The 56203-nt window shown below is 61.0% G+C and carries 57 protein-coding genes and 1 tRNA gene (1 of these 58 cut by a window edge); 25 read left to right on the top strand and 33 right to left on the bottom strand.

Features of this window, described 5'->3' with window-relative positions; all coding sequences use genetic code 11:
- The 5 genes from ASF70_RS20960 to ASF70_RS24385 form a co-directional block, all read right to left on the bottom strand.
- On the bottom strand, window positions 1–111 hold the beginning of the coding sequence (locus tag ASF70_RS20960) for an ABC transporter permease (protein WP_062583127.1). The gene continues 723 nt to the left of window position 1, outside the view; only the first 111 of its 834 coding nucleotides appear in the window; it begins with the start codon at window positions 109–111; its stop codon lies beyond the left edge, outside the window.
- A gap of 29 nt (window positions 112–140) precedes the next feature.
- Window positions 141–1067, bottom strand: coding sequence for an ABC transporter permease (locus ASF70_RS20955; protein ID WP_062460129.1), 927 nt, complete (start codon window positions 1065–1067; stop codon window positions 141–143).
- 67 nt (window positions 1068–1134) lie between these two features.
- Window positions 1135–2643 (bottom strand): ABC transporter substrate-binding protein, encoded by a 1509-nt coding sequence (locus ASF70_RS20950; protein ID WP_062582500.1) that lies wholly within the window; start codon window positions 2641–2643, stop codon window positions 1135–1137.
- Complete coding sequence (locus ASF70_RS20945; protein WP_062582498.1) at window positions 2644–3423, bottom strand: GntR family transcriptional regulator; 780 nt, start codon at window positions 3421–3423, stop codon at window positions 2644–2646. It lies immediately after the preceding gene.
- Between the two features lie 206 nt (window positions 3424–3629).
- A complete protein-coding gene (locus ASF70_RS24385; RefSeq protein ID WP_165699875.1) occupies window positions 3630–3806 on the bottom strand; it encodes a hypothetical protein in 177 nt (58 codons plus the stop codon).
- 334 nt (window positions 3807–4140) lie between these two features.
- Here ASF70_RS24385 and ASF70_RS20940 point away from each other — a divergent pair, with 334 nt between their 5' ends.
- Both ASF70_RS20940 and ASF70_RS20935 read left to right on the top strand, forming a co-directional pair.
- Window positions 4141–4776: a hypothetical protein gene (locus tag ASF70_RS20940; protein WP_062582496.1), complete on the top strand. Its 636-nt coding sequence runs from the start codon at window positions 4141–4143 to the stop codon at window positions 4774–4776.
- Window positions 4777–4908: 132 nt separating this feature from the next.
- A complete protein-coding gene (locus ASF70_RS20935) occupies window positions 4909–5412 on the top strand; it encodes a CopD family protein (RefSeq protein WP_244474094.1) in 504 nt (167 codons plus the stop codon).
- Here ASF70_RS20935 and ASF70_RS20930 read toward each other — a convergent pair.
- Window positions 5390–5890, bottom strand: a complete 501-nt coding sequence (locus ASF70_RS20930) for a DUF2231 domain-containing protein (protein WP_062460587.1) — start codon at window positions 5888–5890, stop codon at window positions 5390–5392. The two genes, ASF70_RS20935 and ASF70_RS20930, sit on opposite strands and share 23 nt — an antisense overlap.
- A gap of 24 nt (window positions 5891–5914) precedes the next feature.
- Between ASF70_RS20930 and coxB the strand changes: the two genes are divergently transcribed.
- The 3 genes from coxB to ASF70_RS20915 are packed head-to-tail and all read left to right on the top strand — an operon-like array spanning window position 5915 to window position 9468.
- Entirely contained in the window at window positions 5915–6619 is a 705-nt protein-coding gene (gene coxB, locus ASF70_RS20925; protein WP_280136602.1) for a cytochrome c oxidase subunit II, read from the top strand.
- A complete protein-coding gene (ctaD, locus tag ASF70_RS20920; RefSeq protein WP_062582494.1) occupies window positions 6616–9123 on the top strand; it encodes a cytochrome c oxidase subunit I in 2508 nt (835 codons plus the stop codon). The genes coxB and ctaD overlap by 4 nt, the downstream gene beginning before the upstream one ends.
- On the top strand, window positions 9124–9468 hold the full coding sequence (locus tag ASF70_RS20915) for a hypothetical protein (RefSeq protein WP_062582492.1): 345 nt from the start codon (window positions 9124–9126) through the stop codon (window positions 9466–9468).
- Between the two features lie 22 nt (window positions 9469–9490).
- Here ASF70_RS20915 and ASF70_RS20910 read toward each other — a convergent pair whose 3' ends face one another.
- Window positions 9491–10000, bottom strand: coding sequence for a sigma-70 family RNA polymerase sigma factor (locus ASF70_RS20910; RefSeq protein WP_062460596.1), 510 nt, complete (start codon window positions 9998–10000; stop codon window positions 9491–9493).
- A 199-nt stretch (window positions 10001–10199) separates the two neighbouring features.
- Between ASF70_RS20910 and ASF70_RS20905 the strand changes: the two genes are divergently transcribed.
- The gene (locus tag ASF70_RS20905; RefSeq protein ID WP_062582489.1) at window positions 10200–10634 is read left to right on the top strand and encodes a pyridoxamine 5'-phosphate oxidase family protein; all 435 of its coding nucleotides are present in this window, start codon (window positions 10200–10202) and stop codon (window positions 10632–10634) included.
- A 95-nt stretch (window positions 10635–10729) separates the two neighbouring features.
- Here the strand turns inward: ASF70_RS20905 and msrA are convergent, their stop codons facing one another.
- Complete coding sequence (gene msrA / locus ASF70_RS20900) at window positions 10730–11233, bottom strand: peptide-methionine (S)-S-oxide reductase MsrA (RefSeq protein ID WP_062460601.1); 504 nt, start codon at window positions 11231–11233, stop codon at window positions 10730–10732.
- A 160-nt stretch (window positions 11234–11393) separates the two neighbouring features.
- Between msrA and ASF70_RS20895 the strand changes: the two genes are divergently transcribed.
- Window positions 11394–11837 carry a hypothetical protein gene (locus ASF70_RS20895; RefSeq protein ID WP_062460604.1) on the top strand — a complete coding sequence of 148 codons (444 nt, stop codon included), beginning with the start codon at window positions 11394–11396 and terminating at the stop codon, window positions 11835–11837.
- Between the two features lie 31 nt (window positions 11838–11868).
- Complete coding sequence (locus ASF70_RS20890; RefSeq protein WP_062460606.1) at window positions 11869–12246, top strand: PH domain-containing protein; 378 nt, start codon at window positions 11869–11871, stop codon at window positions 12244–12246.
- A gap of 110 nt (window positions 12247–12356) precedes the next feature.
- Here the strand turns inward: ASF70_RS20890 and ASF70_RS20885 are convergent, their stop codons facing one another.
- The 5 genes from ASF70_RS20885 to bdcA form a co-directional block, all read right to left on the bottom strand.
- Entirely contained in the window at window positions 12357–13520 is a 1164-nt protein-coding gene (locus ASF70_RS20885) for a zinc-dependent alcohol dehydrogenase (RefSeq protein ID WP_062582487.1), read from the bottom strand.
- A 55-nt stretch (window positions 13521–13575) separates the two neighbouring features.
- The gene (locus tag ASF70_RS20880; protein WP_062582485.1) at window positions 13576–14451 is read right to left on the bottom strand and encodes an SDR family oxidoreductase; all 876 of its coding nucleotides are present in this window, start codon (window positions 14449–14451) and stop codon (window positions 13576–13578) included.
- Between the two features lie 285 nt (window positions 14452–14736).
- Window positions 14737–15108, bottom strand: coding sequence for a hypothetical protein (locus ASF70_RS20875; protein ID WP_062582483.1), 372 nt, complete (start codon window positions 15106–15108; stop codon window positions 14737–14739).
- A gap of 9 nt (window positions 15109–15117) precedes the next feature.
- On the bottom strand, window positions 15118–15918 hold the full coding sequence (locus tag ASF70_RS20870; RefSeq protein WP_062460619.1) for an alpha/beta fold hydrolase: 801 nt from the start codon (window positions 15916–15918) through the stop codon (window positions 15118–15120).
- 165 nt (window positions 15919–16083) lie between these two features.
- Window positions 16084–16797 (bottom strand): SDR family oxidoreductase, encoded by a 714-nt coding sequence (gene bdcA, locus ASF70_RS20865; RefSeq protein ID WP_062582481.1) that lies wholly within the window; start codon window positions 16795–16797, stop codon window positions 16084–16086.
- Between the two features lie 74 nt (window positions 16798–16871).
- Between bdcA and ASF70_RS20860 the strand changes: the two genes are divergently transcribed.
- On the top strand, window positions 16872–17462 hold the full coding sequence (locus ASF70_RS20860) for a TetR/AcrR family transcriptional regulator (RefSeq protein WP_062582479.1): 591 nt from the start codon (window positions 16872–16874) through the stop codon (window positions 17460–17462).
- Between the two features lie 99 nt (window positions 17463–17561).
- Here the strand turns inward: ASF70_RS20860 and ASF70_RS20855 are convergent, their stop codons facing one another.
- Both ASF70_RS20855 and ASF70_RS20850 read right to left on the bottom strand, forming a co-directional pair.
- Complete coding sequence (locus ASF70_RS20855; RefSeq protein ID WP_062582477.1) at window positions 17562–18863, bottom strand: sorbosone dehydrogenase family protein; 1302 nt, start codon at window positions 18861–18863, stop codon at window positions 17562–17564.
- A gap of 156 nt (window positions 18864–19019) precedes the next feature.
- Window positions 19020–19730: an FCD domain-containing protein gene (locus tag ASF70_RS20850; protein ID WP_062582475.1), complete on the bottom strand. Its 711-nt coding sequence runs from the start codon at window positions 19728–19730 to the stop codon at window positions 19020–19022.
- 155 nt (window positions 19731–19885) lie between these two features.
- Here ASF70_RS20850 and ASF70_RS20845 point away from each other — a divergent pair, with 155 nt between their 5' ends.
- The 5 genes from ASF70_RS20845 to hydA all read left to right on the top strand — a co-directional run bounded on the left by ASF70_RS20845 (window position 19886) and on the right by hydA (window position 24912).
- A complete protein-coding gene (locus ASF70_RS20845) occupies window positions 19886–20683 on the top strand; it encodes a transporter substrate-binding domain-containing protein (protein WP_062582473.1) in 798 nt (265 codons plus the stop codon).
- A gap of 78 nt (window positions 20684–20761) precedes the next feature.
- A complete protein-coding gene (locus ASF70_RS20840; protein ID WP_062582471.1) occupies window positions 20762–21433 on the top strand; it encodes an amino acid ABC transporter permease in 672 nt (223 codons plus the stop codon).
- Window positions 21433–22182, top strand: coding sequence for an amino acid ABC transporter ATP-binding protein (locus ASF70_RS20835; protein ID WP_062460642.1), 750 nt, complete (start codon window positions 21433–21435; stop codon window positions 22180–22182). Before ASF70_RS20840 ends, ASF70_RS20835 begins: the two co-directional genes overlap by 1 nt.
- Before the next feature lie 28 nt (window positions 22183–22210).
- A complete protein-coding gene (locus ASF70_RS20830) occupies window positions 22211–23479 on the top strand; it encodes a cysteine desulfurase-like protein (RefSeq protein WP_062582469.1) in 1269 nt (422 codons plus the stop codon).
- A gap of 14 nt (window positions 23480–23493) precedes the next feature.
- Window positions 23494–24912, top strand: coding sequence for a dihydropyrimidinase (hydA, locus tag ASF70_RS20825; RefSeq protein ID WP_062582467.1), 1419 nt, complete (start codon window positions 23494–23496; stop codon window positions 24910–24912).
- Between the two features lie 107 nt (window positions 24913–25019).
- Here the strand turns inward: hydA and ASF70_RS20820 are convergent, their stop codons facing one another.
- The 10 genes from ASF70_RS20820 to kdpF form a co-directional block, all read right to left on the bottom strand.
- Window positions 25020–25445 (bottom strand): plastocyanin/azurin family copper-binding protein, encoded by a 426-nt coding sequence (locus ASF70_RS20820; RefSeq protein ID WP_062582465.1) that lies wholly within the window; start codon window positions 25443–25445, stop codon window positions 25020–25022.
- A 99-nt stretch (window positions 25446–25544) separates the two neighbouring features.
- Window positions 25545–26363 carry a GGDEF domain-containing protein gene (locus tag ASF70_RS20815; protein WP_062582464.1) on the bottom strand — a complete coding sequence of 273 codons (819 nt, stop codon included), beginning with the start codon at window positions 26361–26363 and terminating at the stop codon, window positions 25545–25547.
- Window positions 26364–26570: 207 nt separating this feature from the next.
- Window positions 26571–27242, bottom strand: coding sequence for a DUF2161 family putative PD-(D/E)XK-type phosphodiesterase (locus ASF70_RS20810; RefSeq protein WP_062582462.1), 672 nt, complete (start codon window positions 27240–27242; stop codon window positions 26571–26573).
- Between the two features lie 75 nt (window positions 27243–27317).
- Window positions 27318–28007, bottom strand: a complete 690-nt coding sequence (locus tag ASF70_RS20805) for a response regulator transcription factor (RefSeq protein ID WP_062582460.1) — start codon at window positions 28005–28007, stop codon at window positions 27318–27320.
- Entirely contained in the window at window positions 28004–30706 is a 2703-nt protein-coding gene (locus ASF70_RS20800) for a sensor histidine kinase KdpD (protein ID WP_062582458.1), read from the bottom strand. The genes ASF70_RS20805 and ASF70_RS20800 overlap by 4 nt, the downstream gene beginning before the upstream one ends.
- A 55-nt stretch (window positions 30707–30761) precedes the next feature.
- Window positions 30762–31328 (bottom strand): potassium-transporting ATPase subunit KdpC, encoded by a 567-nt coding sequence (kdpC, locus tag ASF70_RS20795; RefSeq protein ID WP_062582456.1) that lies wholly within the window; start codon window positions 31326–31328, stop codon window positions 30762–30764.
- Window positions 31329–31340: 12 nt separating this feature from the next.
- A complete protein-coding gene (gene kdpB, locus ASF70_RS20790; RefSeq protein WP_062582454.1) occupies window positions 31341–33428 on the bottom strand; it encodes a potassium-transporting ATPase subunit KdpB in 2088 nt (695 codons plus the stop codon).
- A 41-nt stretch (window positions 33429–33469) separates the two neighbouring features.
- Window positions 33470–33625 (bottom strand): hypothetical protein, encoded by a 156-nt coding sequence (locus ASF70_RS24455; RefSeq protein WP_156461899.1) that lies wholly within the window; start codon window positions 33623–33625, stop codon window positions 33470–33472.
- Between the two features lie 9 nt (window positions 33626–33634).
- A complete protein-coding gene (kdpA, locus tag ASF70_RS20785; RefSeq protein WP_062582453.1) occupies window positions 33635–35338 on the bottom strand; it encodes a potassium-transporting ATPase subunit KdpA in 1704 nt (567 codons plus the stop codon).
- A 33-nt stretch (window positions 35339–35371) separates the two neighbouring features.
- On the bottom strand, window positions 35372–35461 hold the full coding sequence (gene kdpF / locus ASF70_RS20780) for a K(+)-transporting ATPase subunit F (RefSeq protein ID WP_062460674.1): 90 nt from the start codon (window positions 35459–35461) through the stop codon (window positions 35372–35374).
- Between the two features lie 406 nt (window positions 35462–35867).
- On the opposite strand from kdpF, the gene ASF70_RS20775 reads away from it, so the two are divergent.
- The 3 genes from ASF70_RS20775 (at window position 35868) to ASF70_RS20765 (ending at window position 39593) form a co-directional block, all read left to right on the top strand.
- Window positions 35868–36332: a hypothetical protein gene (locus tag ASF70_RS20775; protein ID WP_139283775.1), complete on the top strand. Its 465-nt coding sequence runs from the start codon at window positions 35868–35870 to the stop codon at window positions 36330–36332.
- A 195-nt stretch (window positions 36333–36527) separates the two neighbouring features.
- Window positions 36528–38474, top strand: a complete 1947-nt coding sequence (locus ASF70_RS20770; protein ID WP_082471999.1) for an AI-2E family transporter — start codon at window positions 36528–36530, stop codon at window positions 38472–38474.
- Between the two features lie 123 nt (window positions 38475–38597).
- Window positions 38598–39593, top strand: coding sequence for an MDR family oxidoreductase (locus tag ASF70_RS20765; RefSeq protein ID WP_062582449.1), 996 nt, complete (start codon window positions 38598–38600; stop codon window positions 39591–39593).
- Between the two features lie 50 nt (window positions 39594–39643).
- On the opposite strand, the gene ASF70_RS20760 is transcribed toward ASF70_RS20765, so the two are convergent.
- Window positions 39644–41089: an aldehyde dehydrogenase gene (locus ASF70_RS20760; protein ID WP_062582447.1), complete on the bottom strand. Its 1446-nt coding sequence runs from the start codon at window positions 41087–41089 to the stop codon at window positions 39644–39646.
- A gap of 409 nt (window positions 41090–41498) precedes the next feature.
- On the opposite strand from ASF70_RS20760, the gene ASF70_RS20755 reads away from it, so the two are divergent.
- From ASF70_RS20755 to ASF70_RS20730, 6 genes are all read left to right on the top strand, one after another.
- The gene (locus ASF70_RS20755; RefSeq protein WP_062582445.1) at window positions 41499–42623 is read left to right on the top strand and encodes a metallophosphoesterase; all 1125 of its coding nucleotides are present in this window, start codon (window positions 41499–41501) and stop codon (window positions 42621–42623) included.
- A 184-nt stretch (window positions 42624–42807) separates the two neighbouring features.
- Entirely contained in the window at window positions 42808–44112 is a 1305-nt protein-coding gene (ugpB, locus tag ASF70_RS20750) for a sn-glycerol-3-phosphate ABC transporter substrate-binding protein UgpB (protein WP_062460687.1), read from the top strand.
- 68 nt (window positions 44113–44180) lie between these two features.
- The gene (gene ugpA, locus ASF70_RS20745) at window positions 44181–45062 is read left to right on the top strand and encodes a sn-glycerol-3-phosphate ABC transporter permease UgpA (RefSeq protein ID WP_062460690.1); all 882 of its coding nucleotides are present in this window, start codon (window positions 44181–44183) and stop codon (window positions 45060–45062) included.
- 9 nt (window positions 45063–45071) lie between these two features.
- Window positions 45072–45920 (top strand): sn-glycerol-3-phosphate ABC transporter permease UgpE, encoded by an 849-nt coding sequence (gene ugpE / locus ASF70_RS20740; RefSeq protein WP_062460693.1) that lies wholly within the window; start codon window positions 45072–45074, stop codon window positions 45918–45920.
- Window positions 45920–46969: a sn-glycerol-3-phosphate import ATP-binding protein UgpC gene (locus ASF70_RS20735; RefSeq protein WP_062460696.1), complete on the top strand. Its 1050-nt coding sequence runs from the start codon at window positions 45920–45922 to the stop codon at window positions 46967–46969. Before ugpE ends, ASF70_RS20735 begins: the two co-directional genes overlap by 1 nt.
- 120 nt (window positions 46970–47089) lie before the next feature.
- Window positions 47090–47335 (top strand): hypothetical protein, encoded by a 246-nt coding sequence (locus tag ASF70_RS20730; protein ID WP_062460699.1) that lies wholly within the window; start codon window positions 47090–47092, stop codon window positions 47333–47335.
- Window positions 47336–47476: 141 nt separating this feature from the next.
- Here ASF70_RS20730 and ASF70_RS20725 read toward each other — a convergent pair.
- The 3 genes from ASF70_RS20725 to ASF70_RS20715 all read right to left on the bottom strand — a co-directional run bounded on the left by ASF70_RS20725 (window position 47477) and on the right by ASF70_RS20715 (window position 50218).
- Window positions 47477–47553 (bottom strand) — tRNA-Met (locus ASF70_RS20725).
- 156 nt (window positions 47554–47709) lie between these two features.
- Window positions 47710–48906 (bottom strand): tRNA 2-thiouridine(34) synthase MnmA, encoded by a 1197-nt coding sequence (gene mnmA / locus ASF70_RS20720; RefSeq protein WP_062582443.1) that lies wholly within the window; start codon window positions 48904–48906, stop codon window positions 47710–47712.
- A gap of 178 nt (window positions 48907–49084) precedes the next feature.
- Entirely contained in the window at window positions 49085–50218 is a 1134-nt protein-coding gene (locus ASF70_RS20715) for a mechanosensitive ion channel domain-containing protein (protein WP_062582441.1), read from the bottom strand.
- A gap of 106 nt (window positions 50219–50324) precedes the next feature.
- On the opposite strand from ASF70_RS20715, the gene ASF70_RS20710 reads away from it, so the two are divergent.
- The gene (locus ASF70_RS20710) at window positions 50325–50765 is read left to right on the top strand and encodes a DUF1810 domain-containing protein (RefSeq protein ID WP_062460710.1); all 441 of its coding nucleotides are present in this window, start codon (window positions 50325–50327) and stop codon (window positions 50763–50765) included.
- Here the strand turns inward: ASF70_RS20710 and ASF70_RS20705 are convergent, their stop codons facing one another.
- From ASF70_RS20705 to ASF70_RS20695, 3 genes are all read right to left on the bottom strand, one after another.
- Complete coding sequence (locus ASF70_RS20705) at window positions 50766–51836, bottom strand: Tim44 domain-containing protein (RefSeq protein ID WP_062582439.1); 1071 nt, start codon at window positions 51834–51836, stop codon at window positions 50766–50768.
- Window positions 51837–52080: 244 nt separating this feature from the next.
- The gene (gene serA / locus ASF70_RS20700) at window positions 52081–53676 is read right to left on the bottom strand and encodes a phosphoglycerate dehydrogenase (protein WP_062582437.1); all 1596 of its coding nucleotides are present in this window, start codon (window positions 53674–53676) and stop codon (window positions 52081–52083) included.
- 91 nt (window positions 53677–53767) lie between these two features.
- Window positions 53768–54946: a phosphoserine transaminase gene (locus tag ASF70_RS20695; RefSeq protein ID WP_062582435.1), complete on the bottom strand. Its 1179-nt coding sequence runs from the start codon at window positions 54944–54946 to the stop codon at window positions 53768–53770.
- 368 nt (window positions 54947–55314) lie between these two features.
- Here ASF70_RS20695 and ASF70_RS20690 point away from each other — a divergent pair, with 368 nt between their 5' ends.
- On the top strand, window positions 55315–55578 hold the full coding sequence (locus ASF70_RS20690) for a hypothetical protein (protein ID WP_062583120.1): 264 nt from the start codon (window positions 55315–55317) through the stop codon (window positions 55576–55578).
- A 23-nt stretch (window positions 55579–55601) separates the two neighbouring features.
- Here the strand turns inward: ASF70_RS20690 and ASF70_RS20685 are convergent, their stop codons facing one another.
- Window positions 55602–55901 (bottom strand): hypothetical protein, encoded by a 300-nt coding sequence (locus ASF70_RS20685; protein WP_062460726.1) that lies wholly within the window; start codon window positions 55899–55901, stop codon window positions 55602–55604.
- Window positions 55902–56203: the final 302 nt, after the last annotated feature.

The raw sequence follows: 56203 nt of genomic DNA, 5'->3' as shown, positions 1-56203 counted from the left end.
GTTGGGATCGAGCGGCGCCACGAGAGGCGCAAAGATCGCCATCAGAACCAGCGCGACCAGAATGGCGGCAAAGGGCACCACGGTCCACGGCATGCGCCGTGACCGGGACATCGCGCGCGGTGCGGGAGTGGATGCTGCCATCAGGCGCTTCCTTCGATGCGGATACGGGGATCGATGATGCTGTAGAGCAGATCGGCGACGAGGTTGAGAACAATGGCCGTAATGGCGCCGAGCAGAACGACGCCCTGAACCAGCATGAAATCACGCGCGTTGATGGCCTGGACGGTCAACTGGCCGAGCCCCGGCCAGGCGAACACGGTCTCGACGATCACGGCACCCGCCAGAAGATTGGCGATTTCGAGAGCTGCAACTGTCACCACCGGGATCGCGGCGTTTCGCAGGAGATGGCGCATCACGATGCGGATCATCGGCAACCCCTTGGCGTGGCCGGTGCGGACATAGTCCTTTTCCAGTTCGTCGAGAACCGCGGTGCGCGAGACACGGGCGAAGGTTGCCATGGAGAGAAGACCGAGTGCGATCGACGGCATGATGATGCTCGGCCAGTCGCGGGCGCCGGATGGCGGCAACCAGCCGAGCCACACCGCAAACACCATGATCATCAGGATGGCGCTCCAGAACGTTGGCATCGACTGTCCCGCCAGAACAACGCCCATCATCGCTTTGGCGTCCGCCGAGCCGCGGCGCACGGCCATCGCCACCCCAAGCGGGATGCCGACACCGAAGGCGACGACGAGCGCGCCGCCGGCCAGCATCAGCGTATAGGGAAGACGGCTGGCAATCAGCGTCCAGACCGGCACGTTCTGGACATAGGAGCGCCCGAAATCGAAGGTCAGAAGCGCGCCCATATATTCGAGATACTGGACCGAAAGAGGTCGATCGAAACCGAGCGACGCCCTCAGAGCTTCGATATCCGCCTTGGTGGCGTTTTCAGGCACCAGCAGCAGAACGGGATCCCCCGCAAGCCGCTGAAGAAAGAAGATCAGCGTCATCACGCCGATAATGGCGATAAGGGCCTGGAACGCGCGCTTGAGGAAGAATGCCGGCAATATTGCAGTCCACTTCGTGACTTGCGGGCAAAACGGCCCCGCAACCGGGGCCGGCCCTGAACCGAAATCAATCGGTCCACTTCATCCGGTTGAGAAACAGGCTTTCGTTCGCCGTCGGCTGCCACTCGAGGTTTTTCGCTGCGCCGTAGATGATCGCCGCCTGATAGATCGGCACCATCGGCACCTCCTCAACGACGTAGGTGCTCACCGTCTTGTAGGCTTCGAGACGCTTCTTCTCATCCAGCGTGTTGCGGGCGTCTTCCAGGAGCTTGTCGATCTTCGGGTCCGCGATCGAAGCCCACGCGCTGGATGAATGCAGAAGCGAGAACAGTACGCCATCGACATCCTGGCAGGCGCAGGACCAGCGGCCGAAGGAGATCGGCGGCTGGCTTGCCGGCGCACTCTGGGCCTTCTTGAGATAGGTCGCCATGTCCGTCATCTCGATGTTGACGGTCAGGCCGGTATCGCTGATCATTTGTGCCACCGCCTGGACGATGCGCTGGTCGAATGTCGGAGATGTCGCAAAGGCGACCGACTTGCCGGCCGCACCCGCTTCCTTGATCAGGCGCTTGGCCTCATCAAGATCATAAGGGTAGCCTTTCAGGCCTTCCACGTAACCAAAATGCGCCGATGTCGCCATCTGGTCGAGCGGCTTGTCGACGCCACCCAGAAGACCGTCGACGATCCCCTGCTTGTCGATGGAGCGAGCGACCGCTTCACGCACGCGCTTGTCGTTGAATGGCGGAAGGTTCGGGTTGAGCTTCACATAGCCGATCCGCTCGGTCAGAACCGATAGCGGCTTGGCGGCGCCGGAGCTCTTGAGCTGCTCGGAAAGATCCGCATCGAGACCGACGACGAGGTCGCTGGCGCCGGCTTCGAGGTTGGCAATGCGCGTGGCGGCATCCGGCACGGCGCGGAATTCGGCGGTCGGGAACACGCCCTTTTCGCCCCAGTAGTCGTCGTTGCGGGCAAGCGAAACCGAAACGCCACGCTGCCATGCGGCGAACTTGTAGGGGCCGGAACCAACAGGCGCGGCATTGAAGCCGTCATTGCCCTTTTCCTCGACGACGTGCTGCGGCACGATCGACAGCTTGACGAGCTGGGCAAGCAGCACCGGATAGGCGCCATCCGTCTTCAACGTCACTTGGTGTTCGCCGGTCGCTTCCGCCGACAGGATCTTGTTGAACTGGCCGAGCTGCGGGCTGGCGAATTTCTTGTCGATGATGCGGTTGACGCTGAACGCCACGTCCTTGGCGGTCAGCGGCGTGCCGTCGTGGAACTTGACGTCGCTGCGGATCGTGAAGACGATTTCGCTGTCGGACGAATATTTCCACTCGGTGGCGATCTGCGGCGCGATGGTACCGGCATCGTCACGGGTGACGAGATTGTCGAAGATATTGCGGTAGACGTAGTAGCTGTCCGGGTTCCACTGCTTGTGCGGATCGAGCGACGAAGGCTCGTTGACGAGATCAACGACCAGCTGATCCTTGGCCATTGCCTGGGACAGGACCATTGGCGAACAGGCCAGAAGCAGGCCTGCCAGAGAGGCGCGCATCGAACGACTGACTATCATCATCTACAATGTCCTTGTTTTTCCAGTGGGCGGTTGAGGTCGCTGATTGCGACCCGGTTTATCTTTGTTCGCGGCGCGACGGCCGGACTTGCGGCCAACCATCGCGTCGGTTTCGAGAAAGCGATCGAGCAGATAGGCTTCCAGCGCCACGTTGGCGGACGCGAGATGTGCGATTGCATCGGCGGTGCGGCCCTCGACGACAGCCTCCGCGAAAGACGAAAACCTCGTCGGCAAAAATTTTGCGCGCCCGCTCCGCTCGAAGAAGTTCACGAGCCTGTTGGAGCGATCCCAGAGGTCCGCAAGAAAACCCGCGACGACAGGCATGCCGAGGGCGTTGACGAGGAGATCCAGCATGTCCCGCTCGCAGCGACGAATGGTGGGTAGCACATCGCCTCCCAGATCCGGCCGCTGCAGCAGCGCCATATGCATCTGGGACAGCGTGGTCAGCCGCCGTCTAGCGGCGTCGTCGAGAGCAGCCGAGCACAGTATCGGATCAAGGTGGCGGCGTGCGGCTATCAGTTCGCGGATCTCTGCCGCGGAAATCGGAGCGACCTCCCAACCGCTGCGGGCAGTCGAGGATACAAGCCCACTCGCCTTCAGCCGCGCCAGTGCGGCGCGTACGGCACCGCGACCGAGCGCGAATTCGGTGGTCAGCGAAGTCTCCGACAGACGCTCTCCCGGCATCAGAACGCAACCGACGATCGCGCTCCTCAACGCCCGTTCCGCCACTCCCGCCTTGCCTTCCGGCGGCGCGGGAGATGCATATGCATCTGTATCCAACATTGCGATCTGCCCTCTCAGATGCAAAGTCTGACATCCCAGTTTGCGTTGGGAAAGCGATAATCTTCCAATCTGGTACGCAAACCGAAGTAATTGTGCCAAAATGCTGAAACCAGCGCTTAAAAGCGCGGTCGCCGAATACCCAAGCCCTAAAACGACAAAACCCGCCGTGGTGAACGACGGGTCTGATCAATGGTCTGGTAGCTCGTTTACTTCTTGGCAGAGCCGCCGCGGGGCGACGCCTTGCGGCCTTGGCTGTGCGCGCCGGTCGTCTTGGCATCATAGCCTTGGCCGTGATTTGTGCCACCGAGATGACCACCGCCGCTGGTATTCGCAATCTGTCGCTCAGCCTTCTTGAGAAGCAGCGCCGCATCGGTCTTTTTCATGATTGTCTTTCGGTATGTTTAGAATGAAAAAAGGCCGGGCAAAATTGCACCGACCTTCCTCATCGTCGCTTCATTCACCGGTGCCAGTACATCCGTGGTCAAAGGTAGGAAGCGAAAGCGGCAGTTGCGAACATCGAATAGCCCGACGCTCATCAGCAATGCCGATGCGCAGAACATGTCATGAGAATGTGTTCCTAACAAGTTGGAGGCACAGTCTTTGCCGACACAGCCAAATGAGAGCGTTTCGTCTGTGTTTCATACAACGCACAGCATCGGCCAAGTCTCAGCCAACAACGACATTGACGCTAGAGACCCCGCGGACCATTTATCCTTGATGCCAAAACAAAAGACGAATGAGGCGCCGGAACTGTTCAAACAGTGGCCCCTGCCTCCCAAGGCAACGCTCGGCTCGGCGGTCCGCGCCAAGGGCATCCTGCTGGAGATCCGCGCGCGCCTGCCTATGGCGTCGCGCAAGTTGCTGGATCTCGATGGAGGCAGCCTTGTGCTTGCGATGCCCGAGACGTCGAAGACCGAATTCCGTTTTGTGTCGGGCGTTGTAAGCCAAGCGCTCGTCGGCATCGAAGGCCTCGCCGTGATACCGCGCGAAATCCAGGATATCCTGACGATTTCCGCGACCGAAAGACTTCGCTGGCTCACCGATGGCCGCTTGCCCAGCGCCGGAACTCGCACCGTGCGGCTGGCGGGACGCGCAAAGAAGATCACCTTCCATGTCTTCGATCCACGCCTCGTCGAAGAACTCCTCGACGGTGGCACCGTCGACGAGTGGCGTGAGGACGACAAGGCGATGGCGGCGGAAAACAGACGGCGGGCCGCGCTCAAGACGAAGCTGACCCGATCGCTGAAGACCGCCGCCAAACGCCAGTCGACGGCTGGAAAAACGGCTGATGACAACGAGGGCGCGGGCCTGTCGGGCTGGGAAGAATTCGGGCGCGACGGGTTGCTCGGATAGATCCCACAGCCGTCGATCTCGCCGCGCACGGACGGCCGCTACGAGGTCCTCACTGATTCGTGTCCTGGAAAGACGGGTACACGGCTCCATTTACGCACGCTTGCACCACATCCGTCATGCATTGGGCCGGTATTGATCATCGCATTCCTGAAATTCGTTCACATCACCACGATTGCCATCTGGGCAGCCGGGTTGATCAGCCTGCCGGGCCTTTACGTGCAACGTGCCCATGTGAAGGATAAGGATGCGCTTTACCGTCTTCAGATGATCGTACGCTACGCCTATGTGGCGATCATTTCGCCCGCGGCCTTCGTGGCGGTGGCCAGCGGCACGGCTCTGATTTTTGGACAGCAGACGTTTGCCGGGTGGTTTTCGATCAAGCTGCTGTTCGTTGGCCTGCTCGCCATCTTGCATGTCCTGACCGGCCTGATCATCATCCGGCTTTTCAAGGAGGGAGAGACGTATCCCGTCTGGCGCTTTGTTGCAGCAACCATCGTCACCACCGCGGTCGTCGGAGCAATCGTTTTCGTCGCACTCGCCAAACCGTTTATCGGACTGGAATTGCCCGGCGAATTCATGCACCCGGGCGGCCTGCGCACGCTGGCCGAACGCATCAGTCCTTGGCCGATACCATGAGGCCGACACCATGATCGAAAATCAGCTTGCCGCCATGCCATCCAGCCATGCCCGTCATGATGCAGGTGAGCAGAGACACCAGGATTCCATGCGGCAACACGTCGCCGGCGCCAGTGACCCGCAGACCCCAGTTGAGGCCGGCGCAGGCGATCAGCGTCACCGCGGCGATCGCATGTGCCCAGCTGGCGACGCGGCCGCGAATGCCCGGCACCGACAAAAGCTCGATCGTGCCGACAGCACCGGCTGCGAGACCGAAGAAGAAGACGCCACCGGAACTCCAGAGGCCGGCCCGCAGCCAGAACGGATCGGCGGACCACCAGAACAGCGCATCGACCGCAAGCGTTATGAAGGCAAGGGCGATCGGGAAGTGCACGCTCATCGCATGCAGCGGGTGCCCGGCGACGGCAATTGCCGAGCTGGCATCCTTGTCCCTGACATCGGCCACGACCGGGTTCGTCGTTTCGGTATCGTCTTTCATTACGTCCCTCCGTTCGCAGGGCAAATCCATCAGGTCCACACTTGGTTCCGCGTCCTCGCGCTGGCCGCTGTTTCTGCAGCGGTCAGTGGTTGCACCGGCGACCTCTCCGCGCTCGACCCCGCCGGACCATCCGCGGGTTCGATTGCCCAGCTGTGGTGGGTCATGCTGTGGGGGTCAGTCGTCCTCTTTACCCTCGTCGTCGGGCTCTTTGCCGCCACCCTGTTTCGCCCGCGCTTTGGACGCGGCCTCTCTCAGAGCGGCTGGATTATATGGGGCGGCCTCGTTCTTCCGCTGCCCGTCCTCACCGCACTGACCTTCTATGCGTTTTCTCAAGGCGAATTTCTGCTGAACGGCGGCAGCGCCAGGACAGAGGACGTGCTGGAGGTCAGGGCTGTCGGCAGCATGTGGCAATGGCAGTTCTCCTACCCGTCCCTGCCGGGCAGCCGGACCGCATCAGGCCTCCTGCATATCCCAGCGGGCCGAACCATTGAAATCATCGCCGAAAGCGAGGACGTCATTCACAGTTTCTGGGTTCCCCGCCTCGGCGGCAAGATCGATGCCGTTCCCGGCCATGCCAACCGGCTGCGCATCCGTGCCGACCAGCCCGGACGATATGGCGGCGTCTGCTCGGAATATTGCGGCACCGGACACGCCGGCATGCGCTTCGAGGTGCAGGCGCACACGGCTGACGATTTCAAAAAGGCAATAACCGGGGAACTTGCCCGATGAACGAACCCACGTCACCCGGCCACAATCCGATCGAGCTGCATCGCGCGCTGGACCGCTTATGGGCTGGAAAGCCCGGCTGGGGTCGTCTCGCCGCCGTCAACCACAATGTGGTTGGCGTCCGCTTCATGCTGACCGCTCTCGTGTTCTTTGCGATCGGCGGCATCCTGGCAATGTTGATCCGCACCCAGCTTGCCTCCGCCAACAGCGTGTTCATGGACGCCGAGACCTACGGTCAGGTGTTCACGATGCATGGCACCATCATGATGTTCCTGTTCGCGATCCCCTTCTTCGAGGGCATGGCGATCTACCTCTTGCCGAAACTGCTCGGCACCCGCGACCTCGCCTTTCCCCGTCTCGGGGCCTACGGCTACTGGTGCTACCTGTTCGGCGGCATGATCCTGATCGGCGCGTTGATCGGCGGCGTTGCGCCCTCCGGCGGCTGGTTCATGTACACGCCGTTATCTTCATCGGTCTATTCCCCCGGAATCAACTCCGACGTCTGGCTGCTCGGCATCACTTTCGTGGAGATCTCTGCCCTCTCCGCTGCCGTCGAGATCATCGTGACGATCGTGAAGATCCGCGCCGCCGGCATGTCGCTTGACCGGATGCCGATCTTCGCCTGGTACATGCTCGTGGTCGCAACCATGATGCTGGTCGGATTTCCGCCGCTCATCCTCGGATCGATCCTGCTTGAGGTGGAGCGCGCCTTCGACCTGCCGTTCTTCGACCCCACGCGAGGCGGCGATCCGCTTTTGTGGCAGCATCTGTTCTGGCTGTTCGGTCACCCGGAAGTCTACATCATCTTTCTGCCCGCAGCCGGCGCGATCTCGACCATTCTCCCCGTGCTCTCAGGCACGCCGCTCGCGGGTTACCGGGTGATTGTCGCGGCCATCGTCTCGATGGCGTTTCTGTCCTTCGGCCTCTGGGTGCATCACATGTATACGGTCGGCATACCGCATGTGGCGCTCTCCTTCTTCTCGGCGGCGAGTGCGCTGGTCGCCGTGCCGACGACGGTCCAGATCTTCGCCTGGCTCGCCACCATGGCGCATGGACGCCCGCGCTTTTCCATTCCGATGCTGCATATTTTCGGGTTCTTCTTCGTCTTTGTCATCGGGGGCCTGACGGGGGTTATGCTGGCCATGGTGCCGTTCGACTGGCAGGCCCACGATACCCATTTCGTCGTTGCCCACCTGCATTACGTTCTCGTCGGCGGCTTTATCTTCCCGATGCTGGCGATGGCCTATTACTGGCTGCCGCATTTGACCGGAAAACAACCCGTTCAACACCTGTCGAATGCGGCGTTCTGGATGATCTTCATCGGGTTCAACGTCACCTTCTTCTTCATGCACCTGACGGGTCTGCTCGGCATGCCGCGGCGCGTCTTCGAATATCCGACCGAGTTCGGATGGGAGACCCTGAATTTCATCTCGTCGATGGGAAGCTTCATCATGGCGATGGGGTTTGCGCTGGTGGCGCTCGATTTCATCCTTCTGTTCAAGTTCGGTCGGCCGTTCAGACGAAATCCGTGGAAGGCCGGGACGCTGGAATGGGCGATGCCGACACCCCCTCCGTCCTACAACTTCGCTTCCATTCCGAGGGTGAACAAACGCGCGGACCTGCTCGATCCCGATACGCTCGGCCCCTACCTTGCGTCTGGCCGCGGCTACCTCGGCATGCCGCGCAATGATCGCATGGAAGTGCTGGGCGTGGATCCGGTAACGGGAGAGCCGGACCAGGTGGTGATGCTGCCGCGCCAGACATACCTGCCGCTCTGGACCGCGATCGCCACAGGCGCATTTTTCCTGATGATGCTGTTCAAGCTTTATTGGGCAACGCCCCTGGCGCTGATCTCCATCATCGCCTGCTTCTGGCTTTGGACACGCCGCGACCCCCTCCCCGTCGAAAACGATCTCGTTCCGATCGGGCATGGGTTAAGCGTGCCGGTTCACCTTCATGCGAGCACGCCGCCATCCTATCTGGCGATGGTGCTCACGCTCGTCGCCGATGCGACGCTCTACATATCCCTGTTGTTCGGCTGCCTTTTCCTATGGGTTTCCGCGCCCAACTGGCCGCCGGCCGGCTTTGTCGTCGACGTGAAGCTGTTGGCGCTCGCGGTCGGCGGGGTGATCATGAGCTGTGTCGGAGGTCGTCTGGCCGCACGTCCCAACGGGGCGGTGATGGTGGGCAGTGCGCTGGCGCTGCTCGGACACCTGATCTCGACCGGGCTGTTCCTCGCCATCGCGTTGCTGGTCCTCCCCGCGCCGTCGGGCCATGCCGCGATCGCCTCCGTGTTCGTGATCTTCATCTACGCCGCCCTGCACGGCACCATCGGCGCCGTGTTTGCGGCCCACGCCCTGTGGACGAGCCTCGGAAACAGGAAGGCTATTCTTTCCCTCGATCTCAGGATTGGCAGGCTGTGCCATGACTATACGGCAGCAGCAGGCATCTGCGCCGCGGCTTTCTATCTGGCTCTGCAAAGCCTGATCGGCGAAGGAGGCCTATAGATGCGCCATCCGCTTCTGCTTGCTATCTCGGCGTTCGTGGTCTGGAGTGGAGCATTCCTGACGATCTACGCGGTTCAGGCGACCGGCTGCAGCCTGGACTGGCAGAGTGGCAACCTCGGAGCCTGGACATCGCCGCTCCGGCTGCTGTTGATATCGATGATGATCGCAAGCGTCATGGCGGTTGTCGTAATTCTGCTGCGCCAGCTACGGTCGAGCCTGACGTCACCCGTTTCCGAGACGTCCAGCTTCATGAACCGTGTGGCGATCTACGTCTCGATAGCGGCCCTGTTCTCGACCGCCTTCTGCTTCACCGGCGTCGTCTGGCTGACACTGTGTTCAGCCTGACGATATTCGGTCACGGTGGCGCTCAGATCGACGCCACTGTGGAGACAGTCTCGCCCATCTGGGCTGCGAGGAAATGCCTGGCACGGCTGATCCGGCTCTTCACCGTACCGACGGCGACATTGCACTTATCGGCTGCAACGTCATAGGACTGGCCGTCCTCGATCACCAGCTTGTAGGCATCCCGGTACGTCTCCGGCATCGCCATCAATGCCCGGTCGAACTCGCTCTTGCGGATGGCCCACTCCTGGGGCGAAGACGCTGCAGGCATGAGGTGCTCGAGATTTTCGGTTCCGATGCTCATGCGCTTTGCCCGCTGAAAGGCGGTATGATGGGTGTTGCGCATGATGGTGAACAACCATGATTTGAGGTTGGTCCCGGTGGCAAACGAAGGCAGCGCCGCGAGGCCCCGGAGCAAGGTTTCCTGGACAAGGTCGTCAGCATCGGTCGCGTTTCGATGGAAGCGCATCGCAAAGCGCCTCAGCGCTGGAATAAGTGCTACGACTTCGTGGTGCAATCTGAGATCGGCATCCATTCTCGTCTCCTCCTACTAGAGGTAACTCAAGTCGCAGTTGCGCTCATCGTTCCGTTCGACGACGCCCAATCCGGGAAGGGTACGTTAACGTACGTAGGTAGGCGACCGGATGCCGGTCTATGGCGCCCGAGACTGGCGCACCGGAACCAACGAGAGAACCGCCAGTTCCTACTCCATTCGAGCAACACCTGGAGCAACCATGTCCGAACTTACGCTGCACGACCTGTCGAAGAAGATGGCAAAGCTGGACTTTGCCATGCTGACCACCACGACATCATCAGGCAATCTCACTTCGCGGCCGATGAGCAACAACGGCGACGTCGAGTGGGACGGCGACAGCTATTTCTTCGCCTACGAGCAGTCGAGAAAGATTGCGGAAATCCGCGCCGACAGCGCAGTCGGCCTTACCTATACGGGCGCAGTCGGCATGCTGGGTGGTTCGCCGCTCTTTGTCGGCGTTGAAGGCTCGGCAACGCTCATCACCGACAAAGCGACATTCAAGGATCACTGGACCAAGGACCTCGACCGGTATTTCCCGGAAGGGATCGACACCCCCGGTGTCGTGATGATCCGCGTGACGGCTAAGACGATCCGCTATTGGGACGGCAGCGACGAAGGCCAGATCTCGCTGTAAGCTGATCTGTCCCCAAGTGGGATGGCATTGCGACTTGGGCCCGGTGTTTCCACCGGGCCCAAGTGCGTTTTGGGATAATGTTATCGGGCGACCCGTTACGCCGCACGCTTCGGCAGCCGCCAGTTGGGCCGCGGGAAGTGGCAGGTATAGCCATTGGGGATTCGCACCAGATAATCCTGATGCTCAGGCTCCGCCTCCCAGAATTCTGCCTCAGGCACGACTTCCGTCACGACCTTGCCCGGCCAGATACCGGACGCATCCACATCGGCGATCGTGTCAGCGGCAACATTCTTCTGTTCGTCACTGGTGAAGAAGATCGCGGAGCGATAGCTCGAGCCGACGTCGTTACCCTGCCGATTGCGGGTGCTTGGATCGTGGATCTGGAAGAAGAACTCCAGCAGGTCGCGGTAGGTCGTCTTGGTCGGATCGAAATTGATCTCGATCGCCTCCGCGTGACCCTCGTGATTGCGATAGGTCGCGTTTGCAACACTTCCGCCCGTATAGCCCACGCGTGTGGATTGGACACCGGGAAGCTTGCGGATCAGATCCTGCATTCCCCAAAAGCAGCCGCCTGCTAAAACTGCGCGTTCGGTTGTCATGATGTATCTCCTGTTCGTCCGTCTCGCCAATATATGGTGTCGCCTTCCGCATTTAACCAGACGGCTCGAACGACTGATCGCAGCACTTGTCGGTAAACGAGCAGAGCAGTGGAACTGTGCAACCCGCCGGCAGTTCGGGAACCTTGCAGGAGAAAACGCAATGTCTGATATCGACGACATCCACGGTGACAAATTCTCGGACACCTCGATCAGCGAGACAAGGGTTGGGCAATCGGTCGAAAGCGAGGCCCAGATCAGAGACGCGTCGGTGACGACCACGCCCGGCGAAACGCTCAACATCTACAGGCTCGAACCGACCGCCCGTAGCGACGATCCGCGGTGGCAGAATGCTCCCATGCAGGGCGCAGTCACGGTTGCCGCAAGGACTGCCGGCGATGCAAGGATTGTCGCGACCAGCCAGGAAGTTGACTTCCAGCAAGTTGACGCAGCGCCTGCCGAAGGCGTCAGCACCGACTTCGCCAGCGCGTTCCGGGACGAAAAGCTCTACACCGTCATTGAAATTGCGCGTGGCCGAACCGATCTCTCTCGCGGCGTCATCGACGCCGGTGGAGTGATCGAGATGATCAAGCCGCTTCAGGACTGAGACCCAAAACCTTTGCCGGGAGATTGCAATCATGGGCCTTTTTGACGGATTTCTGGGCCATGGATCGACAGTCGACCCGGCAGACCTGAACAAGCGTCTCGATGGCGTGCTGATCGATGGAGAACAGCCGCAACTCGCCTTCAAACTCATCCGCGATTTCTTCGTCTTCACCCAGTATCGCATCATTATGGTCGACATCCAGGGGATGACGGGAAGTAAGGTCGACTACATGTCGATTCCCTACCGGTCGATCACCCGGTTTTCGGTCGAGACTGCGGGAACGTTCGATCTGGATTCGGAGCTGAAAATCTGGGTATCGGGTAGCGACAGCCCGATTGCGAAAACGCTGAAAAAGGGCACCGATGTGCGCGGCATACAGCGCGCGCTCGCGACCGGCATCTTCCGTTAAAATCAAGGTATCAAAACGACAATGCGGTTGAATGCCCGGTGCTTCGCCGCATCCTCTTCATGCTTACAAGAGAATGGCCTGCGGCAGATGCCGCAGGCCATTCGATTTGATTAGCCGTTCGGGCGTATCACGACCTTGACGCAGCCGTCCTGCTTGTCGCGGAACGTCTTGTAGGCCTCCGGACCTTCCTCAAGTCCGATGCGGTGCGTGATCAGGAATGACGGATCGATCTTGCCATCCTGGATCAGCTTCATCAGCGGCTCGAGATAACGCTGAACGTGGGTCTGACCGGTCTTGAGGGTCAGGCCCTTGCCCATGAAGGCGCCCAGCGACGTCGGAACGGCCGGACCGACAAACACGCCGGGAAGAGAGACCGTACCACCGGGCCGGCAGGCGCGGATTGCCTGGTTGAGCGCGTAAGGACGCTCGGTTGCCGACAGCTTGGTCTGAAGCGTTTCCATCACGCCACCGGCGCCATGACTCTCAAGACCCACCGCCTCGATGACCGCATCCGGCCCAAGACCGTTCGTCATGTCGAGAATGCGCTGCTGCAGATCCTCATCCGCATAGTCAAGCGTCTCGGCACCGGACTGTTGCGCAAGCGCTAAGCGCTCCGGCACGGTGTCGATCGCAATCACGCGCTCTGCACCGAGCAAGAACGCCGACTTGATCGCAAACAGGCCGACCGGACCACATCCGAACACGGCAACCGTCTGGCCCTGCTTGATGTCGCAGTTTTCGGCCGCCATGTAGCCTGTCGGGAAGATGTCGGAGAGGAACAGGACCTGTTCATCGGTCAATCCATCCGGCACCACGATCGGCCCGACATCGGCGTAGGGAATGCGCAGGTACTGGGCCTGGCCGCCCGGGATCTGGCCGTACATTTCCGAGAAGCCGAACAGGCCGGCCGTCGGATAGCCGATCTGCTTGGCCTGCATCGCGCCGTTGGGGTTGGATCGTTCGCAAAGCGAGAACTGACCCCATTTGCACTGACGGCACTCGCCGCAGGAAATCGTGAACGGCACGACGACGCGGTCGCCGACCTTGAGCTTCGAGTTTCCGCGGCCGACTTCGACCACCTCACCCATCGTTTCATGGCCCATCACGTCGCCTGCGTGCATGCCGGGGACGAAACCACCATAAAGGTGAAGATCCGAGCCGCAGATGGCGCAGCTCGTGACCTTGATGATCGCATCACGGTCATGCTGAATGATTGGATCGTCTACTTCTTCGCAGCGGATATCACCGCTGCCGTGCCATGTAAGAGCTTTCACGTTCTAACCTCCGGTCGTGTTGCATTCGCGTTGGTGTTCATGCGCATGTTCATGTTCAAGGTTGCCCGCTGCCACCGGCAGCACCGTAGATCTGTCCCGTCGAGAAGCTTGCGCCGTTGTCGGCAAGCTGGACGTAGATCGACGCAAGCTCGGCAGGCTGACCCGGTCGGCCGAGCGGCGTATCGCCACCGAACTCGACCAGCTTTTCCATCGTCGCACCGCCTGACACCTGCAGCGGCGTCCAGACCGGGCCCGGCGCAACGCCGTTGACGCGGATGCCTTTCGGGCCGAGCTGCTTGGCCATCGACTTCGTGAAGCTCATGCCGGCCGCCTTGGTGATGGCATAGTCGACTAGGTTCTCGGACGGATCGTAGGCCTGTTCGGACGTTGTCTGGATGATCGACGATCCCGGCTGCAGATGCTTGAGCGCCGCCTTGGTCAGCCAGAACATCGCGTAGATGTTCGTCTTCATCGTCGCGTCGAACGCTTCGGTGGTAATATCCGACAGCGACTGAGCCTGCTGCTGACGGCCCGCATTGTTGACCAAAATGTCGAGACCACCCAGAGCCTTTGCGGCATCTTCGACGAGCTTCACGCAGAATGCCTCGTCGCGCAGATCGCCGGGAAGCGCGATGCCCTTGCGACCTTCCTTTTCGATCAGGACGATGACTTCTTTGGCATCCGGCTCTTCATCGGGAAGATAGTTGATCGCGACATCGGCACCCTCGCGGGCATAGGCAATGGCAGCCGCACGGCCCATCCCGGAATCGCCGCCGGTGATCAGAGCTTTGCGACCAGCCAGCCGGCCAGACCCCTTGTAAGACGTCTCACCGTGATCCGGCTTCGGCGTCATCTTGCCGGCCAGTCCTGGAAATGGCTGGGTCTGCTCCTGAAACGGAGGCTGCGGGTACTTGGTCGTCGGGTCTTCCATACTGGATGCCTTTACAGTCGTATCTTGAGAAAATGCCGGCAACGCCGAAGCGGCGAGCGCCGCTGTGGTGGACGCAAGCATGTGTCGGCGGGAAAGAATGAACGATGGGAATGTCGGCACGGTAATGTTCCTGAATTATAACCCAAGAACTAAGGTGGACGGGGAGTGTTCCCACATTCGCCTGTCTATCTTCACGGGAGGCTTCGTTCAGCCACCAGACCAGGCGTAATCCATGCAAAGAATGCACCGGCCGCAGCTCTGCTGCCGGTGCAATATGTCAGTGGTTCAGCGGATACGGCTGAGAAGCTGTCCGGCGATCAGCGGAACGGCAGCCGTCCCCACGGGTCCAAGCCGCAACCGTTGTGCAAGCCGACCAAGAACGAAGGTTGCCGTGGCGGTTCCGATCAACTTCACCCACGAATTTTCTGGGGTCTGGGAGGACGGCGATGCACGCCGGGTCTGGCCCTCGCCTTCGATCTCGGCAATCCGGTTGCGCAGATAGACGACTTCCCGACGCAGCCGTTCCATTTCGGCCTCGCTGCCGGACATGGCCCCGGCCGATGCGCCGCGATCGCCATAGGCGACGTCGTCCAACTCGTCGAGATGTTCATTAAGAAGAGCGGTGCTTTCGAACCCGCGTGCTTTGAAATTGGTCATGGTTGTCCCTCAGATCGCGCTTGGAGCATAGATACGGTTGTCGACGTCGAACCGGTTCTGCTGAAGCCAGCCGTCGATATAGGCGGCGACCTCTTCCCAGCCGGGTTCGCCGCAAATGTAGTGGCCACGGTTGGGAAACTCGCGGAAGTCGGTCACGCTGCCCGTATTCTCGTAGGCCTTGAAATTCTTCTCGTTGAGATCGGCCGGAATGATTTCATCCTTCTCGCCGGCAACCAGAAGCAGAGGTTCATGCGGGCGGCTGAGATCGATCTTGCCAGACGATCCCATGCAGTCGCGCAGAACGTTGCGGCTGTCGTGGGTCGCCGTCTTCTCGAACTCGACAGCCGCCTGCTCTTCCGACAGCGTGTTGGCGAAGGAGCCATGAAACGTCTTTGCATCCATGTAGACCGGCTCGTCGCCCTTCAGCGGATTGGTGATGATGGCGCTGTTCTTGATGAAGCCCCAGTCGAAATCGAGCATGGCATTCGGCGCAACCGACGAGATCGCCACTGCACCCGAGACGTGGCCATCCGCGAGCAGCTTCTGCGCGATGAGACCTCCGACAGAGTGACCGATGACGACAGGCTTATCGAGGCCTGCGACCGCCGATTTGATGGATGCATAGATGGCATCGAGGCTCAGCTCACCGAGCCCGGCTGGCGGGTTGTCGCGCAATGCCTTCGGATCGCCATCGTGGAGAGGCCATGCCGGGGCGCTGCAGTCGTAGCCTTTGTCGCTGAAGTAGCGAACCCAGTTGTCCCAGCTTTTGGGATTTTGAAACATGCCATGCACGAAAACGATCTGCGTCATCGATAATCCTCTCTTTTCTGAGAGAGAGGAACCGAAAACCCGCGCCGTTGTTCCCACGCGCTGAAAGACTTGGGCAAGCAGATCGCAGATTGCTGAGTCCAGAGCTGTAAGGCCAGTCGTGCGACTGGCCTTATGCGATGTCGCCACGGATGGGGTATGCCGGGATTACGCTCCGAACGCCCCGTCGATCGTGTGCATTGCCCCGGTCACGAACCCCGCCTCCGGGCCGGCCAGCCAGGCGACCATTCCGGCAACCTCTTCCGGACGACCGTGGCGCTTGATCGCCATGAAGCTGTGCATCAGGTCTTTCATCGGTCCGTTTTCCGGATTGGCATCCGTATCGATCGGCCCCGGCTGAACGACGTTGATGGTGATGCCGCGTGGCCCGAAATCGCGCGCCAGCCCGCGGGCCAGTCCCTGCAGGGCAGACTTGCTCACCGCATAGGAGGCCATGCCCGGAACAGGCATCCGGTCACCATTGACGGAACCGATGACGATGATCCGCCCGCCGTCCGGCATCTGACGCGCCGCTTCGACCGAGGCGTGATAGGGCGCATGGATATTGATCTGGAAAAGACGGTCGATCGCGTCCGGATCCTGTTCAAGCGCATCGCCGAAGACAGCAATTCCGGCATTGACCACCAGCACGTCCAGCGGGCCGCTTTCTCGCACCCGGGCAATCACAGCATCGCGGCTGGAGCTGTCGGTCTGAACAGCCGTAGTCTTGGTCTCTGCCGCCAGCTCATCCGCCGCCGCGCGAGAGCCGGCATAGGTGAAGGTCACGTTGGCACCGTCGTTTGCAAACCGCCGCACGATGGCGGCGCCGATCCCCCGGCTACCGCCGAGAACCAGAACGGATTTTCCCTGAAAAGTCGTCATCTGAGATCCTTGAGAAATACAGTAATGTCTGCTACATAAATCATAAGGGTTCATCGTCAAGGTATTTTGTAATAATGACTACAGATATTCCGCGTACCCGCGGTCGCCCACGTCGTTTTGATGCCGACCAAGGTGTGGAGATTGCGCAAAAGCTGTTCCATGCGCGCGGCTATGATGCCGTGGGGGTTGCCGATGTCACGCAGGCACTCGGTATCAATCCGCCGAGCTTCTATGCCGCCTTCGGCAACAAGGCCGGGCTCTACGCGCGCGTTCTTGAACGCTACTCGCTAACGGCGGCGATTCCGCTTGCTGATATCCTGAGGCCCGACCGCCCGGTTGCCGAATGCCTTGCGGCCGTGCTGGAAGACGCCTGCCGGCGCTATGCGGCCGACCCGGCTACCGCTGGCTGTCTCGTTCTGGAGGGAACCCATTGCGATGATCCGGAGGCACGCGCGGCGACCCGTGCATTGCAGGCAGCAGCGGAGGATGTGATCCGTGGCTATATCGCAGCCCGTCATCCGGATAAGGCAGAAAGCGTGACGGATTTCGTCTCGACCACAATGATCGGCCTCTCCGCCAAGGCCCGCAGCGGATTGGAACTGGACCGCCTCATGGCCATTGCCCGCCTTGCCGGACGGATCCTGACGCAAGAGCTTGCGGATTGATCATCGCCGCTGCGGTCGGGCCTGCAGCGACGGAACGCGGTTGCTGCGCACCCATCGGGTGGCACGCAGCAATCAACTCAAATGATCTACGTAGCGCTATCAAGCGCCGGTGACGCGCCAGATGACATCGCCCACATCGTCCGCCATCAGCACGGCACCGTCGGCGGCAAGTGCCACCCCGACGGGACGGCCGAAGGAATGCTTTTCGTCCTTCGACAGAAAGTCGGTGAGGATTTCGCGCGGCATTCCCACGGGCTTGCCGTTCTCGAAAGCGACGAAGGCGAGCTTGTAGCCGGAAAGCTTGGATCGGTTCCATGATCCGTGCTGGCCGATCGCCATCCCCGCCGGAAAGCCCGGCAGCGTTCCCGCCGGCAACCAGCAAAGCCCGAGCGACGCCGTATGGCCGCCCAGCGCATAATCGGGCTGCTGCGCGGATGCCACCTTGGCCGCATCCTGCGGAACCCGGTCGTCCACGACCCGGTTCCAGTAGCAGTAGGGCCAGCCGTAGAACCCGCCGTCGCGAACCGATGTCAGATAATCCGGCGGCGTCTCGTCACCCAGGCCGTCGCGTTCGTTGACAACCGTCCACAGCATGCCGCCTTCAGGCTCGAACGCCATGCCGACGGGATTGCGAAGACCACCGGCAAAGATGCGCGACTGGCCCGTCTGAAGGTCGTATTCGTGAATGCAGGCGCGATTTTCTTCCACGCCCATGCCTTCGTCGGCAATATTGCTGAGCGATCCGACGGCGACAAAAAGCTTGGTGCCGTCCTTGCTGACGATCAGGTTGCGCGTCCAGTGTCCGCCAGGCACCAGATCCATCAGCTTCTTCGGCTGCGCGGTAATCTTCGTCGCGCCGGCCTCGTAGGGATAGGCCAGAAGCGCATCGCTCGCTCCCACATAGAGCGTGTCACCGACAAGCGCGATACCATAGGGCTGGCGCACGTTTTCGATATAGGCGAAACTTTGCTCGGCCACGCCGTCGCCATCGGCGTCGCGCAGCAGCGTCACACGGTTGGGGCTGTCGCCGGAAGCGCGCGCCCGCTGCATCGTCGCCGACATGGCATGGTCGAAGAGACTGCGCGGATTGCCGCGCTCGCCCATCGATTCCGCCACCAGCACATCGCCATTCGGCAGAACATGCATGTTGCGCGGATGCACGAGCCCGCGTGCGAATGCATTGACCTTGAGCCCCGCCGCTGCCGTCGGCTTGTGATCGCCCTCCCAGCCCTTGGCTGTTGGCATCTTCAGCGTCGGGATCTTGCCCTGCGGCTTTGCGGCCGGAATGGCCGGCGTCGTGCCAAACACCGGCTGTCGCGGGCCATCCCCCGAATGACGAATAAGAACAGCGCCCTGGCCGATAAAGGCGACGACGCGGGCAAACAGAGAAGGCTCAGTCATGGGGGAACTCTGACATTGAGGAATCCGAAAAGCAGAACGCTAAAGCCTTTATGCAACAGACACTAGAGGGCAAAGGCACAATTTATCAGAGCATCCACCACCACTCGGGTTGCCGCCCGGGTGACCCTTCGGCCACCGGATGCGGCCGCCTTCAGCCTATGGCTGAAGGCCTGCACAGCGCGCGGTGTTGCGAATATGCGTTTCCATTTCGCTCTTCGCCAACGCCGCATCATTCGATCTCAGGGCCGCAATGATGCGCCGGTGCTCGGCGATCGACTGTCGCATGCGCTCGGGATCCGTCATCGGGATCGGTTGCCGCTGGGTTTCGGTGACCTGATCGCGCACCGTCTGGTAGAGCGCCTTCAGCATGGTATTGGCGCAGGCCGAAACGATCGTGCCGTGGAAATCGAGATCCGCCTCGACGTTGGCGAGCAGGTCCTGGCGGGCCCAGCAATCCTCCATCGTCTGCGTCGCCAGTTCCATCTTCTCGAGTTGCGCCTGCGACAGGCGCCCCGCGGAGAGACGCGCGATCTCGCCTTCCAAAAGGATGCGTGTCTGGAACACGTCGAACACAGAATAGCTGTCGGAGTAACGCCATGGCGCCATGTGACCCGACTGGCTCATGCCTCCGTCCGAGGCCGAGCTCGAACCCGCCGTCACGAACGTGCCGCGACCGGCTTCGGTCTTCAAAAGGCCCAGCGTTTCCAGGGTCAGAAGCGCCTCGCGCAACGATGCCCGGCTGATCCCGAACTTTTGCGAAAACTCACGCTGCGACGGGATTTTTTCGCCGGGATTCAACTGGCCGGCCTGGATCATGGTCTGGATTTCGCGGGCCACCGACTGCGGAACGAGCGTTTTGTTGAGCATGCGAACCTATTACAGCTGGGCCCCTACGGCCTGTCAGATATATTTTCCCCGAGCTATCTTGCAAAGCCCAAAGTGCCGTGCTTGTTTGGTCGGACTGGTCTGACCAGTTAGACCAACATAGATTGCGTCTCATCATAAAAACAAGGGGTTCTTCAATGCTACATGCGTCACGCATCAAAACCACCGTTCTCGCCGGCCTGTTTACAGCGCTTGGCGCAATCGGCGTTCACGCTGCCGATCTTACCGTCGGCGCCAATATCGGCAATGTGCCCTGGGAATTCGAAGACGCCAGCGGTAAGGTGACGGGTTTCGAGATCGATCTGGTCAACGAAATCGCCAAGCGCCTCGGCAAGACCGTCGAATTCGTCAACACGCCGTTCAACGGCCTGTTCCCGGCGGTCCAGTCGGGCCGCATCAACATGGCGGTGTCGTCCATCACCATCACCGAGAAGCGCCTGCAGTCGGTGTCCTTCGCCCAGCCCTATTACGACAGCGACCAGTCGCTGACCGTTACGGCCGCTTCCGGCATTACCGGCCTCAAGGGCATGAGCGGCAAGGTCGTCGGCGTCGATACCGGCTCGACCGGCGACATGTGGGCAGACAGCCACAAGGGCGAATACAAGCTCGGCGAAATCCGCCGCTTCGAAGGCCTGCAGCCGGCCATGCTCGATCTCGTTGCCGGCCGCGTCGATGGCTACATCTCCGACATTCCGGCCTTGCTCTACTACGCCAAGGACAAGCCGGAACTGAAGGTCGTCGAGCGCATCCCGACCGGCGAGAAATACTCGATCATGTTCAACAAGGGCGATCCGCTCGCAACCGAAGTCAACGCCGTCATCACCACGCTGAAGGGCGAAGGCTTTATCGCCAAGCTGCACCAGACATGGTTCGGTGCCAAGGCCGAAGACACGACCTCGACCGTCGCCGTTCTCGACATGCCGAAGGCCAAGTAAGGCTCACCCGAGCACGCTTGAATTGCATCCGGCGGAGCGCAAAACGCTCCGTCGGCTTGCCAAGGGAGCCGATCCGGCATGAACCTTCTCAATACATTCTTCAACATACCGGTCTTTCTGAACAGCCTGCCGCAGCTGCTCTGGGGTCTGGTCGTCACGCTGCAGATCGGCATCACCAGCATTCTGGTCGGCCTCGCGGGCGGACTGTTTCTGGCGGTGGCACGGCTTTATGCGCCGGCATTCTTTCAGGTCCTGATCCGCATCTATATCGACATTTTTCGCTCGATACCGCTGCTGGTGCTGCTGATCGTCGTCTACTACGCCCTCCCCTTCGTCGGCATCCGCCTGTCGCCGTTCCTGTCGGCCGTAACCGCGCTGTCGCTCGTCTCGGCCGCCTATACCGCCGAGATCTTTCGCGCCGGCATCGAGGCCATTCCGAGCGGGCAGTTCGAGGCATCTGCTGCCCTTGGCCTGTCGGGCCGCAACACGATGATGGATATCATCCTGCCGCAGGCGATCCGCATCGTCATTCCGCCGCTCACCAACAATTGCATCAACGTCATGAAAGACACGGCGCTTGCCTCCGTCGTCGCCATGCCGGATCTTCTCAAGCAGGCAACCCAGGCGCAGGCGCTCAACGCCAACCCGACGCCGCTGATCGGGGCCGCTCTCATCTATATCGCGCTGCTCTGGCCGATGGTGGCCGTCGTCGCACGTCTCGAAAAGCATTACAGCCGGGGGAAACGCTGATGGCGAAGACAACCGGCCCCCTCATTTCGATCCGCCGCCTGAATAAGGCCTATGGGACATTCACCGTTCTCCACGATATCGATCTCGATGTGGCGGAAGGCGAAGTGGTCTGCATCATCGGCCCCTCCGGCTCCGGCAAATCGACGCTGATCCGCTGTATCAACCACCTCGAAGCGTTTTCGCCCGACAGCACAATCACCGTCGACGGCACCCGCGTCGCGCCGGGCCCGGCGCTTGCGAAAGTGCGCGCCGAGGTCGGCATGGTATTCCAGTCGTTCAATCTCTTCCCGCATATGACGGTGCTGAGAAACGTCATGCTGGCACCGATGCGCGTCAGGAAGGCATCACCAGAAGACGCGGAGCGCAAAGCCCGTGAATTGCTGGCGCGGGTTGGTATTTCCGAACAGGCGGAAAAGTTTCCGGGCCAGCTTTCCGGCGGCCAGCAGCAGCGCGTGGCAATTGCCCGGGCGCTCGCCATGGAACCTGGCGTGCTGCTGTTCGACGAGCCGACCTCGTCGCTCGATCCCGAAATGGTCGGCGAAGTGCTGGATGTGATGCGCAAGCTCGCCGGCACCGGCGTCACCATGATCATCGTCACCCACGAGATGGGCTTTGCCCGCCAGGTCGCCGACCGGGTGATCTTCATGGATGCGGGACGCCTTGTCGAGGCGGGCACGCCGGCCGAAATCTTCGACAATCCTAGGGAAGAACGGACACGCAGTTTCCTGCGCGCCGTGCTCAATCATTGACAAGAACAACAAACGCAGGACCACAGGGATGAACACCACCTCTCCACTCGATCTCGACTACGTGCGCAGCCAGTTTCCCGGCCTCGCGCGCGGCTGGACGCTGTTCGACAACGCCGGCGGATCGCAAATCCTCAAAGGTGCGGTTGAGCGCATCAACACGTTCCTGATCGAGAAGAACGTCCAGATCGGCGGCTCCTACGCGGTATCGCAGGCGGCAGCCGCCGCACTCTACGAATCGCGCACCGCGGCCATGCATCTGGTCAACGCCTCGCGTCCGGAAGAAATCGTCTTCGGCGCTTCCACCACTCAGCTGCTGCAAAACCTTGCCCGCGCCATGCAGAGCCAGCTCTCGCCCGGCGACGAGATCATCGTCACCGTCAGCGATCACGAATCCAATATCGGTCCCTGGGACCGGCTGCAGGAGCGCGGCATCACGCTGAAGTTCTGGCCGCTCAACAAGGACACGTTGACGCTCGATCTCGCCGACCTTGCTCCGCTGATGAGCGATCGCACCAAGCTGGTCTGCGTCACGCACGTTTCCAACATTTTGGGATCGGTCAACCCGATCAGAGAGATCGCCGATTTCGTGCATGCCCGTGGCGCCAAGATCTGCGTCGATGCCGTGGCCTATGCCCCGCACCGCGCCGTCGACGTGCAGGCGCTGGATGTCGACTACTACGTCTTCAGCCTCTACAAGACTTATGGTCCGCACTACGCGCTGATGTATGGCAAATACGATCTGCTGGCCGAGCTCGATACGCTCTACCATTACTTCTACGGCAAGGACAAAGTGCCGGGCAAGCTGGAGCCGGGCAACCCGAATTACGAGCTTGCCTATTCGACTTGCGGCATCGTCGATTACCTGACGGCGCTCGGCGAACAAGCCGGCGAGACCGGCACGGTGCGCCAGAAGATCGAAGCAGCGTTCGCAGCGATCACGGCCCAGGAAAACCTGCTGGTGGAACGCCTTCTCGCTTACTTGCGCTCCCGCAACGACTGCCGCATCGTCGGCCAGACGACGAACAGCGGCAGCACGAGGGTCCCGACGATCGCCTTCCGCTTCGATGGCCGCGACGCCGGCGAAATCTGCAAGGCGATGGACGGCGACAAGATCGCCATTCGCTTCGGCGATTTCCACTCGCGCCGGCTTGCCGAATATCTTGAGCTGACCGACCACAGCGGCATGGTTCGCGTGTCGATGGTGCATTACAACACGCTGGAAGAGATCGATCGCTTCACCGCAGCGCTCGACCGCATCCTCGCGACCGACGCTGGCCGCGCGGTCGCCGCCGCTTAAGAAGGGAACGGATCATGCGCTTCGATACGGTCATCAGACACGGCACGGTGGTTACCGCCAGCGACACGTTCGTGAGCGATGTGGGCATCAAGGACGGCCGCATTGCTGCCCTTGCGGCAGAGCTTACCGAAGCCGATGAGGTGATCGACGCGACAGGACTGTTCGTCCTGCCGGGTGGTATCGACAGCCATGTCCATCTCGACCAGCCGTCCGGCGACGGCATCGTCATGGCAGACGACTTCGACTCGGGCACCCGGTCGGCGGCGATCGGCGGCAACAGCACGGTTCTGGCCTTCTGCATGCAGGAGAAGGGCCAGAGCCTGCGCGAGGCGCTGAAGATCTATCACGCCAAGGCCGAAGGCAAATGCCATGTCGACGTCGCCTTCCATCTTGTCATCACCGATCCGACCCCTGAAGTCCTCGGCCAGGAACTGCCGGCGCTTGTCGAGGACGGCTATACCTCGCTCAAGGTGTTCATGACCTATGAGGGTCTGCGGCTGCGCGACGACGAGATCCTGGCGACGCTCGATACCGCACGGCGCACCGGCGCGCTGGTCATGGTCCATTGCGAAAACGAGGATGCGATCCGCTACCTGATCGGCCGGCATGAGGAAGAAGGCAAGTTCGCCCCGAAATTCCATGCCACGACCAGGCCGATCGCGGCTGAACGCGAAGCCACCCACCGGGCGCTGTCGCTCGCCGAAATCGTCGATGTGCCTGTTGTCATCGTGCATGTCTCCAACCGCGAGGCGATGGAGGAGATCCGCCGCGCGCGCCAGCGCGGCCAGAAGATCGCCGGCGAAACCTGCCCGCAATATCTGATGCTGACGGCTGATGATCTCGACCAGACGGAGATGGAAGGCGCCAAATTCGTCTGCTCCCCGCCGCCGCGCGACAGGGCCAGCCAGGATGCCTGCTGGGAAGGACTTGAACAGGGTGTCTTCGACCTCTTCTCCTCCGACCACTGCCCCTTCCGCTTCGACGATCCCGAAGGCAAGCTCAACGAGAAGGGCAAGCGCAATTTCCGCTGGATCCCGAACGGCATACCGGGCGTCGCCACCCGTCTGCCGATCCTGTTTTCCGAAGGCGTCATGAAGGGGCGCATCGACATCAACACGTTCGTTGCGGTGACTTCGACCAATCATGCCAAACTCTACGGTCTCTATCCCCGCAAGGGCACGATCGCGATCGGCGCCGATGCAGACATCGCGCTTTGGGATCCGGACAAGCGCGTCACCGTCACGAACGACCTCCTGAAACACGGCGCGGACTATACGCCCTATGAAGGGCTCGATATCCGCGGCTGGCCGGTGCAGATGCTGCTGGGCGGCAGGACCATCGTCAAGGACGGAGAGCTGACCGGGCCCAAAAGCCGCGGCCGCTATCTCCCGCGAAACCGCTCGTCTCTGACATCGAGCCGCGGTTCAACCTGAGGCGTTGCACAGCTGCAACGCCTTTCGCTGGCCACCACGTCTGCCTGACGGTCCGATCGTGACTTGGCCGCCGCTACGAGGCGGCGGAGCCCACAAGCAAGCGGTGATTACTTCGTCACCGTGAGGGTCGCATGCATGCCGGCTTCGTAATGGCCCTTGATGTTGCAAAAGAGCATATACGTTCCGGGGACGAGCTTGGCCTTCAACTGGCCGTCGGCACCGGGCTTCAGATCGGCAACTTCGCCAAGGCTTTTCAGCGTCTTCTCATCGACGCGATGTTTGGCCTTGACCACGGTAAGTGTCTGATCTGGCGACTTCAACTTGACGAGCACCATTTCGTGCTCCTCGGTCGTCGCGTCGTTGTGGACCATAAACGTTGTGTCGCCTGCCGGAACGGTCGTCTGATCCATCGTCAACGTCATCGGCTCACCCGCTTCGCCGGACTCGACAACCTTGACCATAGAGCCGGCCAGTGCAGGCGTTGCAGCAACGAAAAGGGCAAGTGCAATAGCGGTGTTTCGGATTGTGAGCATGGGTTTACCTCCGGTTGTCATCACCGGATGGGTATGACGGCAAGCTGACAGCGGCCTGAACGAATTGGAGCGTGTTCTCGCCGCCTACCGGACAGGCCGTTACATCGTGGCCACCTTATGCGCGTCGAGAATGACCGCGATGTCTTTGCTGTGAACGACACAATTGCGCCCGGACGCCTTGGCAACGAACAGCGCCTTGTCGGAGGCCTTGTAGAGATCCTCGAACGTAGGGTAGTCCTCCTGGTCCGCAACGCCACCGGACACCGTGATATCGACCTGCCTTTTGCCCGCTTGTATGGGCCGCGCAGCAATCAGGGCCCTGCAGCGGTGCGCGAGCGAGAGACGCTCCGTCGGCGAAAGCGCTGACACGAGGACTGCGAACTCCTCACCACCGATCCGGGCAACGGCACGACTTTGCGAAAAGATCTCGGCGAGCTGACGCGCAACTGCAATGATGGCCTGGTCCCCGATATCGTGGCCAAAGCGGTCGTTGATCGCCTTGAACTTATCGATATCGAACAGGACGAGAGAAGATGCGGCGGGAGCGCGCGTCACCTCATCCAGGAACGCTCGCCGATTCATCAGCCCCGACAACATGTCCGTCCGGCTCAAATGCTCGAAAGCCGCCCGGGAGATCGTGAGGTGATGAATTGCTAGACCAACGATATAGACGATCGAAAACGTTAGCGCCGATGCAACGACAGTCGAGATGATAACCCCAACCGTTGCGGCGGGCGCGACGTCATACGGCAGCCATCCCAGAGCATGAAGCGTGTAGTGGGCCGCAACGTTGAGGATGTCGGCAACAACTGTGACGCAAACGGTCATGAGCAATGCGAATGCGAGGACTTTGCGTCGCGTCTCGAACCGGTCCGACGCACAGGCCTGCTTGATGTAGCGGTCGATCAAAGCAAGCATGCGATAATTCCAATACTGTTCGAAGCGACCACGCGGACGCGCCTGACGGCTTTCAGCTCGCCACACTGAACTACAAACGCATTGAGACTTCGTGAATCCGAACACAAGTTAATTTGCGATTAAGTGTCGCAAATAATTCTCGTATTTCCTCGTCAAATTGATGCAGCCATGGAACATTGGTGTAATCGTGGGAGCCCCTGCCCATAATCAAACGTCAGAAGGGCGGGGATCAGTCTGAGGCCATCTCTTCAATGCCTCACGGCCAGCGTCGGTGAGGCCGTAGACGCCTCTGTCGAGCCGCTCGAACCATCCATACACGTTGGAAAGCAGGATCTTGCCGGCATCCGGGGCAAACGCCCTGATATCGCGCACGCGGGACGGACCGTTGGAGACCATGGCGGCGCAGCTAAGCGCCTGCTGGCGATAGGCGGTCATGACGGGAACCCGCGTACTGCCGCCCAGCACGGGATCGCCGCGTCTCTTCTGGTGTTCGCGCATCAGCCTTGAGCGTCGTTTCGGATTGGTCCGGGGCATCGGCGACACGGACCCGACGATGACGCTGACCTCGCCCCCGGCCGAAACGCCGAGAATACCGATGCCAAGCCGGCGGCAGAGGTCGCGGTAGCGCTTGTCGGTTTCGCGGCCCTTGCCCTTGAGCGAAAGTTTTGCCGCGATCCAGACCTCGTCCGCGATTGCCGCCCTGTCCACCGCCTGGAGAATAAGCTCGAGATTGAAGCTCAGCTTGAGCTCGCAAATGACGACGACCGTGGGATCGCCCTCGCTCAGGCCGACGAGATCACAGCCGCCGACTTCGCCCTTTACCACATAGCCTGCAGTCTCGAGGAAGGATTTGACTGGTAGATAGAGGGAGGTTTCCATGGATGCGCATCACAGTCGGGAATCAGGCTGCAGACATACACCGATCAACCGGCCAGATCACCCCGCCGCCGGATTTCAGCTTTCGGTCAGCCGGTAACCGACGCCCGTTTCGGTCAAGATATACCTCGGCTGGTCGGGCATTTCCTCGATCTTCTGGCGGATCTGGCGCACGTAGATGCGCAGGTACTGGATGTCGGTGACCTCCCCCCAGACCTGGTCGATGAGGTACCGGTGGGTCAGCACGCGCCCCGCATGCTGCACGAGGATCCGCAGGATGTCGTATTCCTTGCGCGAAAATTTTACCTCCTCGCCCTTCACCTTGACCACGCGCCGGACGAGATCGACACTCAGATCACCCGTCTGGAAGATCGGCTTTTCGCCCTGGGTCTGCAGCCGGTGACGCAACGCAACCCGGATCCGCGCAATCAGTTCGTTCATGTTGAACGGCTTGGTGAGGTAGTCGTCGGCACCCATTTCCAGCGCCTTGACGATCCCTTCCTCATCCGTCCGGCTCGACAGGATCACGATCGGTAGCGTCAGCCCCTCGGCGCGCCATTTCGCCAGAAGGTCGTGCCCGGCCATGTCAGGCAAGCCGAGATCCAGCAGAACGAGGTCGGGCTGGTCGGCGGCCACGAGTTCCATTGCGGTCCTCGCGTTCGGTGCTTCGATGATGACGAAATCCTGCGTCGAAAGCCCGACCCGCAATAGCTTGCGGATCGGCGGCTCGTCATCGACGACCAGAATTCTCGTGGCGGCCTGGTTCATCGCATGTCTCCGTCAATCTGCAGCTGGGCCGGAATTGGCATACGGATCGTAAAGATCGCTCCCTCACCTGCTGGTCTGTTTCCGGCCGTCAGACGCCCGCCCATCGCTTCGATGAAACCACGGCTGATGGACAGTCCAAGGCCGGTGCCGGCCTTGACATGATCGATCTTGCGCACCCGGTAGAAAGTGTCGAACACCCGCTCCAGGTCGGCATCGGGTATACCCGGCCCCTCGTCCAGAACGGCGAGGGTGACGTATTTCGCATCTGACCAGCCCAGAACTTCGATCGTTGTGCCCTCTGGCGCATATTTGGCCGCATTGTCGATGAGATTGAAGAGTGCCTGCTCCAGTAGGACCGGATCGCTTCTGATCATCGGCATTTCGGATGGAATAGCCACCTTCAGCTTGTGATCCGCGGTGATTTTCTGTGCTCGCTTCAAGGCCGTCCCGACGATGTCGCCGACATAATGAAGCGCAAAGTTTGGCTCCATGGCGCCTGATCCAATGCGCGTCATGTCGAGCAGGTTGACGATGAACCGGTTGAGCCGCTCGGACTCTTCGATCACGGTGGTCAGAAGTTCGTCTCGCGAGTGATCGGTCAGGTTCGCCCCGAAATCCTTGAGCGTGCTGGCGGAACCCAGCACCGCCGAAAGCGGCGTCTTCAGGTCATGCGAAAGCGAGGTGAGCAGTGCTGTGCGCAGTTTGTCCGTTTCGGCGGCAAGCTTTGCCTTGTCGACGTCAGCGACGAGCTGGATCCGCTCGATCGCGAGCGCCGCCTGATCGGCCAGCGCATCGAACAGACGCTGCTGGTCCGGGGTGAGCAACGGTCCCTGCCGGTCGTTGTCGAGGCCGACAACGCCGATCGCCCCTCGCCCGGTACGCAACGGCAGGTACAACCGCTTGGCGCCAGGCAAGGTATCGGCAGCGCGGCCGGCCGGACGGTTGTGTTCCCATGTCCATTTCGCAGCCGCAATGTCGGCATCGACAAGCGTGTCATCAGGCGGATAGCCGGCCCGGACGGCAAGGGTGTCGTTCTCGGGCAACAGAATGACGACCCGAACCTTCAGCATGGAGGCGATCTGGAACGCGGTTGCCCAGAGCACATCATCAAGTGTCCCGGTTCCAGCAAGCTTCTTCGAGAACAGGTAGAGATCCTCGGTCGTGCGGGCTCTCTGCCGGGCAGCGATCGCCTGCCGTTGAACCGACGCGGCCAGATTGCTTGCGACAACTGCGGTTCCGAGAAACGAGAGAAGCGCAACGACGCTTTCCGGATCTCGGATCGTGAACGTGAAGCGCGGCTCGAGAAAGAAGAAATTGAAGGCGAGAGCGCCGATGAAGGACGCATAGAGACCCGGCCCCAACCCTCCCCGGATTGCCGAAGCGAGCACCCCCATCAGAAAGACGAGCGCCAGGTTCTGCACGTCGAGCGCCCGGTCGAGCAGCGTGCCGATCGCAACGGCCGCCGTCATGAACAGCGATGCGCGGATGTAATGTTTCGGATTGAGCTTCTTCGCCGGCAGCGCTGTCCGCACACCTGGAGATACGGCCTCCTCGCTGCCGCCGGACATCACATGAACGCTGATCGCACCGGAATAGCGGATGAGATCGTGGGTGATCGACCCATCCAAGAGCTCCCGCCAGCGCGGCTTGGTGGACTTGCCGATGATCAGGTGATTGAAGTTGTTGGCATTGGCGTAGGCGATGATCTCCCGCGACACCCGCGAGGCGGGCAGTGTCACGGTTTCGGCGCCGAGCTGTTCGGCGAGCCGCATCGCAGCCGATAGCCGGTCCTTGTCGGCCTCGCCCAGATTGGCGGATCCGGGCGTCTCCAGATGCAGCGCCGTCAAGGGTGCCCGCAGCCTGTCTGCCTGCCGTCTTGCGTAGCGCACCAGTGCCGCACCGTTTCGGCCATGATCGAGGCAAACGAGAATGCGTTCGCCCGCAGCCCAGGGACCCGCGATGGCATGCGCCTGCATGTGAGTGAGGAGCTGATCATCGACCCGCTGCGCCGTGCGACGCAGCGCCAGTTCGCGCAGCGCCGTCAGGTTGCCCGGAGAGAAATAATTCTCGACCGCACGGCGCGCGGTCGTCGGCAGATAGACCTTGCCGTCATGCAGACGCTTGATCAGATCCTGCGGCGTAATATCGATGATTTCGATATCGTCGGCGCGGTCGATCACCGAGTCCGGCACCGTTTCCCGAACGCGGATACGGGTGATCTGCGCGACGATGTCGTTCAGGCTCTCGACATGCTGGATATTGAGCGTCGAAAAGACGTCGATGCCACTGGCAAGGATTTCGAGGACATCGAGATATCGCTTCGGGTGGCGGCTGCCGGGGGCGTTGGTATGGGCGAGTTCATCGACCAGCACCAGCCGCGGCTTCCTGGCAAGGATCGCATCGAGATCCATCTCGTCGAGCTGCTGGCCGCGATAGTCCAACACGCGGCGGGGAATCATTTCGAAGCCCTCGACCAGCGCTTCGGTTTCTTTCCGCCCGTGGGTTTCGACCACGCCGATCGCCACATCGATGCCGTCGGCCTTTCGGCTGCGGCCGGACATCAGCATTTCATAGGTCTTGCCGACGCCGGGTGCGGCCCCGAGAAAGATCTTCAGCCGGCCACGCCCCTCCTGCCGGGCGTACTCGAGAAGAGCGTCCGGTGATGGTCTGCTAGCGCCTTCGTGTTTTGCTTCCGGCATGGAGGTCTTTCGTTCCGCAAACGAGCGGCGGCCAAACTGACCGCCGCTCGTTCAACTACGACTTCTCGGCGTCGAGCGCCATATTGAGCGCCAACACATTCACCACGGGCTCACCCAGAAAGCCGAGTTCTCGCTGTTCGATATGACGCTCGACCAGGGCGCGAACCGCGGCTTCATCCATGCTGCGTGCCCTTGCAACACGCTGCACCTGAAACAGCGCCGCTTCCGGCGAGATATGCGGATCGAGACCGCTGCCCGATGCGGTGACGAAGTCGATCGGCACATCCGCGCCCGGGTTGGTCGCTTTCGCAGCCTCCGTGTCGGCCTTCACGCGGTCGATCAGCTTCTGGCTGGTCGGGCCGAGGTTGGAACCGGACGACGAGGCCGCGTTATAGCCATCGCCTGCAGCCGACGGGCGACCATGGAAATACTGCTCGCCGGTGAAGGCCTGGCCGATCAGCGCGGAGCCGACGACCTTGCCATCCTGTTCGATCAGGCTGCCATTCGCCTGGACGGGGAAGATCGCCTGGGCGATGCCGGTCATGGCAAACGGATAGATGAGGCCGGTGATGACGGTGACGGCAACGATCATGACGATTGCCGGACGGATCTGTTTCAACATGACGAATGCTCCTTAGGCAAGACCGATGGTTGTGATGACCATGTCGATCGCCTTGATGGCAAAGAAGGGAAGGATGATACCGCCGAGGCCGTAGATCAGAAGGTTGCGCGACAGCAGCGCACCGGCGCCGACGGCGCGGTATTTGACGCCGCGCAGCGACAGCGGGATCAGGGCAACGATGATCAGCGCGTTGAAGATGATCGCCGACAGGATGGCGCTTTGCGGTGTCGCCAGTCCCATCACGTTGAGAACGCCGAGTTGCGGATAGAAGGCCAGGAACATGGCCGGAATGATCGCAAAATACTTGGCGATGTCGTTGGCGATCGAGAACGTCGTCAGCGCGCCGCGGGTCATCAGCAACTGCTTGCCGATCTCGACGATTTCGATGAGCTTGGTCGGATCGCTGTCGAGATCGACCATGTTGCCGGCTTCGCGGGCCGCTACCGTGCCGGTATTCATCGCCACGCCGACATCGGCCTGGGCGAGCGCCGGCGCATCGTTGGTGCCGTCGCCGCACATGGCGACCAGCTTGCCCTTGGCCTGCTCCTCGCGGATCAGCGACAGTTTGTTTTCCGGCGTTGCCTGGGCGAGGAAGTCGTCGACCCCTGCCTCGGCCGCAATCGCTGCCGCAGTCATCGGATTGTCGCCGGTGATCATCACGGTGCGGATGCCCATGCGGCGCAATTCGGCAAACCGCTCGCGAATGCCGCCCTTGACGATATCCTTGAGCTGGATGACGCCCAGCAACCTTCCGCCGCGGGCAACGGCCAGCGGCGTGCCGCCGGCCTTGGCGATCTCGTCGGCGATCGCCTGGCATTCCACCAGGACGGCGTCCTGCGTGACGGGCCCACCGGCAACGGCATTCTGGCGGATATAGGAAAGGATGGAATCGACGGCACCCTTGCGGATCTGCTCTCCGTCCAGATCGACACCGCTCATGCGGGTCTGTGCCGTGAACGGAACGAAGGTTGCCTTGAGGCTCGCCATGTCGCGGCTGCGGATGGCGTATTTTTCCTTGGCAAGCACGACGACGGAACGTCCCTCAGGCGTTTCGTCGGCAAGCGAGGCCAGTTGGGCTGCATCGGCAAGATCCTGTTCCGATACGCCCTTGACCGGACGGAAGGACGTCGCCTGGCGGTTGCCGAGCGTGATCGTGCCGGTCTTGTCGAGCAGAAGCGTATCCACATCGCCGGCAGCCTCAACCGCGCGGCCGGACATGGCGAGCACGTTGAAGCGCACCAGGCGGTCCATGCCGGCAATGCCGATCGCCGACAACAGCGCGCCGATCGTCGTCGGGATCAGTGTCACGAACAGCGCGACCAGCACGATGACCGGAATGGAGCCGCCGGCATAGGAGGCGAACGTCGGAATGGTCGCGGTTGCCAGAACGAAGATCAGCGTCATGCCGGCGAGAAGGATGTTGAGCGCGATCTCGTTCGGGGTCTTCTGACGTTCGGCGCCTTCGACGAGCGAAATCATCCGGTCGATAAAGGTCGAGCCGGCAGCGGCCGTGATGCGCACGCGGATCCAGTCGGACAGGACCTGCGTGCCGCCTGTGACGGCCGAGCGGTCACCACCGGATTCGCGGATCACAGGGGCGGATTCGCCCGTGATTGCTGCTTCGTTGACGGAGGCGACGCCTTCGATCACTTCCCCATCCGAGGGGATGATGTCGCCGGCTTCAACCAGAACGATGTCGTTCAGCTTGAGAGTGGTGCCGGCGACCATCTGGTAGTCGGTCCGCTCTTTGCCGGTGAGAAGTTTCGCCTGGACCTCCGTGCGGGCCTTGCGCAGCGATTCTGCTTGCGCCTTGCCACGTCCTTCGGCAACGGCTTCCGCGAAATTGGCGAACAGGACGGTGAACCAGAGCCAGATGTTGAGCTGCAGGGAGAAGCCCAGGTCGTCGCTGCCGGCGGCAAGATCGCGCAGGAACAGAACGGTGGTCAGCACAGACACCGTGGCCACGACGAACATGACCGGGTTTTTGACGAGGGTTTTCGGGTTCAGCTTGGTAAAAGCACCGCCGATTGCCGGAACGAGGATGCGCTTGTCCAGGATACTTGCGGATCTTGGTGCGCTATCGGATTTTGCCTGGCTCATATGAGGCTCCAGCCTTGGAAAGGGAGGCGACCGGGGAAAGGTCAGCCACGAAGGATTTCTAGTGTTGCGACGATGGCGAGCACTGCCGTCATCATCACGAGAATGGCGTTCGATCCGCACCACCAGCGGGGGACCATCCCGCCACGCTTTGGCGTGACGGGAGGTGACTGTGCGGGGTGCGTCTGACGGTTACGCATGGTGCGACCTCAGAACGTTTGGCCGGCGATCATCATCAGGTGCTCGACGACGGGACCGAGCGCCAGTGACGGCAGGAAGGTCAGGCCACCGACGATCATGATCGTGCCGACCAGCAGACCGACAAACAGGGGGCCGTCGGTCGGGAACGTGCCGGCAGACGCCGGAACCGTCTTCTTGGCGACCAGCGAACCGGCAATTGCCAGCGCCGGAATGATGACCAGGAAGCGGCCCATCAGCATGCCGATGCCGAGCGTGATGTTGAACCAGGGCGTGTTGGCGGACAGTCCCCCGAAGGCGGAGCCGTTATTGGCGGCAGCCGAGGTATAGGCATAGAGGATCTCGGAGAAGCCGTGCGGACCGGCAGTCCCGATCGAGGCGACCGCCGACGGCAACACGCTGGCGACAGCCGTAAAGATCAGCATGGCGAGCGGCAGGCAGAGAATGGCGAGAAGAGCCATCTTCATGTCCTTGCCCTCAATCTTCTTGCCCAGATATTCCGGCGTGCGGCCAACCATCAGACCTGCCACGAAGACGGCGACGATGATGAACAGCACGATGCCGTAGAAGCCTGCGCCGACACCGCCGACGATGACTTCGCCAAGCTGCATGTTGATGAGCGGGATAAGTCCGCCGAGTGCCGTGAACGAGCCGTGCATGGCATTGACCGCGCCGCAGGAGGCCGCCGTGGTGATGACCGCAAACAGCGACGACATGACAACGCCGAAGCGGACTTCCTTGCCCTCCATGTTGCCGCCCGAAAGGCCGAGCGTATGCATGATCGGGTTTCCGGACGCTTCTGCCCAGTAGACAACGGTGACGCCTGCCAGAAACAGGATGCCCATCGAGGCGAGGATCGCCCAGCCCTGGCGCTGATTGCCGACCATCCGGCCGAACACGTTGGTAAAGGCGGCACCGATCGCAAAGATCGACAGCATCTGGATCATGTTGGAAATGCTGTCGGGGTTTTCGAAAGGATGCGCCGAGTTGGCGTTGAAGAAACCGCCGCCATTCGTGCCGAGCATCTTGATGGCAAGCTGCGACGCGACAGGGCCGACCGCAATCGTCTGCTGGACGCCTTCAAGCGTCGTGGCATTGATATAGGCCGAAAACGTCTGGGGAACGCCGAGCGAGACATAGATGAGCGTCAGCAAGACGCAGAGCGGCAAGAGGATGTAGAGCGTGGCACGGGTCGTATCGACCCAGAAATTGCCGATCGCCTTGCCCGATGCCCGCGAAAACGCGCGAATGAGGCCGATGGCGATCGCCATGCCTGTCGCAGCCGAGGCAAAGTTCTGCACCGCGAGCCCAGTCATCTGGCTGAAATAGGACATGGTGCTTTCGCCGCCATAACTCTGCCAGTTGGTATTGGCGACAAAGCTGACGGCGGTGTTGAACGACAATTCCGGTCCGGGCGATGCGAGACCTGCCGGGTTCATCGGCAGAACGTCCTGGAGGCGCAGGATACCGTAGAGCAGCAGGAAACCGGCGAGATTGAACATCAGCACGGAAAACGCGTAGGCGGTCCAATGCTGCTCTTCACGCTCGCTGGTGCCGGCCAGCGCGTAAAGCCCGCGTTCGATCGGACCGAACACGGGGGAGAGAAAGGTGCGCCCGCCGGAAAACACAAGGGTCATATAGGCCCCGAGCGGTTTGACGAGCAGAAGGAGGATCCCGCAATAGACGAGGATCTGTAGCCATCCGTTGAAGGTCATGGGTAGAGACTTTCGGGCAAGCTGAAGCTTTGGTCAGAAGCGTTCGGGGCGAATGAGAGCATAGGTGAGGTAGAGGGCGAGGAAGACGGTCACACCGCCGCCGAGGATATAATCGAGGGTCATGGCATCCCTCCTCAAAGCCTGTCGCAGGCACTGGTATAGACCGAGCAGAGACCGAAGAAGCCAACAGTCGCCGCGACGAGAATAAGGTCCATCATTGTTCTGGAATCCTGGTTGTTCGTGGTGTCAGCCAGGAAGGGCGTCGTTCTGATAACGCGTCATTCTCTCTCCGGCTGGAGACGATCACGATCCGTCTCGTCCTCAATATGCGGCGGAACCCCATAGGGATTCGAGATGGCCCAGAAGCCTAAGAAATATAAACCGCATAGGAATTTGCCCGCACGCTCGCGTGTCGGTATCTTGCTGTCGGCCGCTTAGGGCTTGGCCTTTGCGGAGTTCCCGTTGCGGTTTAACCTCCAAATCCTTACATATACGGAGTTGATATCACTCCGGAAAAGACAGGTGCGCGATGATTTGGGTAATAGGCGCAGCAGCCGTCGTGGTTCTCTACCTGTACTCGCGACGGGCGGGGATAGTGGCGGTGGCCGTTCTGGCTGTGCTTTATGTCGGCCTCTGGCTGATGTCGGGACAGATCAACTCGAAAGTGCCGACCAACCAATCCGTCGCCGTGGTCGCAAGCTCCGGAGGCGAGACATGCAAGGCACCCGGCGCGCCCGTCTCCGTCACCTTCACCAACAACGCGGACAGACAGCTGCTCGCGACATCCTTCACGCTGAGTGCGCGCCAGGCGGGCCATAGCTCGCTGATCTACAGGGCAACGCTTCGAAGCGACAAGATCATCGAACCGGGCGGCAGCTGGACCGAGTGCTACGGCCTCAATCCGCTGTCGTTTTCCGAACGGGACGTCCACTACAACCCCAGCGACCTCGAATGGTCGGCCGAGGTCTCGCTCTCGCGATTTGCGTCCAGCTAATCGTTTCTGGGACAAACCGTGCCGCAACGACTTGCGGTTTTGCTTGGCTTGAACGCTTTCACTTTCCCCGTCAGCGTGACCCGCAAACGGCTCTCGCGAATTATTTTTGCGTCACCGCTCGATAAGTTTTGTTCCAAGCGCATTTACACTGTCATGCCTGGCTTCTGGCAGCAGCGCATTCAATCGGGGACGGCTATGAGCGACATGAGTAAAGGGGCTATCGCAGCGGCGGGGATCGCGAACAAGCCTGTCGGGCTGAGCGCGCCGACCCTTTCGGGCCGAACGATCCTTATTCTCATCGGCGTGGCGGTGATCCTCTATGTCGGCCAGGAAGTGTTTGTGCCGCTTGCGCTCGCACTCCTTCTTACCTTCACGCTCGCACCCATCGTCAGTTTCCTGCGCAAGCGCTACGTCCCGAGGATCGCCGCCGTCCTCCTCGCCGTCGCCACCGCGTTTTTTGTCATTGCAGCCTTCGGTTTCATCGTGGCCGGACAGGTCGCCAATCTCGCGGACAATATTCCGACCTATCAGCGCAACATCGTCGCGAAGGTGCACTCTCTCAGCCAGGCGGGCTCCGGCAACGGCGTTTTCGAACATCTCAGTAAGGTCGTCGAGCGCATAGGCTCGGAACTGCAGGACAACGCCGAAGAAAGCAAGGAAGACGCGCCGCCACAGATCAAGCGTCGCGATCCGATGCCTGTCGAGATCGTAACCCGCGCCAACCCGATCGAAACGCTCGGCAATTTCATTCTGCCACTCATCAGTCCCTTTGCAACCGCGGGTCTGGTTATCGTCCTCGTGATTTTCATGCTGCTTGAGCGGGAGGAACTGCGCGACCGGTTCATACGCCTTGTCGGCCTCGGCGATCTCCACAGGACAACGGCGGCTCTTCAGGACGCGGGAAAACGCGTCGGCAAATATCTGCTGATGCAGTTGGTCGTCAACGCGCTGTATGCCTTGCCGATCTCGATCGGCCTCTGGCTGCTCGGCATCCCGAACGCCATCCTGTGGGGACTGTTGACGCTCGTCCTGCGCTTTGTCCCTTACATCGGTCCGGTCATCGGCATGATCCTGCCGCTGTTTCTGGCACTGGCGATTGCCCCCGGATGGTCGCTGGTTGCCTGGGTCGCCGCACTGTTTATCGTCACCGAACTCGTCAGCAACAACGTCGTCGAACCGTGGCTCTATGGAAGCCATACGGGCCTTTCGCCGCTCGCCATCATCGTCTCGGCCATCTTCTGGTCGTGGCTCTGGGGGCCTGTCGGACTGATGCTGTCGACCCCCCTCACCGTCTGTCTCGTCGTTCTCGGTCGCTACGTCCCGCAGTTCAGCTTTCTCGACGTGCTGCTCGGCAACGAGCCGGTTCTGCAGCCGCAGGAAAAACTCTACCAGAGGCTGCTTGCCGGCGATCCCAACGAGGCGACCGACAACGCGGAGGATTTTCTCGAGGAGGAGTATCTCGTCGACTATTATGAAAAAGTCGGACTGCCTGCACTCAGGCTGGGTGAACTGGACCGGCAGCGCGGCGTGATGAGCGAGGCCCAGATCGCCCTGTTTGCCTCCACCACCCAGACGCTGATCGGCAATCTGGCGGAGATCGCGATCGAGGAAGAAGCGGAAGACGATCCGGCCGAAGGGGAAGCCGCTGTCACAGAGCAGATCACCGGTGAAATCGACCTGCCCAGCGGCGAAGGGAAATCCGTTCTCTGCCTCGGCGGCAGAGGCGCGATCGACGATGCCGCGGCCGCCATGTTGTCGCAGGTTCTCGCCATTCAGGGCGCCACCGTGTCTCAGGCCGACCACACGGCCGTGAGCGGCAAGACGGTAAGCCTGATGAACCTGACCGATGTCGACACGGTTCTCATCGCCTTCCTCAATGGCGGCTCCAAAGCCCACGCCCGCCAGGCCGTCCGCCGGTTCAAGCGACAGAAGCCGTCGGTTCGGGTGGGGATCATGATCACCGGCGTCGACGGTCAGCGGGAAAGCCCCCTTGCGACAGAGGACATCGATGCAGACTTTGTCGTCACCACCATTTCCGATGCGGTTCGTGGCGCGCTGACCACCGCCCAGGCGGTCGAGATCAAGGCGCCGAAGCGGATCGGCCGGCCGCGTGAGCGCAAGACCACGCCGCTCGTCGCGTGATCGGAGCAACCCGCAGGCATGCCTGACCTGTGGGGTCCTCGATGCCGACGCGCCTGAGTGCATCGAAATCTGGATAGACAAGGATCAACTCGTCAAGACCTGTAGAGCCCGGGAGGCATGGACATGACTGAGACATTTACCGCCATGGTGATCGATACCGTTGACGGCAAGCCGAAAGGCGCCTTCCGGGAAATCTCCGTCGCCGATCTGCCTGACAATGACGTTCTGGTCGAGATTGCCTATTCGACGGTCAACTACAAGGACGGTCTGGCCATCACCGGCAAAGGCCGGATCGCTCGCCGGATGCCGATGGTCGGCGGCATCGATCTTGCCGGAACCGTGGTCGAATCACGCTCCCCGGATTGGAAGCCGGGCGACAAGGTGGTCGTGAACGGCTGGGGCCTGTCAGAAACGGAATGGGGCGCCTATACCCGCTACCAGCGGGTCAAACCGGAATGGCTGATCCCGCTGCCCGACGCCTTCACGATGGAACAGGCGATGGCAATCGGCACGGCCGGCTATACCGCGGCGCTCTGCGTCGACGCGCTTGAAAAATGGGGCTCGATCAAACCCGGCGCGGGCGAAGTCCTGGTGACCGGCGCCGCCGGTGGCGTCGGCTCGGTGGCGATCGCGCTTCTGGCGGCGCGCGGCTACGTCGTCACAGCCTCGACCGGGCGTCCGGAAACCCACGACTATCTGGCCTCGCTCGGTGCCACCAGCTTCATCGATCGCGCGACGCTTGCCGAAAAGGGCGGCCCGCTGCAGACGGAGCGCTGGACCGGCGGCATCGACAGCGTCGGCTCGACGACGCTTGCCAACGCCCTGTCGCAGACCATGCGGGGCTGCGCAATCGCAGCCTGCGGCCTTGCCGGCGGACCCGACCTGCCAGCGACGGTCCTTCCCCATATCCTGCGCGCCGTCACGTTGATCGGGGTCGATTCGGTCATGGCCTCGCGCCAACAGCGCCTCACCGCCTGGTCGCGCCTTGCCCGCGATCTCGACAGCCGAAAGCTTGCCGCCATGACCAGAACGGAACCGATGTCCAACCTGCCGCAACTGGCAGAAGAGATCATCGCCGGCAAGGTGCGCGGCCGGATCGTGATCGACGTCACGAGGTAACCCCGCGCACCGTCCGCATTGGCCGGCCTCCCTCTTCAGCCGCGTTCGCGCTAGAACGGATAGTGCTGGTGCGGATCCTCGATGGTGATCCAGCGCAGATCGGTGAATTCGTTGATCGCCGCCCTGCCGCCGAAGCGGCCATAGCCGGAGCCCTTGACACCGCCGAACGGCATCTGCGCCTCATCCGCGACAGAGGGGCCGTTGATGTGGCAGATCCCCGATTGGACCCGGCCGGCGACGGCGAGCGCGCGCTGGATATCGCGGCTGTAGACCGAACCCGAGAGACCGTATTCAGTATCGTTGGCGATCCGGATCGCCTCCTCCTCGTCCTTGACCCGGATGATCGGCTTGACCGGACCGAAGCACTCCTCGTCATAGATGCGCATGCCGGGCTTGACGTGATCGAGCACCGTAGCCTCCACGACGCTGCCGGTGCGCTTGCCGCCGGCGGTGAGACTGGCCCCCTTGGCGATCGCGTCGGCGATGATCTCTTCCATCTTCTCCGCGGCACCGACCGTCACAAGCGAACCGAGCACGACGTGACCGCGGGGATCGCCCGCCGGAAGCTTGGCTGCGCGCTCGGACAGTTTAGCCACGAATTCGTCGGCGATCTTGTCGTGGACGATCAGCTTTTCGGTCGCCATGCAGACCTGGCCCATGTTGATGAACGAGCCGAAGATCGCGCCGTTGACGGCCGCATCGATATCGGCGTCCTCAAGCACGAGCATCGGTGCCTTGCCGCCCAGTTCGAGAAGCGCCGGCTTCAGATGGCGGCCGCAGAGTTCGCCGATGATGCGGCCGACCTTGGTGGAACCGGTAAAGTTGACGCGGCGGACTTCGGGTGCCGAAACCAGCGCCTCGACAACGACGGCGGCATCCTCGGGTGCATTGGTGATGACGTTGACGACACCATCCGGGAAACCGGCCTCGATAAACACCTTGCCGATCGCGACATGCAGTCCGGGGCATGCTTCGGAGGCCTTGAGGATGACCGTGTTACCGCAGGCAAGCGCCATCGCGATGGCCCGCACGCCGAGAATGATCGGTGCATTCCACGGCGCGATGCCAAGGCAGACGCCGACCGGTTGGCGCATCGCCATCGACAGGTTTCCGGGCTTGTCCGACGGGATGATCTCACCCTGGATCTGGGTCGTCATGGCCGCCGCCTCGCGCAGCATGTTGGCCGCTAGATGTGCGTTGAAGCCGGCCCATCCGCCGGTCGCGCCGGTCTCGGCGGTCATCAGCTCGGTGAGCTCACCACCCTTGGACGCAAGAACATCGGCCGCCTTGTTGAGAAGCGCGCGACGCGCACCGGGACCGGTCGTCGACCAGGCCGGAAAGGCGGCCTGGGCTGCCGCGACCGCGGCCTTGGCATCCTCGATGCCGGACGCCGGCGATCGGCTCGCGACATCGCCCGTAAAGGGATTGATCCGTTCGAACGTCTTGCCCGAAATGGCGTCGGCCAACTGGCCGCCGATGATCTGTTTGATGTCCAAGGTCGCATCCTTTCTTCGAGAAACCAGATAGCCAGCTTCGAGGGATGCGCCACAGCCGTAAACGACAGCATCACACGTCCGCTTTCTCGACCGATCGCGCGAACAAACAGTCAGCCTGCGCATGACTTCGCACAGTCTGACCGTCAGTCTCCGCGGTTTCCATCGAGAAGCGAAGCCCCTCCTCCAACAGGCATGTTAACGAACTCCAGCCGCGACTCAAGGGGAGGATCAAACAGCCGCAGCCACGAACATGGCACCTGCCTCAAGCCGTCAAACGGAAAGATACGGGACTGATCTGCGCTACTTCGAGCAGACACGGCCCGCTCGGCTCTTCCACACCCTATCGACGAGGGATAGGTAGGATTGCGGAACCGGCGCCGCGGTCGACATGCGCAACTGAAAGTACCCAATGTTTCATCTCATCTTTGGACTGCCCTGGCTGATTGTCGTCCTCCGCTTCATTCAGCCGCTGCCCTGGCACTGGTCGGCGAAGGTGGCAGTGGCGGTGCTTTTGCTGATCGCCTCGCAATACCATTTCTTCAGCCGGCTCTCGTCCGGCTCGGTCTTTTCGCCGGAGTTTCCGCGACCGCTGATCATTGCGTTCAACCTCCTGTTTGGCGCGATCGTTTTCGTGGCCGTCTTCCAGATCGCGCTCGATGTCGCCTCGCTCCTGATCATGCCCTTTAACGGACACTTCCCCGCCGTACCCGCCGGGCTCCGTTATGCCATGGGTGGCGTCGCGCTCTGCCTTTCCGCCTATGGTGTCAGCCAGGCAATCCGTGTGCCGCCACTCAACGACATCGAGATTGCAATCGCAAACCTGCCGCCGGAATTCGAGGGCTATCGCCTCGTCCAGCTGACCGATCTCCACATCAGCCGGCTGTTCCCAGCGAAATGGGCCGAGGCGGTCGTATCGAAAACCAACGCGCTCGATGCGGACCTCATCGTCATCACGGGAGACTTTATCGACGGCAGCGTCGCAGACCGCCGCAGCGACGTCGCTTCGCTGGCAAACCTGCGGGCGCGCGATGGGGTCTATGCCATCCCTGGCAACCACGAATACTTCTTCGATTACCGGGACTGGATGCGCCACCTCGCAACCTTGAACATGACGATGCTTCAGAATGCCCACGTGGTGCTGACGCGAGGGAGCGGCAGGCTCGTGCTGGTCGGTGTCACGGACCTTTCGGCACGCGGCCACGGAGCGCCTGCCCCGGACCTCGATACGGCTATTGCGGGCGCTCCCGCCGACGCGCCGATCATTCTTCTCGATCATCAGCCCAGGTTGGCACAGAAAGCCGCCGCATCGGGGATCGCCCTCCAGCTTTCGGGGCATACCCATGGCGGCATGGTTGTCGGCCTTGATCGCGTGGTCGCACGCGCCAACAACGGCTTTGTTTCGGGCCGCTATCAGATCGGCGGCATGACCCTCTACGTCAACAACGGCACGGGCATTTGGCCCGGTTTCGCGCTGCGGATCGGTGTTCCCTCCGAACTGACCAGGATCACGCTTCGGGCCGGTCAGCCGCTTTGAAGGCTGAAGTGACACCGCTTCATCTGCTTTCTCTATCCACAACCATCGGCCCGCTGCGAACGACAGGTGTTGACGTGGGCGCTCTCGCCAACACATAGTCGCCGCCAATGCGCCGTCATCGACACGGTGCGTCGATCGGGATTGGAGGATCTCGACCGGTATTCATGCCAAGGGAGGAATTTTCATGAAAGTCATTACAGGCTCGGCAATTCTGGCGACCGCATCGTTTCTGATGGGATCAACCGCCATGGCCGCAACGGAAATCTCGTGGTGGCACGCCATGACCGGCGCCAACAACGAGGTTGTCGACCAGCTCGCCAAGGAATTCAACGAAAGCCAGTCGGACTTCAAGGTCATGCCTGTCTTCAAGGGCACCTACCCGGAAACGCTGAACGCCGGCATCGCCGCCTTCCGCGCAAAGCAGCCACCGGCCATCATGCAGGTGTTCGATGCCGGCAGCGGCGTCATGATGGGCGCCCAGGGTGCCATCGTGCCGGTTGCGGACGTTCTGGAAAAGGGCGGCTTCAAATTCGACAAGAGCCAGTACCTGCCGGGTATTGTCGCTTATTATTCGAAGCCTGATGGCACGATGCTGTCCTTCCCCTACAACTCGTCCTCGCCGATCCTCTATTATAACAAGGATATCTTCGAGAAGGCCGGGCTCAACCCCGATACGCCGCCGAAGACCTGGGGCGAGGTGTTCGACGCTGCCAAGAAGATCAAGACCAGCGGTGCCGCTCCCTGCGGATTTACCTCGACATGGCTGACCTGGATCCAGACGGAAAATTTTGCGGCCTGGAACAACCTCTCCTACGGCAGCAATGAAAACGGCCTTGGCGGCACCGACGTCAAGCTTGCCTTCAACGCCGAACCCTTCGTCAAGCATTTCCAGGCAATCGCCGATCTCGCCAAGGACGGCACGTTCCGTTACGGCGGCCGCACGTCTGAAGCCAAGCAGCTGTTCACGTCGGGCGAATGCGCCATCCTGACCGAATCCTCCGGCGGTCTGGGCGACATCGTCAAGTCCGGCCTGAAATACGGCATCGGCCAGCTGCCCTATGCAGAAGGTCCGGGACGCCCGCAGAACACCATCCCCGGCGGCGCCAGCCTCTGGGTCTTCGGCGGAAAGAGCGATGCCGAATACAAGGGGGTCGCGACCTTCTTCAACTTCCTGTCGCAGACCAAGATCCAGTCACGACTGCACCAGGTCTCCGGCTACATGCCGGTCACGATGGCAGCCTATGAGGATACCAAGAAATCCGGCTTCTACGAGAAGAACCCGGCGCGCGAAACGCCGTTGCTGCAGATGATGGGCAAGGCTCCGACCGAGAACTCCAAGGGCGTTCGCCTCGTCAACCTGCCGCAGGTCCGCGACATCATGAACGAAGAGTTCGAATCGATGCTCGCCGGCAAGCAGGATGCCAAGGCCGCTCTCGACAAGGCTGTGCAGCGAGGCAATGCCGCCATCCAGCAAGCCATCGGCAAGTAAGCGGTAAGCGTTAGGGCCGCCCCGGCGACTGTCGAGGGCGGCCTGCAGCATTTCAACGGAGCCTGCCCGTGCAAAGCGTCGTATTTCCCAACAAGGTGCTGCCCTATTTTCTGGTGGCGCCGCAGATTGTCCTGACCGTCGTGTTCTTCTTCTGGCCGGCCAGCCAGGCGCTCTACCAGTCGGCCATGCGCGAAGATCCGTTCGGGCTGCAGAGCAGCTTTGTCGGCTTCGCCAACTTTTCCGCCATCCTGGCCGACGAGAGCTATCTTCACGCGCTCCGCGTCACCGTCGTCTTCAGCGTGGCAACCGCGCTGCTTTCCATGGGTGTCGCACTTCTGCTGGCGACAGCTGCCGATACCGTCGTGCGTGGTAAGGGTTTCTACCGCACGATGATGATCATCCCTTACGCGGTGGCGCCGGCGGTTGCCGGCATGCTGTGGCTGTTCATGTTCAACCCGGCCATGGGCACGTTTGCCTATATTCTGCGGCGCAACGGCATTGCATGGGACCCGCTGCTGAACGGCGACCAGGCCATGTCCCTCGTCGTGGTGGCAGCCGCCTGGAAACAGATCAGCTACAATTTCCTGTTCTTCGTCGCCGGCCTGCAGGCAATCCCGAAATCCCTGCTCGAAGCCGCCGCGATCGATGGCGCGCGAGGCAGCCGAAGGTTCTGGACGATCGTCTTCCCGCTGCTTGCACCGACCACCTTCTTCCTTCTGGTCGTCAACACCGTCTACGCCTTCTTCGACACGTTCGGCATCATCCATTCGGTGACCGGCGGCGGACCGGCAAAGGCCACCGAAACGCTGGTCTACAAGGTCTACAACGACGGCTTCGTGAACCTCAACCTCGGTTCGTCTGCGGCCCAGTCGGTGATCCTGATGGTCATCGTCATCGCGCTGACCGCCTTCCAGTTCCGCTTCGTCGAGCGACGCGTCCATTACGGGTAACATTATCAGATGATCGAGAACCGTCCTGTCGCACGCCTGATGGCGCATCTGATGCTGATCCTTGGGATCATCATCGTCGCCTTCCCCATCTACTACACATTCATTGCCTCGACGGCGACGTCGAGCGCGATCATCCGACCACCGCTGTCGCTGCTGCCTGGCGGCCATATGGTCGAGAACTACAGCGAGTCCATCTCCGGCGGCGTCGAACGCGTCGTCGGCGTCAGTCTGGAAAGACTGCTGTTCAACAGTTTCGTGGTGGCGGTCGCAATTGCCGTCGGCAAGATCATCATCTCGTTCCTGTCGGCATTCGCGATCGTCTTCTTCCGCTTCCCGTTCCGCATGGGTTTCTTCTGGATGATCTTCATCACCCTGATGCTGCCGGTCGAAGTGCGCATCCTGCCGACCTACAAGGTAATCGTCGATCTCGGCCTGCTCAACACCTATGCCGGCCTAACCCTGCCGCTGATGGCATCGGCGACGGCGACCTTCCTGTTTCGCCAGTTCTTCCTCACCATTCCCGGCGAAATGGTCGAGGCGGCGCGGATCGACAATGCAGGACCGTTCCGCTTCATGCGCGATATCCTGCTGCCGCTGTCGACGACCAATATCGCGGCCCTGTTCGTCATCCTGTTTATCTACGGCTGGACCCAGTATCTCTGGCCGCTGCTCGTCACCGACCGTGCGGAGATGAACACGATCATCATCGGCCTGCGCCGCATGGTCGATTTCACTGATGCATCAACTCCTTGGAACTACGTCATGGTCACGGCGATCCTGGCAATCATCCCTCCCGTCATCGTCGTGGTGCTCATGCAGCGCTGGTTCGTCAAAGGTTTGGTGGAGACCGAAAAGTAATGGCAACAATTGAACTGAAAGACGTCCGCAAGGTCTATGGCGGCAATATCGACGCCATCAAGGGCGTGTCGCTGGACATTGCAGACGGCGAGATGATCGTTCTGGTCGGCCCATCCGGCTGCGGCAAGTCCACGCTGCTGCGCATGGTCGCCGGGCTCGAAAGCATCACCGGTGGCGACGTCATCATCAACGGCAAGCGCGTCAACGACATGGAACCGGCCGAGCGCGATATCGCGATGGTGTTCCAGAACTACGCGCTCTATCCGCACATGACGGTCAAGCAGAACCTTGCCTACGGTCTGAAGAACCGCGGAACCTCGAAGGACGAGATCGAACGGCGCATCACCGAGGCCGCGCGCGCACTCGAAATCGAGCCGTTCCTCGCCCGCAAGCCACGGCAGCTTTCCGGCGGCCAGCGGCAGCGTGTGGCGATGGGCCGCGCGATCGTGCGCAAGCCCGCAGCCTTCCTGTTCGACGAGCCGCTATCGAACCTCGACGCGAAACTGCGCGTGCAGATGCGGGTCGAGATCCGCCGTCTGCAGCGGTCCTTGGCCACGACGTCGATCTACGTCACCCACGACCAGATGGAAGCGATGACGCTCGCCGACCGCCTCGTCGTCCTCAATGCCGGCCGGATCGAGCAGGTCGGCACTCCGATCGAGCTCTATGAAAAACCCGCTACCACCTTCGTTGCAACCTTCATCGGATCGCCCTCGATGAACCTGATGACGCTCGGCAAGGCCGGCGGCTGGAGCGTGGCCGAAGGCCTTCCCTCCACTGTCGCCACCGTCGGCATTCGTCCGGAAGACATCGTGATTGCCGAGGGAGAGGTTTCCTCGCCTTTCAGAGCCGAGGTCGAGGTCATCGCCGTCGAACTGGTCGGAGCAGAAAGCTACGTCCATGGTGCGACGTCGGACGGAAGCCCTCTTGTCTTCCGGGTCCCCGGCCGCTCCCGCATCGCGATCGGCGAGAAACTGCCCGTGACGACAGCGCCCCACCACCTTCATCTTTTCGACAGCGCCGGAAAGCGCATCGAACGTACCGGTTGATCCGGGATGCGCAGGAGTGCGCTCTCGACGGACGCCTGCGCACTCCTGCAACTTCGCGACATTGACCCTATCGGAAAGTGAGCTATTACTCATGCGAGCAAAAAGGTTCGCATCGCAATAATGGTCACCATTCTCGTAACACTGCTGGGTTTCCTGGTCCTTCTGATTGCAGCCGTGTTCTTCGCAGTTCGCGCGCGCGCGCTTGCGTACGACAAGCACTTCCGCGATCAGGTCCGCCTGCAGCGAAGACTGGAGAACCGGGAGGCCAAGCTCAAGATCAGAGCTCGCAAGCACCGCCGCAACCTCGCAAAGAAACGCCTCGCCAGGATGAAGCGGGCGAAGGCGTTAGCCGCGCGCGCGAAGTGATCGAGCAGAACAGCCGCTACCTGTGAAAACTGGCCAGCTGCAGGATTTAGCACGAGACCGTGCTGAAGAACTCAGCCGAGCGAACGCTCGCATATCTCGAGCTTGAAGCAGCAGAATATCAATCGGACAATCTGGGAAATTTGGTAGCGGAGGGCAGAATTGAACTGCCGACCTCAGGGTTATGAATCCTGCGCTCTCACCAACTGAGCTACCCCGCCACAGGGTGGATCGAGTGTCTCGATCCGTTTGGATGTGCGGCTTATAGAACCCGCGTCACTGAAGTGTCAAGCGCAGGATGGGAGAAAAACGGCGAGATTTGAGCCGCTATTTTCCCGATCCCTCGTTCATTCTCCAGGCCGAATAAAACCGGTCTTTCAAGCGGCTACAGGGGTCGCCAGAAGCGCCCGCAACGATGCCTCGGCATCGGCCGCTCGTTCGGACCGTTCGACGAAGCCGCCGCCGTGGACGCGCGCATCGGCACCTTCGGCGGAATAGAGAACGCAGGCCTGACCGGGTGCCACGCCCTGCTCTCCGAACGCCAGATCGACATAGACGCCCAGCTCGTCCGTATGCAGCGTGGCAGGTGTCGGCGGGCGCGTCGAACGCACCTTGGCAAAGCACGCAAAGCCGTTGCCCGCATCATCCTGCAGCGTCCCGTCGCCGATCCAGTTGACGTCGCGCAGATAGACGCGGTGCGTATCGAGCGCTTCCTTGGGACCTACGATGACGCGGCGCGAGCGGGCGTCCAGATAAACCACGTAAAGCGGCTCGCCTGTCGCAACGCCCAAACCCTTGCGCTGACCGATCGTGTAATGAACGATCCCCTCGTGGCGGCCCAGCACGCGGCCGTCCATGTGGACGATATCGCCCACCAAAGCCGAGTTCGGCTTCACCTTGGCGATGATATCGGCATATTTGCCGGCGGGGACGAAACAGATATCCTGGCTGTCGGCCTTCTTGGCAACCACCAGCCCCATGTCTTCGGCCAGCTCGCGCACCTGCGCCTTGCCCATGCCACCCAACGGAAAGCGCAGGTAGTCGATCTGCTCCTGCGTTGTCGCAAACAGGAACCAGCTCTGGTCGCGGTCGGCATCGATCGGCCTGAACAGCGCACGGCGGCCCGGATTGTCGGCCGTGGGGTTCGGCGCCGAACGGATGTAATGGCCGGTTGCCAGCGCATCGGCGCCGAGCTCGCGCGCGGTCGCCAAAAGATCGGCAAACTTGACCGTCTGGTTGCAGGCAACACAGGGAACCGGCGTTTCGCCCATCGCATAGGCTTCGGCAAACGGATTGATCACCGTCTCGCGGAACCGCTTCTCATAGTCGAGAACGTAATGCGGAATGCCCAATGTCTCGCAGACCCGGCGGGCATCGTCGATATCCTGGCCGGCGCAGCAGGATCCTGCGCGGTGGACGGCAGCGCCGTGATCATAGAGCTGAAGCGTGATCCCGATCACGTCATAGCCTTCGCGCTTCAACAGCCCGGCCACGACGGAGGAATCCACGCCGCCCGACATGGCGACCACGACGCGCGTATCTTCCGGCTTCTTGTCAAAATCCAGCGTATTCACGGGGTACTCTCTTAAAGTCTCTCAGGCCGCGGCAGCAAGCACGCCGGCAGAGTGGCACCAGATGTGCGGGCTCGTCCGCGCAAAGGCTTTCAGAAAGAGGATATAGAAAGGAATGAGCTGGCGCGCAAGAGAAGCCCGTTCACCCCATCTGTGCCCTCAGTGTCAGAGAGCAGCAACATCAGGACTGGAAGTTCGCGTGACGCAGGGCCGTATCCGCGACGGCGCCGTTTGCGTGCCCGTTGCTGTTGCTCGCACCTTCGGCCCTTAGACGAGGCAGCGCTGCCGGATATTCCCGCTGAACGAAGTCGATGATCTTCTCGCGCATCTCGCAACGCATGTCGAACGTCTTCGGCGCGTTGTTGGCGGAGACCAGGATACGGATCTCCATCACGCTTTCCTTGAAATCCGTCACCTGAACATTGACCACGCGCCTGTCCCAGATCTTCGACTCGTTGGCGATTTCCTCGACCCTGCGCCTGATGGCGCTGACGGGAACGGAATAATCGAGATAGATCATCACAGTGCCAATCAGGGCCGAACCTTCGCGGGTCCAGTTCTGGAACGGATTCTCGATGAAATAGGAGAGCGGCAGAATCATGCGCCGCCAGTCCCACAGCTTCACCACCACATAAGTCGAGGTGATCTCCTCGACATTGCCCCACTCCCCTTCGACGATCAGCGCATCGTCGATGCGAATCGGCTGCGTGATGGCAAGCTGGATGCCGGCAAAGATGTTTTTAAGCATGGGCTGCAGGGCAAGACCCAGCACGATACCGGCGACACCGGCGGAGGCGAGCACGCTGACGCCGTATTGCTGGACGGCCGGGAAGGTCATCAGCATCGCGGCAACCGTGACGATGACGATCATCGCGCCGGCGATGCGCTCGGCAATCCGCGACTGGGTCACGTGGGTGCGGGCAAGAAGGTTGTCTTCCGCATCCAGCTTGAAGCGGCGCAGATAGACCGTCATCCAAATATGCAAAGCCGTCTTTGCGACCCAACCGAGCACGAGGATGAAACCCAGCAGAAGCACATGCCGGATGATTTCGGCCGGTCGAGCCGCAAGCGGTGCGATAGATGATGCAAACGATACAGTGAATGTCAGAACCGTCAAACGCATCGGCCGGCGCCCGCGCGACACCAGCGATCGCCAGAACAGGTCCTTGTCTTCCACCAGCCGCTTGAAGATACCGAACGCGAAACGGTGGATCGCCAGACCAATCAGGACCGCGCCCACGAGAAGGCCGACGCTCACCATCCAGTTCGGCAGCCAGTCGGTATATTGACGAAACTCTGTAATCAAAAAATCCATCCAACCGATTTAGGGTGCAGTGCAGCATGAAACACCCCTGCCGCAAAAATTTCACAGTTGCGGTGTCTTCATGGCGGCCGTTGGGAGATGATGCGAGGAGCGCGGCATGACTGTCGATAACGGAAAATCCGATCTGACCCGATTCGTGGATGCACAAGATCCGGTCTACGCGCAGGTCATGAGCGAACTGCGAAACGGCCGCAAAGAGTCGCACTGGATGTGGTACATTTTCCCGCAGATCGCCGGTCTTGGTCCCTCAATCATGTCACAACGCTTCGCACTTACCTCTCTGGAAGAAGCCCAGACCTATCTCGACCATCCGGTGCTTGGACCACGTCTCCTCGAATGCACGCACGCCATGCTTCCGCATGAAGGACTTTCGGCGCGCACCATCCTCGGGTTCCCCGACGACATGAAGTTTCGCAGTTCGATGACGCTGTTCGATAAAGCCGCAACAGAAAAGGGCTCGCCTTTCGAGCGAGCCCTTGAGAAGTTCTTCGGCGGTCAGCGCGACGACAAGACGATCGCGCTGCTGGGAATTGGCTGATCAGGCAGCCGACTGGATGGCCGAGACCTTCCAGTCATTGGCCGGCTTGCGCACGAAGGTCCAGATCTCGACCGTTTCCGTCACGGCATTCGGATCACCTTCGGCGACAGCGCCGGTGTTGCGATCGCTGAGGAAGTCGACGCTCGAGTAGCGCATCGCAACCGTTGCGTATTCCTGGCCGTTTTCGCGCCAAGCTTCCGAAAGGTCGCCCTGCAACAGGGTCACGTCGCGGACTTCGTTCTTCACGCCATTGGTGGCGTTTTCACCAAGCTCTTCGGCCAGATAGGACATGGCTTCCGGCGTGGTGAGATTGCGAAGCTTCGCGTAGTCTTCCGCGCCATAGGCAGCCTGAACATCCGTCAGCATCTTTTCAAACAGGCCGAGATCGCGACCGGTGATACCGACTTCATCCGTGTCGGGACCCGCCTGACGCGGAGCAGACGCAGCCTGCGTGGCACCGAAGCCACCCATCGCACCGCCGCCAGAACCGATCTTAGGGATCTGGAAGCCGCCACCGGTGTTCTGCGGTGCCTGATAAGCGTTGTTGTTGTCCCGGTTGTTGCCGCCGAAACCGTTGTCACGCGCATTGCCGGCAGGACCCGCCGGGTGCTGCTGCTGGCGACGACGGGCGAAGAAGCGGAAGGCCAGCATGGCAAGACCCGCGATCAGCGCGATCTGCAACAGCATGCCGAACATGCCGGCCATACCGCCAAAACCGTTGCCCATCATCATGCCGAACAGGCCACCGAGAGCCAGACCGCCGAGAAGACCACCAGCCATGCCGCCGAACAGGCCACGACGCGGCTGAGCCGCCTGGGCGCCTGCGCCGTTAGCAGGAGACGCTGCGTTCTGCTGCGTGTTGGGCGTCATCGAACGATTGATGCCGGTTGCCGTGCCCGGTGCCGTGTTGGTGGTCGGCGGCGGTGCGAACGTGCGCGTACCGCGGCTGCCGAAGCTGGAACCGCCGCCGGCGCGGCGCGCCTCCGCCATATCGACGGCTGTTAGCGAAACTGCCATTCCGACCGCGAAGATCGCGAAGAGTTTCTGGAAACGCCGAAGCTTGGATAACATTGGTTTCTCCTCTGGCCGCCCGATGCGGTCGTGATCCTAGATATAGAGAGTGGCAGGCGAGAATTTTAGAGCCACCACCATCTTTTCCCGCCGAAGTAGATATCGGACGATGAAACGGGAGCCAAGCGATGCAAATACAACCAGCGGGAGATTTAGCGTATGGACCGATCACATCGGCTTGATCACAACGAAAAAGCCCGGCGCGCTGGCACCGGGCTTTGTCTTGGTCATCCGGGAGGATGGTTTATTCGACGTTGAAAACCAGCTGGCGGGCCTGACGGATCGCCGGGTTGGCGGTCAGGCGGGCGAGCACGTCGTTCGAAACAGGACCATCGACATAAAGCAGCGCGATCGCATCGCCGCCATCCTTCTCACGGCCGAGATGGAAGTTGGCGATGTTGACGCCGGCATCACCGAGCGTGGTGCCCATGAAGCCGATCATGCCGGGTACGTCGGTATTGGAGATGTAGACCATGTTGGCGCCGACATCGGCGTCCATGTTGATGCCCTTGATCTGGATGAACCGCGGCTTGCCGTCGGAAAACACGGTGCCGGCGACGGAACGGCTCTGCTTGTCGGTGGTGACCGTCAGCTTGATGTAGCCGTCATAGACACCGGTCTTGTCGCGCTTGACCTCGGACAGGACGATGCCCTTTTCCTTGATCATGATCGGCGCGGAAACCATGTTCACGTCTGCCACCTGGTTACGGATCAAACCAGCCAGAAGCGCGGAGGTGAGCGCCTTGGTGTTCATTCCGGCCGTTGCGCCATCAAACAGGATCTCGATTTCCTTGATCGGATCTTCCGTGACCTGACCAACGAAGGCACCGAGAACATCGGCAAGACGGATGAACGGCTTCAGGATCGGTGCTTCTTCAGCGGTGATCGAGGGCATGTTGATGGCGTTGGAAACGGCACCCTTGATCAGGTAGTCCGACATTTGTTCAGCCACCTGCAAGGCCACGTTTTCCTGGGCTTCCGTGGTGGAGGCGCCCAGATGCGGCGTGCACACGACGTTGTCGAGACCAAACAGCGGGCTTTCCGTCGCAGGCTCGACTTCGAACACGTCGAAACCAGCACCGGCGACATGGCCGGACTTGATGGCTTCAGCAAGCGCTGCTTCATCGACGAGGCCGCCGCGGGCGCAGTTGATGATCCGCACGCCCTTCTTGGTCTTGGCAAGGTTTTCTTTGCCGAGAATGCCGCGGGTCTTGTCGGTCATCGGAACATGCAGGGTGATGAAGTCGGCGCGCGCCAGTAGATCGTCCAGCTCGACCTTCTCGACGCCCATGTCCAGCGCACGTTCCGCCGACAGGAAGGGGTCATAGGCGATGACATGCATGCCGATGCCGATCGCCTTCTTGCAGACGATGCCGCCGATATTGCCGGCGCCGATGACGCCGAGCGTCTTGCCGGTGATTTCGACACCCATGAACTTCGACTTTTCCCACTTGCCGGCCTGCGTCGAGGCATCGGCCTGCGGCAGCTGGCGGGCAACCGCAAACATCAGGGCAATCGCATGTTCGGCGGTCGTGATCGAGTTGCCGAACGGCGTGTTCATGACGATGATGCCGCGCTTCGAGGCAGCCGGGATGTCGACATTGTCGACGCCGATACCGGCGCGGCCGATGACCTTGAGGTTGGTCGCAGCAGCGATCAGCTTCTCGGTCGCCTTTGTGGCGGAACGGATGGCGAGGCCATCGTAATTGCCGATGATTTCGGCGAGCTTGTCCTTGTCCTTGCCGAGCTTCGGCTGGAAATCGACTTCGACGCCGCGATCGCGAAAGATCTGGACAGCGGTTTCGGAGAGTTCGTCGGATACGAGAACGCGAGGTGCCATGGGTTGGGCTCCTGATAAGGGGTGTAATCTCTAAATGCGGATGAAACGGTGCCGCGTCCCTAGACGGGTGAGCGGCGGCACCGGAATTCGATCAGGCAGCGGCCTTGGACAGCGCGGCCTTCTGCGTTTCGAACGCATAGGTGAGCCACGGCATCAGCGCCTTCATGTCCGCCTCTTCGACGGTGGCGCCAGCCCAGATGCGCAAGCCCGACGGTGCGTCGCGGTAAGCGCCGACGTCGAGTGCGACGCCTTCCTTTTCGAGGATTGAGGTCACGCCCTTGGCAAAGGCTGCCTGTGCGTCAGCGTCGAGAGCGGCGACATCGGCATCGGCGATCTTCAGGCAGACCGAGGTGTTGGAGCGGGTCTCATCGACCTGCGCCAGATTGGCGATCCAGTCGTTGGCCGCCACGAAATCGAAGATCACCTTCGCATTCGCGTCGGCACGGGCAATCAGCGCCTTCAAGCCACCGAGCGACTTCGCCCATTGCAGCGCATCGATATAATCCTCGACGCAGAGCATGGACGGCGTGTTGATCGTCTCACCCTTGAAGATGCCTTCGGAAATCTTGCCGCCCGAGGTCATGCGGAAGATCTTCGGCAGCGGCCAGGCCGGGACGTAGCTTTCAAGACGGGCGACAGCGCGCGGCGACAGGATGATCATGCCGTGGCCACCCTCGCCGCCCAGCACCTTCTGCCAGGAGAAGGTGGTGACGTCGAGCTTGGCAAAATCGAGGTCCTGCGCAAATGCGGCCGACGTTGCGTCGCAGATGGTGAGGCCCTTGCGGTCATCAGGGATGAAGTCGGCATTCGGAACGCGAACGCCCGAGGTCGTGCCGTTCCAGGTGAAGACCACGTCACGGTCGAAATCGATAGTGGAAAGGTCGGGAAGCACGCCGTAATCGGCCTCGATCTTGCGCACATCCTTCAGCTTCAGCTGCTTGACCACGTCGGTGACCCAGCCGGCACCAAAACTTTCCCAGGCGACCATGTCGACGCCACGTTCGCCAAGCAGCGACCACATCGCCATTTCGACGGCGCCGGTGTCGGACGCGGGAACGATGCCGATACGGTAATCGGCCGGAACGTTCAGAACTTCACGGGTGAGATCAATGGCCTGCTTGAGCTTGTCCTTGCCAACCTTGGCGCGGTGCGAACGACCGAGCGGGGCATCGGAGAGAGCGTCGAGCGACCAACCGGGGCGCTTCGAGCAAGGGCCAGAAGAAAAATGGGCGTTATTCGGACGCAGGTCCGGCTTTGCGGCATTGGCCATATGTATACCCTTCCAGGTAATTGGCTCCTCGTTGGGGAGGAGTGTCCCGCCGCCGTGGATAGTGGAAAGATGAGAAAAGCGCAAGTGGAAATGGGTTTCTGGAGAGTGCGGCTAGCAACGTCGCGCTGATGGAGCCGGAGTAGCACAAGACCGGGATCGGTCTGCTAGCATATGTTTGATATGCCGATTCCCCGACTGATCACCCTTGCAAAGTTCAAAAGACTATCGCGCCAATACTGTCGAAATGGCGTGCAGCCCTGCAACGTCAGTGCGTCTTCAGCAATATGAGTCTGAAGCCCGCAGCCTATCGGGAAACTTTTCTCCGCCCAGGCTGTTTGACAGCTTACCTACAAATCCAGGAGCAGACCATGAAACGCTTTTTTGTACTGGCTGCAGCAGGCCTCCTCACGGCCTGCTCGACATCACAAGTCGACCTTTCCCCCATCCCCGGGAGCATCACATACAAAGGGCAGCCTCACACGCGGCTGAAAAACGCACCGGTGGGAAGCAGGATACCCCATGAATTTCGCAACCAGTTCGGTGAACGGATCAGCGAAACTTACGTCATCGAACCTGATCGTAGCCTGCGCATAATCGACAGACATAGGATCGACGGTCCGTTCGATGACTGACCGTCGATCAGACTCACCTGTTGTCAGTAACGTGGCCGACGTCTTGGATCGCAATCCTGGCGATCAAGCCTGTCGATGTCGTCGATCACGCCTCTGCCTCCGTGCAACGCGAGGCAGGTTCGGCCGTCGAACATGAGTGCGTAGCTGCCGCGCCGGTCCGAAATGCGTCCAACATCGCGAAAGCCCTGGTCGCGTAGATCGTCTTTCACGGCATTGATGCGCTGTCCAACGTAGTCATCAAGGTATCTCTGGGCCGATGCCGAACCGGCAAACGCTGATAATGCAACGCCAGCTACAACCGCCGAAACAAAATACTTCTTCATTCATCCTCTCCCACAGCGCGATCAAAATCGCGTTTATCGACATTTCGGGCGGAGAGTGCGTTCGTCAAGAGTTCGTGATCGGCTGCCGATGCGGTTGGTGCTGTGACCGGGCTCTACCGCGCAGTCCTCGTAACGCTCCCGGTGTCCCAGTGAGATGACAGGGCGAAGCAGCGGGGCCAGACGGAAATTCGTCTTCGTCGGGGCCGCAAACGAAAAAAGGCCGCCCGGAAGGCGACCCTTTTTTCTCGAGATCGAGATGAAGCTTACTTGTAGACCAGCGGAGCCGGTTCCGGCTCGTAGGC

This window comes from Rhizobium sp. Leaf321 (assembly GCF_001423215.1).
GTDB classification, from domain to species: Bacteria; Pseudomonadota; Alphaproteobacteria; order Rhizobiales; family Rhizobiaceae; genus Neorhizobium; species Neorhizobium soli.
The sequence above is the reverse complement of the archived record's forward strand: the minus strand, read 5'-3'. Positions and strand labels throughout refer to the sequence as shown.

Coding starts and splice junctions, on each gene's coding strand:
- ASF70_RS20715 (WP_062582441.1), bottom strand. CDS start 50,218: ATGGATTTTTTGATTACAGAGTTTCGTCAATATACCGACTGGCTGCCG.
- ASF70_RS20775 (WP_139283775.1), top strand. CDS start 35,868: ATGATTTGGGTAATAGGCGCAGCAGCCGTCGTGGTTCTCTACCTGTAC.
- hydA (WP_062582467.1), top strand. CDS start 23,494: ATGCGCTTCGATACGGTCATCAGACACGGCACGGTGGTTACCGCCAGC.
- bdcA (WP_062582481.1), bottom strand. CDS start 16,797: ATGACGACTTTTCAGGGAAAATCCGTTCTGGTTCTCGGCGGTAGCCGG.
- kdpC (WP_062582456.1), bottom strand. CDS start 31,328: ATGTTGAAACAGATCCGTCCGGCAATCGTCATGATCGTTGCCGTCACC.
- ASF70_RS20805 (WP_062582460.1), bottom strand. CDS start 28,007: ATGAACCAGGCCGCCACGAGAATTCTGGTCGTCGATGACGAGCCGCCG.
- ASF70_RS20940 (WP_062582496.1), top strand. CDS start 4,141: ATGCCAAAACAAAAGACGAATGAGGCGCCGGAACTGTTCAAACAGTGG.
- ASF70_RS20905 (WP_062582489.1), top strand. CDS start 10,200: ATGTCCGAACTTACGCTGCACGACCTGTCGAAGAAGATGGCAAAGCTG.
- ASF70_RS20855 (WP_062582477.1), bottom strand. CDS start 18,863: ATGACTGAGCCTTCTCTGTTTGCCCGCGTCGTCGCCTTTATCGGCCAG.
- ASF70_RS20845 (WP_062582473.1), top strand. CDS start 19,886: ATGCTACATGCGTCACGCATCAAAACCACCGTTCTCGCCGGCCTGTTT.
- ASF70_RS20690 (WP_062583120.1), top strand. CDS start 55,315: ATGAAACGCTTTTTTGTACTGGCTGCAGCAGGCCTCCTCACGGCCTGC.
- ASF70_RS20915 (WP_062582492.1), top strand. CDS start 9,124: ATGCGCCATCCGCTTCTGCTTGCTATCTCGGCGTTCGTGGTCTGGAGT.
- ASF70_RS20950 (WP_062582500.1), bottom strand. CDS start 2,643: ATGATGATAGTCAGTCGTTCGATGCGCGCCTCTCTGGCAGGCCTGCTT.
- serA (WP_062582437.1), bottom strand. CDS start 53,676: ATGGCACCTCGCGTTCTCGTATCCGACGAACTCTCCGAAACCGCTGTC.
- kdpA (WP_062582453.1), bottom strand. CDS start 35,338: ATGACCTTCAACGGATGGCTACAGATCCTCGTCTATTGCGGGATCCTC.
- ASF70_RS20695 (WP_062582435.1), bottom strand. CDS start 54,946: ATGGCCAATGCCGCAAAGCCGGACCTGCGTCCGAATAACGCCCATTTT.
- ASF70_RS20685 (WP_062460726.1), bottom strand. CDS start 55,901: ATGAAGAAGTATTTTGTTTCGGCGGTTGTAGCTGGCGTTGCATTATCA.
- msrA (WP_062460601.1), bottom strand. CDS start 11,233: ATGACAACCGAACGCGCAGTTTTAGCAGGCGGCTGCTTTTGGGGAATG.
- ASF70_RS20860 (WP_062582479.1), top strand. CDS start 16,872: ATGACTACAGATATTCCGCGTACCCGCGGTCGCCCACGTCGTTTTGAT.
- ASF70_RS20710 (WP_062460710.1), top strand. CDS start 50,325: ATGACTGTCGATAACGGAAAATCCGATCTGACCCGATTCGTGGATGCA.
- ASF70_RS20840 (WP_062582471.1), top strand. CDS start 20,762: ATGAACCTTCTCAATACATTCTTCAACATACCGGTCTTTCTGAACAGC.
- kdpF (WP_062460674.1), bottom strand. CDS start 35,461: ATGACCCTCGATTATATCCTCGGCGGCGGTGTGACCGTCTTCCTCGCC.
- ASF70_RS20730 (WP_062460699.1), top strand. CDS start 47,090: ATGGTCACCATTCTCGTAACACTGCTGGGTTTCCTGGTCCTTCTGATT.
- kdpB (WP_062582454.1), bottom strand. CDS start 33,428: ATGAGCCAGGCAAAATCCGATAGCGCACCAAGATCCGCAAGTATCCTG.
- ASF70_RS20880 (WP_062582485.1), bottom strand. CDS start 14,451: ATGGAAGACCCGACGACCAAGTACCCGCAGCCTCCGTTTCAGGAGCAG.
- ASF70_RS24385 (WP_165699875.1), bottom strand. CDS start 3,806: ATGAAAAAGACCGATGCGGCGCTGCTTCTCAAGAAGGCTGAGCGACAG.
- ASF70_RS20820 (WP_062582465.1), bottom strand. CDS start 25,445: ATGCTCACAATCCGAAACACCGCTATTGCACTTGCCCTTTTCGTTGCT.
- ctaD (WP_062582494.1), top strand. CDS start 6,616: ATGAACGAACCCACGTCACCCGGCCACAATCCGATCGAGCTGCATCGC.
- ASF70_RS20815 (WP_062582464.1), bottom strand. CDS start 26,363: ATGCTTGCTTTGATCGACCGCTACATCAAGCAGGCCTGTGCGTCGGAC.
- ASF70_RS20870 (WP_062460619.1), bottom strand. CDS start 15,918: ATGACGCAGATCGTTTTCGTGCATGGCATGTTTCAAAATCCCAAAAGC.
- ASF70_RS20875 (WP_062582483.1), bottom strand. CDS start 15,108: ATGACCAATTTCAAAGCACGCGGGTTCGAAAGCACCGCTCTTCTTAAT.
- ASF70_RS20910 (WP_062460596.1), bottom strand. CDS start 10,000: ATGGATGCCGATCTCAGATTGCACCACGAAGTCGTAGCACTTATTCCA.
- ASF70_RS20755 (WP_062582445.1), top strand. CDS start 41,499: ATGTTTCATCTCATCTTTGGACTGCCCTGGCTGATTGTCGTCCTCCGC.
- ASF70_RS20770 (WP_082471999.1), top strand. CDS start 36,528: ATGAGCGACATGAGTAAAGGGGCTATCGCAGCGGCGGGGATCGCGAAC.
- ASF70_RS20945 (WP_062582498.1), bottom strand. CDS start 3,423: ATGTTGGATACAGATGCATATGCATCTCCCGCGCCGCCGGAAGGCAAG.
- ASF70_RS20735 (WP_062460696.1), top strand. CDS start 45,920: ATGGCAACAATTGAACTGAAAGACGTCCGCAAGGTCTATGGCGGCAAT.
- ASF70_RS20830 (WP_062582469.1), top strand. CDS start 22,211: ATGAACACCACCTCTCCACTCGATCTCGACTACGTGCGCAGCCAGTTT.
- ASF70_RS20895 (WP_062460604.1), top strand. CDS start 11,394: ATGTCTGATATCGACGACATCCACGGTGACAAATTCTCGGACACCTCG.
- ASF70_RS20810 (WP_062582462.1), bottom strand. CDS start 27,242: ATGGAAACCTCCCTCTATCTACCAGTCAAATCCTTCCTCGAGACTGCA.
- ASF70_RS24455 (WP_156461899.1), bottom strand. CDS start 33,625: ATGCGTAACCGTCAGACGCACCCCGCACAGTCACCTCCCGTCACGCCA.
- ugpE (WP_062460693.1), top strand. CDS start 45,072: ATGATCGAGAACCGTCCTGTCGCACGCCTGATGGCGCATCTGATGCTG.
- ASF70_RS20930 (WP_062460587.1), bottom strand. CDS start 5,890: ATGAAAGACGATACCGAAACGACGAACCCGGTCGTGGCCGATGTCAGG.
- ASF70_RS20705 (WP_062582439.1), bottom strand. CDS start 51,836: ATGTTATCCAAGCTTCGGCGTTTCCAGAAACTCTTCGCGATCTTCGCG.
- ASF70_RS20835 (WP_062460642.1), top strand. CDS start 21,433: ATGGCGAAGACAACCGGCCCCCTCATTTCGATCCGCCGCCTGAATAAG.
- ugpB (WP_062460687.1), top strand. CDS start 42,808: ATGAAAGTCATTACAGGCTCGGCAATTCTGGCGACCGCATCGTTTCTG.
- ASF70_RS20890 (WP_062460606.1), top strand. CDS start 11,869: ATGGGCCTTTTTGACGGATTTCTGGGCCATGGATCGACAGTCGACCCG.
- ASF70_RS20800 (WP_062582458.1), bottom strand. CDS start 30,706: ATGCCGGAAGCAAAACACGAAGGCGCTAGCAGACCATCACCGGACGCT.
- ASF70_RS20765 (WP_062582449.1), top strand. CDS start 38,598: ATGACTGAGACATTTACCGCCATGGTGATCGATACCGTTGACGGCAAG.
- ASF70_RS20850 (WP_062582475.1), bottom strand. CDS start 19,730: ATGCTCAACAAAACGCTCGTTCCGCAGTCGGTGGCCCGCGAAATCCAG.